The organism is Sphingobacterium allocomposti (genome assembly GCF_008124885.1).
GTDB lineage: Bacteria > Bacteroidota > Bacteroidia > Sphingobacteriales > Sphingobacteriaceae > Sphingobacterium > Sphingobacterium allocomposti.
Genome location: NZ_VNHX01000016.1, coordinates 57672 through 110296, shown reverse-complemented (window position 1 = coordinate 110296; position 52625 = coordinate 57672). Strand labels below are relative to the sequence as shown.

The window sequence follows — 52625 nt, the reverse complement described above, 5'->3', positions numbered from 1 at the left end:
TTGCAAAAATATCTTCCGGAAAAAGACTCGGACTATTGGATGGTAATGCTTTGAATAGTATGTTTGCCATATTGTTTGGGTACACCTAAAAATAACCATTTTTTAGGACAAACAATAAAAATCCCCGACACTTTCACGTATCGGGGATTCCTTTTTAAAAAAAGGCTTTTTAGACAGCGCCTTCTTCTTTTTTCCGGGTTATCTTAGGGCCTCTTTTTTTTGGTCTTTTTTTTCCGAACGACCCCATTATAATTTTTCCCCGCTTCGTTTTTTTATCACCTTTACCCATAACTAAGTGTTTAAATTTATAATTTGTTGATCGATTGAAAACAAAATAACAATTAATCAGCTTAAATCCAAGACTTAATTACACTTAAGGAGTTTATCCCCTGCTATTATAATTCGGAGCTTCCTTCGTGATAGATATATTGTGCGGATGCGATTCCCGTAAACCAGCTCCTGTAATACGGACAAACTGTGCGTCTTTCAAACGCTCTATAGTAGCTGCCCCGCAATACCCCATTGAGGCGCGTAGCCCGCCGATATACTGGTAAACAACTTCGGCCAACGTGCCTTTGTACGGAACCCGCCCCACAATACCTTCGGGTACAAGCTTCTTTATATCATCTTCCACATCCTGAAAATAACGGTCTTTAGACCCTTTCTGCATCGCCTCCAACGATCCCATTCCGCGGTACGATTTAAACTTCCGTCCTTCGTATATTATCGTCTCTCCGGGTGCTTCTTCGACACCGGCAAACAACGATCCCGCCATAATGGTATCCGCTCCGGCCGCGATAGCCTTCGCTATATCACCGGTCTGTTTAATTCCCCCATCGGCAATAACCGGTACACCGGATCCTTTTAATGCTTTAGCGACCTCATAGACCGCATACAGCTGTGGCACACCAACTCCGGCGATAATACGCGTCGTACAAATAGACCCAGGGCCAATCCCTACCTTCACCGCGTCTGCCCCCGCTTCCGCTAATGCTAGTGCCGCTGCCGCTGTTGCGATGTTGCCGACAATAACCTGCAACTCCGGAAATGCAGCTTTTACCTCTTTCAGCTTTTCGATAACGCCTTTCGAATGCCCATGCGCCGTGTCGATCGTCACCACGTCTACGCCGGCTTTAACCAATGCAGAAACACGCTCGATGGTGTCACCCGTCACGCCGACGGCGGCACCCACCAACAGTCGTCCGTGACCGTCCTTCGCCGCATTAGGATAGTGTTTATATTTCTGAATATCTTTAAACGTGATAAGCCCCTTTAAGTTGCCTTCTGTATCAACAACGGGAAGCTTTTCAATTTTATGGTTCTGTAAAATCTCTTCCGCCTTAATCAGATCTGTTCCTTCCGGTGCAACAACCAAGTTGACCTTAGTCATCAACTCGTTTATGGGTTTTGCCATATCCTTTTGAAAGCGTAGATCTCTGTTCGTTACAATCCCCACCAGTTTGCCTGTTGTGCTGACGATAGGAATGCCGCCGATTTTATGGTCCTTCATGATCTTAAACGCATCTCCAACCGTGGCCCCCTCGAGCAACGTCACCGGGTCCTGAATCATTCCGCTTTCCGAGCGCTTTACCTTTCTTACCTCAGCAGCCTGCTCCTCAATCGTCATATTCTTATGTAGCATTCCTATACCACCCGCCTGAGCTATCGCAATGGCTAGATCAGCACCTGTGACCGTGTCCATAGCAGCCGAAACCAACGGAATATTTAACCTGATCTTCTTTGTCAGATACGTACTCGTATCAACGTCGCGCGGCAGAATTTCTGAATAAGCTGGAATTAATAAAACGTCGTCGTATGTGAGACCTTCAGCTACGAATTTTTGTGGATCTAATTGCATATGGCAAATATCTTTGGAGTTTCTATTTGCCAGGCAAATTTACGATTTTTCCGAAATTAATCAAAATATAAATCTTTTTTGTAAAAGGATGACATTAAGATTAAAAAGCCCCGCCTGAATATTTTACAGCCCCGCTCTGGCGTTTTGGCAAACTATTTGCATACAGTTGAAAAAAACCTTATCGAAAATCGATGGGTTATGAAATTATATAAGTAAAATATCATGAAAAAAGTATTTTTAACTTTATTAGCTGCTTCTTTTATAACAGTTGGTTTTCAAAAAGCTAACGCCCAGACACCTTATAATACGGCGCTGGGATTGGGCATAGATCTTGGCGATGGGCAGACGCTTGTCGGACCACAGATAAAACATTCTTTCGGTGGCGCCAACGCCGGTAATGCACAGGTGCTTTTCGGCGATAACCACGTGTTAATCGGCGCCGATTACTCGTACAATCGCCAATTTCCCGGAACAAACGGGTTGGGCTGGTATGTAGGTGTGGGGCCTCAGTTGAGCTTCGTCGACCGTGGAAACGATGACGACACCTACTTCGCTATTCGCCCCGCCGCGGGCTTGGAATACAAGATTCCAGCAGCGCCATTGGCCTTCCACTTCGACTGGAAACCTTGGTGGAACTTATCAAACAATACCAACTTTGAAGCCGCGCGTTTCTCGTTGGGCTTTAAGTTTACGTTAAACTAATCTGACCTTAGCGGCTGACGCTGCAAAAGGTAACGCGGAAACGCGTCATTGCGAACGAAAGAAGACGGCACAATGTACTACGGGTATCAAACCTCCGTGTGTCACCCGCCCGCAATGACGCGTTTTTTTACATCTGTGTCTTCCTTAAACGCGTAAGTCACAGGCCCGAAACATGTTAGCCATAAGAAAAATACGCATCTCGCCCTAGCGGTGCACCGCCAACCATCAATGGCGGTCCGCGGATATTCCTGTCGGCCCTCCAGCTGATCCGAAGAGCCTCTCACCTCACAAAAGAGCAATCCTAACAACGGTCGTTCTACGTCGCAAATTTTGTTTGTATATATAGCGAATTGTGTTTTCTTTCTACAAAATTTTTATACCTTTGCGATTCTTGGCTAAGTAGTATTAAGCTAAATCGTTAAGTAAAAAATATATAAACTATATCAAACAAATACACGAATACAGACAATGCAGAGTAAAGGGCTGATTAAATTTTTGGTAGTAGTGGTATCAATAGCATGCCTCTATTCCCTATCATTCACATTTGTTACAAGAAAAGTAGAACGAGAGGCTGCTGAATACGCAAAAGGCGATATGGCCAAAGAAAAAGCGTATTTAGACTCCATGGCAGGCGAAGAGGTTTATAACCTGGGACTTGCTAAGTTCACCTACAGAGAAGCTAAAGCACATGAACTGGCTTTGGGTCTCGACCTTAAGGGGGGAATGAATGTAACCATGGAGATTTCTTTGGACGAACTGATCAAAAATCTGGCGGGCAACCCGAAAGATGATAAGTTCAATAATGCCCTAAATACGGCACTTCAAAGAAGCAAGTCAGAAAACAAAGGTGTTGTCGATCTTTTCGTCGACGAATACAAAGCCTCGGGTACATCCACACCACTGGCCAGTTTCTTCGCTTCTAAAGACAACTCGGCGTTAATAAAAGCAACCAGCTCTGATAACGACGTCCGTACTTTCCTGAACAGAGAAGCCGATAATGCCATTCAAAACTCGTATAAGGTATTGCGTACACGTATTGATAAGTTTGGCGTAGCTTCTCCGAATATCCAGATACAGCAAGGTACCAACCGGATCTTAATCGAGCTTCCGGGGGTAAACGACGAGGCTCGCGTTCGCAAACTCCTGCAGGGATCTGCTAAATTGGAGTTCTACGAAACACACGATAATTTCCAGGTATATCCACTGCTGGAAAGCATCAATCAGATACTCGCTTCTTCCATCAAGGCTTCCGACGCGGCGGCAAACACCATTGTAGCGAAAGACTCGACAGCACAGGACAGCACGACCAAGGACGACGACAACCTGTTGGCCAATCTGGGCGCAGCGAAGAACGACAAAGCCGATTCGACAACAGCGTCTTCTGAGCTTGCTGCCAGCAACCCTTTGTTCGCAATTTTAAACCCTGCGACCTTCATCGGCGAAAACGGACAGCCGAGCTTAATGCCTGGACCAATGGTAGGTATTGCGAACCTTAAAGATACAGCACGTGTCAATGAATACCTCAACCGTCCTGAAGTTAAAGCTACCATCCCCGGAAACCTAAAATTGCTATGGGCAGTTAAACCGGAACAAAAATCACCAAACTTTCTATCATTATATGCGATAAAAACATCCGGCACGGAAACTGGAGCAGTGATGACCGGCGACGTAATTACGGACGCCCGCGATAACTTCGACCAGCAAAACCGTCCCGTGGTCTCCATGGACATGAATACCGAAGGTGCGCGTCAATGGAGAAGGATCACGGCTCAGGCAGCTCAAAACAGAGAGGCTATCGCTATTGTCCTTGATGGCGTAGTATATTCAGCCCCTTCTGTAAACGAAGAGATTCCTAACGGTAGCTCGCAGATTTCGGGAAGCTTTACGATCGAAGATACAAAAGACCTTGCCAACGTCTTGAAGGCAGGCCGCCTGCCGACAACGGCGAAAATTGTTGAAGAAGCAATTGTCGGGCCTTCTTTGGGACAAGCGGCCATCGATGCCGGTATTAACTCTGCTGTTATCGGTATCGTCGTTGTAATGATATTCATGATCGCCTACTACAACCGCGCAGGTATCGCTGCTAATATTGCGGTATTGTTTAACGTATTCTTCTTGATGGGTATCTTAGCCTCCCTGAACGCTGTATTAACGCTGCCCGGTATCGCTGGTATCGTATTGACTATGGGTACTGCGGTGGATGCCAACGTACTTATCTATGAACGTATCCGCGAGGAACTCCGCCTAGGAAAGGGCATCCGTCAGGCTATTGCAGATGGCTACAAGCATGCGATGCCGTCGATACTTGACTCCCAGATTACGACGTTCTTGGTTGGACTCGTCCTATTTTTCTTTGGTAGCGGACCTATCCTTGGATTCGCAACTACGCTTATGGTGGGTATCGTTACATCATTATTTACATCGATCTTTATCTCCCGTCTGATATTCGAATATATGCTTAACAAGGATATGAAAGTATCCGTGGCATTCCCGTGGTCGGCAAACACATTACAGAACGCCAACTTCCAGTTTATTAAGAAGCGGAAATTGTTCTATATTATCTCAGCTGTTGCAATCGTTATCTCTTTAGCCTCTATATTTACAAAAGGCTTTACGCTGGGTGTCGACTTTAAAGGCGGACGTACGTATACCGTGCGGTACGACCAACCGGTAAACCTCGAGGACGTTCGTAAAAACCTGGATCAGACATTCAACTCGACTACCGAAGTGAAGACCTTCGGTAGCGAAAACCAGGTTCGTGTAACGACAACGTATCACATCGAGGAAACGAGCGATGAGGCAGACAGCGAAGTATTGACCAAGCTGAACGAAGGACTGTCTAAAATTACCGGAAACAAATACGAGATTTTATCTTCACAGAAAGTTGGTCCTAGTATTGCGACGGATATCAAAGATAGAGCAGTATGGTCTGCTATCTTCTCCATCCTGATTATCGCCGCATATATACTCGTTCGTTTCCGCAAATGGCAGTATTCAGCCGGAGCCGCAATCGCGACCATACACGATGGTATTATCTTATTGGGTCTGTTCTCTATCCTCGATGGTATCGTGCCATTCTCGCTGGATATTGACCAGCATTTCGTAGCCGCAATTCTGACCGTATTGGGGTATTCGGTGAACGACACGGTAGTTGTCTTCGACCGTATCCGCGAGGATCTCTCGAAGTCGGGCTCGCACAGTAAAAAATTCGGAGACATTATCAACCACGCCATTAATACGACATTAAGCCGTACCATTATCACGTCCTTAACCGTAATATTCGTTTTGGTCGTTTTATTTATCTTCGGAGGAGAAGTTATCCGTGGATTCTCTTTTGCAATCTTAACAGGTATCGTTGTTGCGACCTACTCTTCTATTTTCTTGGCTGCTCCGGCAGTACACGATCTAGGAAAGGGCAAACATATCTCCGAGGAGAAACCTGCGACGCCGAAAGTCGTCACGCCATAACGAAGAAATTTATTGTTTGGATTCCGATAAAAAGGCTTCTGCAAATAGGCAGAGGCCTTTTTTATATAGAAGATAATCTTCCTTGTATCCATACGGCCACAAAAGACGCTTTGCACCGCTTGGCATCTACCATATCCGGTATGGCCATACACGACAACCTGACGGCCTTATAATTCCCTCTTTAAATTTTTCAATGGCCGGGAGATCGATAAAAATGCTTTTATATGCAACGGATTTATAATTGTACAATACAGCATTTTTATCTAAGTTTGATACACAAAAATACATGAGCATGAAATATATATTTAGCGGACTTCTATTTACCGCATTGACGGGTATGACCGCCTGCCAGTCCAACAACGATGGCAAAGCAACACATCAAGAACCGGCACAGCAGGAAGCAAACACAGCCCACCCTCATCAGCAACAGGTGCAGACACCAGCGGCGGCTCCCGCGACATCCAAAGAGCCAGCGGCCACCATACCTGCATTCAATTTCTATAAAGTAAAATCAGGCATCAGCTTTACACACACAGACATTCCGGCTAACCGAAATACCGTCTTTATATTGTTTGATCCAAGCTGTGGACATTGCCAGCACGAAACGACCTCGCTGGCTAAAAATTACGGGCGGCTTAAAAACGTCAATATCTACTTCGTCTCCATGAACGACCCCGCATTGATGGCTTCTTTTTTGGAAACCTTCGGCAAAGAACTGGTGGACAAGCCTAACGTGGAAGTGTTGTACGACAGAAATCAGGAATTTATCCAAAAATTCCACGTACCGGCGCAATTCCCTGCAAACTACATCTACGGTCCCGACGGCAAACTAAAAAACAGCTGGGACGGCGAAAAGCAGATCGACTACGTTTTAGCTGAGTTTACCAAATAATGAAAGTTGCTATTAACGGTTTCGGCCGTATAGGCCGGAACACTTTACGGAATATTTATCGGAGAGAGCTTGAAAGTAGACTTGAGGTCGTGGCCATCAACGACCTGACCGACACAGCTACCCTAGCACATTTGCTGAAGTACGACTCGGTGCATGGTCCTTTTATGGAGGAGGTGACGCACGATGAAGAGCATATCATCGTAAACGGAAAGCCCATACAGGTGCTTCGTGAGCCCACCCCGCAGCGGCTTCCATGGAGAGCCCTCAACATAAATGCCGTTGTAGAATCTACAGGCTTTTTCACCAGCCGCGAAAAAGCAGCCTTACATCTAGGGGCTGGCGCAGAACAGGTCATCATCTCGGCTCCCTCGCCGGATAAGGATGTTCCGACGGTCGTACTTGGCGTTAACGACGACGACTTCGACTGGAACACCCCCCTCTTCTCCAACGCCTCGTGCACGACAAACAATGTCGCGCCCTTAGTAAAAATTTTAGACCAAAACTGGGGCATAAACGATGGGTATATTACGACTGTCCATTCAATGACCGGCGACCAAAACCTGCACGACGCCCCACACCGCGATCTACGGCGCGCGCGCGCAGCCTCCTCCTCCATCATACCCACAACTACCGGAGCCGCAAAGGCCATAACAAACGTGTTCCCTCACCTCGAAGGTAAACTCGGCGGTGCCGGAATACGCGTGCCCGTGCTAAACGGATCCTTAACCGACTTTACCTGTACACTGAAACAGAATACAACGGTCCGCGACATCAATGAGGCTTTCAAACACGCCTCAACACATTCCCTGAAGGGTATTTTGTACTATACAGAAGACCCGATAGTCTCTGTGGATATCATCAACAACCCTTACTCCTGTGTCTTCGATGCACAGCTGACATCCATAGTCGGTGGGCTGGTGAAGGTGGTCGGGTGGTACGACAATGAGTTTGGTTATTCCAACCGGATGGTAGACCTGCTTGAGCGGCTGTCGCAGAAATAAAGGCGCCGGCCCGCTAAAGCTCTCCCTCCACGCCGAGGCCAAACAAGGCAAAATCGTATTTTACCGGATCATCGGCGTCAAGCCGCCTCAGGTTTTCGGTCAGCTCGACAGCCGTCTTCCAGTTGACCTTCTCTGAAAGGATCAACCCCAGACGCCGTGCTACACGCTCGACATGCACGTCGCACGGACAGACCAGGTCCCTGGGGCTTATCCTGTGCCATATTCCAAAATCAACGCCCGCCCCATCCTTGCGTACCATCCACCTCAGAAACATGTTTAGGCGCTTGCAGGCCGAATTCTGCAGCGGCGAACTGATGTGTTTCCGTGTGCGGATAGGAAAATCCGTTAGGGAAAAGAAATACGATTTAAAAGCGTTTAGACTGTCCTCCATCATAAATCCGGCACCTGCAGACTCCGACAGCAGAAACGCATCCTCAAGCGAGTTAAAGTGGGTATAATGGTGCCGTAGGAACGCTACAAAGTAGAGCAGGTCGGTGTCGTTAAACGTCCGGTGTTTGAACCCCAGCAATTGCTTCAAGTCTGTTTCCCGGTGCGCTGAAATAAAGTCCCACGGCCGCCCGTCAAAGCGCTGGATCAGCTCATTGCATTTACTAATAATCGTTTTACGTTGTCCCCATGCCAGTACAGCCGCAAAAAAGCCCATAATCTCGATATCCTGCTTTGTCTGAAATTGGTGCGGAATCGATATGGGGTCGTTAGCAATGAAATCAGGCCGGTTAAATAGTTCAACCTTCTTGTCAAGAAATTCTTTAATATCAACGTCTGTCATATCGTTCGTTATGTCCTTAGGCGTAGGCCGCACCGCGCCGACACGCAACGGAAGTTTGCTGCAAACCTGCCGGCTTCCATAGCGTGCGCCGGGTTTGAAGCTTATTGCCCGCCGTGCTGGGCGCTAAATATACCTATTTCTTAAAAACGCAGCAATTTTTATGGTACCTTTGCAGGAAAGTATATATGATGCCCGACAATTCCATACCCCGAAAAACGCTACATCCACGGAATATTCATCTCGCCGGATACGATTTCAAAAAACTCACAAAAGTAAATCCCGCACTCCGCGACTATATGATCACCACACCGGACGGAAGGGAGTCTGTCGACTTTTCTCATCCTTCGGCCGTGCTCCAGCTGAACAAAAGCCTGCTCTCTGCTTACTACAACGTCGCAAACTGGTCTGTTATGAAAAATGGACTGTGTCCGCCGATTCCGGGCAGAGCCGATTACATACACTACCTATCAGACCTTCTGACCACGGCGCCTACGGCAAATCGACGCGGGGCAGACGGCACACGTGTCCTCGATATCGGAACAGGTTCATCCTGCATCTATCCGATTCTTGGACAGCGCATTTACCAATGGAAATTTGTCGGAACGGACATCGATCAGGCCGCATTAAACCATGCGCAGGCCACTTTAAAGGCAAACAGCGGATTGAAAAGGGATATCGAGCTCCGCCTTCAGCCTCATCCTTCACATATTTTTGACGGCGTCATCCAGCCGGAAGAATACTTTGACGCAGTGATGTGTAATCCGCCTTTCTTCCGGTCCAGAGAACATAATTGGCAGAAAACCACGAAAAAATTCAACAACCTGAATCGCGATCAGGATAAGCTGCCGGTACAGAATTTCGGAGGACATCCCAACGAGCTTTGGTGTGAAGGCGGAGAAAGGCAATTTGTACGCACGATGATCTATGAAAGCATGGATTACAGTGAGCAGCTAGGCTGGATCACCTCCCTTATAGCTGATAAAGACAATGTAAAGCCGTTGGTGGCTATACTGGAATACCATCAGGCGCCGGACATAAAGGTGATTCCGATGGCACATGGCAACAAAGCTATCCGTATCCTGGCCTGGCGCTGGCACCGGTAAAAGCAAAAAGAAAGCCAGCCAAAGACGCCTTGAATATCCGCGGTTGGTAAGCACTGCTGGCCAGCCCGCCGCGACAGGGCCGTGGGCGAACCGCCATCCCCAAAAACGCGCGTCGGCGCGAGTAGCGTAGCAACGATAAACCACATGGGATCTGCACACCGGCGTGCACCGATGCATATCCCACGCTACCTATACATTTCGCAGAAGCTCGGCCCTTCGGCTCCCGTGTCAGACAGGAGGAGCCGAAGGAACGATAGCTAATGTTTGATGATATCTTCTATCTCGTGTACAATCTGCTGTGCAATAGTGTCGGCCCTCTCCTGCGTCGGTGCCTCGGAATAGATGCGGATAATAGGTTCAGTGTTCGACTTCCGCAGATGTACCCATTCTTCAGCAAAATCGATCTTCAACCCGTCAATCGTCGTGCACCGTTCATGCGCATACTTCTCACCCATCTTTTGCAAAAGCGCATCGATGTCCAACGAAGGTGTCAGCGTAATCTTGTTCTTCGACATGTAATACGCCGGCAGTTCGGCCCGATAGGCGGACACGGGTTTGCCAAGTTTTGCTAAATGACTTAAGAATATGGCTACACCGACCAATGCATCGCGTCCATAGTGGGAATCCGGATAAATCACTCCACCGTTTCCTTCTCCGCCGATGACCGCGTTAACCTCTTTCATCTTAGCGACCACATTCACTTCTCCTACCGCTGCGGCAAAGTATTCTCCCCCGTGTTTTTCCGTAACATCCCTAAGTGCCCGTGTCGACGACAGGTTAGAGACGGTGTTCCCTTTCGTGCGGGCCAAAATGTAGTCGGCCACGGCAACTAAGGTATACTCCTCTCCAAACAGTTCGCCGTCCTCCATCATGAATACCAGACGGTCTACATCGGGGTCTACAGCTATGCCAAGATCAGCCCCGTTGTCGACCACCGCTCTGGACAAGTCGGTCAGATGTTCTTTCAGGGGCTCGGGGTTATGCGGGAAGTGTCCGTCAGGCTCACAATTGATCTTATAGATCGTTTTAACACCAAGAGCCTCGAGAAGGGCCGGTATAAAAATGCCGCCTGTGCTATTAACAGCATCTACGGCAATTTTAAAGTTCGCACCGCGAATAGCGTCCACATCGACCAGCGGCAGGTCCAGGACAGCCTCTATATGCTTTTGCAGGTAGCTATCGTCCAGACGCTCCCCGCCGAGTTCCTGTACCTCGGCAAAGTCAAAACCCAGGCTCTCGCCCAGCGCTAACACCTGTTTTCCTTCTTCATCACTGATGAACTCGCCCTGGCTATTCAAAAGCTTTAACGCATTCCATTGCCCCGGATTATGGGATGCAGTCAGTATAATACCTCCCGCAGCTTTCTCCATCGGCACAGCCAGCTCTACCGTAGGCGTCGTGGATAAACCAAGATTAACGACGTCCGCTCCGATGCTTTGCAGCGTGCCTATTACTAAATTACTTACCATTCCGCCCGACAAACGGGCATCTCTGCCGACCACGATTTTATTATTGCCCGTTTTCTGCAAAAGAATTTTTCCGAATGCGGCCGTAAATTTCACGATGTCCACGGGCGTAAGTGCCTCGCCTGGTTTACCACCAATTGTACCCCTGATACCTGATATCGATTTAATAAGTGTCATATTCAACAGTTTGATGCGTAAAAATAGACTTATCTTCTAAATTATCATACAAAACTTTCACTTTTACGGTTCTATGCCGTACATTTGCCGCAACATTGTGTCGTCTAATTCACACGTATAAATGTTGCTAATTATTCTTTACTTTTGAGAGTAATAGATCAGATAATTTATGTTAAATCAACTCATTCATTTTGACCAGGAAATATTCCTGCTCATTAACCAAGGATTAAGTAATCCTTTTTTTGATTGGTTGCTCCCTATACTGCGCAATCCATATACATGGGCGCCTTTGTACCTGTTCTTGATCATCTTTTTCATCAAGCATTACGGTAAAATGGGGATATTAATCGTTGCCTTTACGCTGGCTAACTTCGGTATCTCCGACGCCCTGTCGTCGCACCTCATCAAAAAAAATGTAAAACGTGTGCGCCCATGTAACGACTTGGTTTTTAAAAATGAAGTGAATATCCGTGTAAGGTGCGGATCAGGATTTAGCTTCACCTCATCTCATGCTACAAACCATTTCGCTATGGCGTTTTTCTGGATTGCCCTTTTTAGACGCCGTTGGAAACATACACTTTGGCTGTGCATTACGTGGGCCTCGCTCATTAGCTTTTCACAGATCTATGTTGGCGTGCATTATCCCGTCGATATTATCTGCGGCGCCCTTCTCGGCATATTGATCGGTACCGGTGTAGGCTACCTATTCAAACGTTTCTTTCCCGACTTTTTTACCCCTAACCCTACTTCAGCAGCACAAACAGCATGAGTTCCATCTTAATCGTCAGCATATTATTCATATCAGCATTCGTGAGTGGGCTTGCTGTCTTCTTCGTCAAACGGGACAATACAAGTTTACTGAAACTTATACTTTCCTTTAGTGGCGCTTACCTCTTTGGTATCACGGTCTTACACCTCATCCCTCACGTTTATCTGACCGCGACAACCAGTCCGGAAATCATCGGCCTGTATGTGCTGGGAGGCTTCCTGTTTCAACTGATCCTGGAGCAGTTCTCGCAGGGTATAGAACACGGACACATTCACCGGCACGATCATGGTGTTTTCCCGCTTGGGATCATGGTCAGCCTATGCCTGCACGCCTTCTTGGAGGGGATGCCGCTTGCCGCCGGCCACCAGTCCGAGCTCGTATTCGGTATTGCCATCCATCACATCCCCGCAGCTTTTGCGTTGGGTAGCCTCCTTCTGAATACCCATTTGTCAAAAACAAAAATATCCACGTTCATCCTCCTATTCGCGGCCATGACGCCACTGGGCTTCCTGACAAGCAAGGGCATTTCCGAAGGAGAGATGGGCAACATAGCTCAATATTTTGATAAGATAATGGCTATCGTCATTGGTATCTTCCTGCACATCTCCACGACAATACTATTTGAGTCGGGTTCCGCAGACCACCACAAGTTCAATAAGAAAAAAATGATAGCCGTGCTTTTAGGTATTTTGGTTTCGCTGGCTAACTTTTTGTTTGACGGGCATGGACATCACCATGGGGAGCATGGGCCCCACGAACACCACCACCACGACCATACGCACGATCATGGCGACGATCATGGGCATTGACATCTTAATAGGTCTGTTTCTCGACGAGCTCCTCGCCACGCAGCTTGTCCAGGAGCTCGCTTAACAGCGCAGCTTCTTTAGCCGATATATGTTTAGGTAATAGGTCAGCTAGCATCATATCATCTTCGATAGACTGTAAAAGGTCGAGGCCCTTTTGCGTAATAAAAAGGTCTACCGCCCGTTTGTCATCTTTGTTTTTCGTCCGCGACACTAACCCTTTCGTAACAATCCGGTCGATAAGCCGCGAAATATCCGGCGTATTGCCGATCATCCGCGAGCGTACGAGGTTGTTTGTAGACGGCCGCGGCAATTGCCCCCTTAAAATGCGGAGCACGTTAAACTGCTGTAACGTTATTCCCTTTTTTGACGCCCGCTTCTCCAATATCAGTCCCAGCCAGCTCGCCGTAAAGAGAATATTCACCGTAGCACGCTGCCAATCGCTCGAAAATTTTCTAACTTGTAATTCCTCCTCTATCTTCATTCGTGTTTTTAATTTTAAAACAAAAGTGTGACAACTTTAAACCGTAGAATCAATCTAAATTGGTTATCTTTGGCTGCACAGCGCGTATTATTCGATACGAATATATATTTATATACTATTTTTAACATATAAAATGCAAAAAAGTTTCTGTCTTCATGTATTGAAAATTGGTGAAAAAGCCACCATATCCGAGCTTAATGCACGGGAACTTCCATCTAAATTTTTTGAAATGGGGTTGTTGCCCGGAACAGTCGTGGAGGTAAAACACAAGGCCCCGTTTAACGGCCCGATAGGGCTGCACATACATAACTCAAATGTATTAATCGCTATCCGCAGATCCGAAGCCACACACATTTTAGTAGAAAGATAACATGAGAGACCCTATTATAGCCCTGTTGGGAAACCCCAACGTGGGTAAGACATCCTTATTTAATCGAATTACCAAACTACACCAACACGTAGGAAACTATCCCGGCATCACTGTAGAAAAAAGAGAAGGCAGTGTGAAGGCCAATGGGAGAAACTACAGAATAATCGACCTTCCGGGTACTTACACCTTATATCCGACCTCCCTCGATGAAGAAATCGTTTACAATGCACTCGCCGATAAACATAATCCGGTGCATCCCGATCTCGTCATCGTGGTCTCTGAACCTAACAACATAAAACGTTCCGTTGTCCTCTACCAGCAGGCACGCGAACTTGGAGTTCCTGCCCTATTCGTCATTAACATGATAGATGAGGTCAATGAAAAAGGGCTGGAAATCGATTACGCCAAGCTGGAAGGCTACCTGCAGACCAGGGTGCTTACGACAGACGCCCGCAACGGCAGGGGTATCCAGAAAGTGATAGAAGCATTTGACGAACGTCCCGGACACTTTTTAGGTAAATTTAAAGTGGACGAAAAGTACACCGAGGCGCTCGAAGAGGCAAAAAGAGCTTTCCCGCTTAACACCGAATACCAGACATGGCAGTTCCTGGCGCAGAACCATGTTTCATTTTTGCGCGATGAAGATCGCCAGAAAATAAGAGCCATACGCGAAAAGTATAGCCTCCGCCCTAACGAACTTCAACAGGCTGAAGCTATCGAAAGAAATACAAACATCGAAAAAGACATTAAAGAGATTGTCTTCCTTGCCGAAAATAGGCATCTTACAAAAACCAACCGGATCGACAGGCTGCTGCTACATCCCTTCTGGGGCTATGCGATTTTCTTCGCCATATTGTTCGTGACATTTCAGTTGGTATTCACGCTTTCCGCTCCGATAATGGACTGGATCGATGAACATTTTTCAGCCCTTATCGATTATACAGCATCCATACTTCCAGAAGGGCCTATATCCAATCTGATCACCCAGGGAATAATGGCCGGCATCGGAGGGATCATCATCTTCGTCCCGCAAATCGCCATCTTGTTCCTGCTCATATCGCTAATGGAAGAAACAGGTTACATGAGCAGGGTCGTGTTCCTGATGGACCGATGGTTGCGTCCTTATGGACTGAATGGAAAGTCTGTTATTCCACTTATGTCTGGCGTAGGCTGTGCCGTCCCCGCGATTATGGCTGCCCGTAACATAGAAAACACGAAGGAGCGGCTGGTTACGATGCTGGTCACACCTTTTATGACCTGCGCCGCACGGCTTCCTATATACATTGTCCTGATTGCCCTCGTAATACCGGACGACACCTTTTTAGGATTTGGCTTACAAGGGATCGTACTGAACGTACTCTATATACTCGGGGTGTTGGCAGCACTGCTTTCAGCGTGGGTTTTGAGCAAAATAGTGAAAAGCCAGCACAAATCTTTCCTGATTTTCGAGCTGCCTTCCTACAAGACACCGGACTGGCGGAACGTGGGGACAAACGTGTGGGACAAAACTTCGGGCTTCCTCTTCGGCGCAGGAAAAATTATCCTCGCTATGGCTGTGATATTATGGGTGCTCGGAAGCTTTGGGCCAAACGATAAGTTCAGTAACGCAGATCAATACGTTATGGAAGCGAATCCGGGTCTGTCCGAAGAAGAACTGGAGGAGGAAGTGGCTTCCTTCCAGCTCGAACACTCCTTCCTCGGCTACATCGGAATGGGGATCGAACCACTCGTGAAACCGCTCGGATACGACTGGAAAATGGGGATCGGACTGGTCTCTTCGTTTGCGGCGCGGGAAGTGTTTGTCGCCACAATGGCGACCGTCTACAGCCTCGGAGAAGATGTAGATATCGAGGATGAAGACCAGAAGACGACACTCCTCGGCAAGATGAAGTCCGAAATCAATAGAAATACCGGACAGCCCGCTTATAATCTGGCGTCAGGCATCTCGCTATTACTGTTTTACGCCTTCGCCATGCAGTGCATGAGTACCATTGCCATCATGAAAAGAGAAACAGGATCCTGGAAATGGACGCTAATCCAGACCGGTATGATGACCGGTATGGCCTACGTAGTGGCGTTCATAGCGTATCAACTTATTAAATAAGACAACGATGGAGGTAACAATTCAATATATTATCATTGCCGCTATTTTTATCGCAGCTCTATATTATTTGGCAAAACTTCTCCTGCCTGGTAAAAGTAAGGCAGGAGGATGTTCAAAAGGATGTAGCTGCGGCACACCTTCCGCCCTGCAGGATAGCGTTAAACATTAAATAAGATTGCCGGGAAGTGGGAAGTGAGAAATATCACCCGTTTAACTACGCGGTATTCTTCACAGCTTTACCTCTTCACGACCTTACGAATCAACAACTTTACGCCTTTAGCCAGCAGCTATCTGCCATTAGGCCATGAGATTGCTTCGTCGTACGAGGACTTCGACAGAGCCTGTACTGAGCCTGCCGAAGTGCTCAGCCTGACATTGTCATCCAGCCTGTCGAAGGATAGACAATGGAAGGAGGAGCTAGTACGGAGAAGTGAGAAGAGTTAGATGAAGTCAGAAGGTTAGATTGCTTCATCGTCGTCCCTCCTCCTCGCAATAACGCTTTTTACGCTTTTATTCGACCCTGTCGGGGTCGTGCAATTGATGCACGGTTTTGTATCGGGATATGCCCCCTGTGGGGTCAATCGTTGCTTATGAGTATACGACTTCACGACTTTACAAATCAAAACTTTACGGCTTATAGCCATCAGCGATCTGCCATTAGCCGTTCCCTTCCAGCTTCGCTTCACTAGGGATGAAGTAGTTTTCGGTTCATCCTAGGAGCTCGGGCCTTTACATCTTTACGAATCAACAACTTTACGGCTTATAGCCACTTGCCATCTGCCATCTGCTATCAGCCTCTCACTTTACGACTTCACCGCTACCCTATGTCAAGGCAGCCCTGTGCGGGGGAAAAGACAGGCATCGGTTCGACTGCGTCAGCGGGCCGCCATAATAGCCATGAAGAACCGCTCGTTGTCTGAACGAAGTGAGTTTGGAACGGTTTAGGCTATGATAAGGCACGGTAGCATCAAGAACCGCGGCCGGAGGACCTTGTTTACTTGGGTCCTTCCAAGTAAAATCCCCGCCTTGGGTTAAGGGGCTATAAAGATGTGAGAACTCAAATATTAGTAGTTAGATTTGAGTAGTGAGAAGTGAGAAAGTTAGATGGAGTTAGAGGGCTAAGGATGATCACCATAGGAGTTCGGGCTTTACATCTTTACGAATCAACAACTTTACGGCTTATAGCCATTAGCCATCTGCTATCTGCTATCAGCCATCTGCCAATTTACAAACTCAAACAACGACACTCCACACTCTTTTTTGTACAAAACCACGGATAATACATCGGTTTTATTATTTTTACTGCATGAACACGTACAGACCGACCACGCTTTTCTTTTTCTTTCCATGCGACAGAGAATAGGTAACCATCAAAAGCTGGCGGTGGACGCCCAAACTTCAGCTCCTTGGCTTCTGTCGCGAATGGTGCACACAACTGCCCAACCGATGGGAGTTTGTCGTGTAAAATGACAGAATATCGAGGCTGTAAAATAACAAACTAATCATACACAACGTCTTGGAAACAAATTCTACAGAAAACAAAAAGCTAAAACGAGGACTGAGCAACAGACATATACAGCTTATCGCACTGGGTGGCGCCATCGGTACCGGACTATTTCTAGGTATCGGACAGGCCGCCGTCCTCGCCGGCCCCTCTGTCATCCTGGGGTATGCCATCGCCGGAATCATCGCCTTCTTCATCATGCGGCAGCTCGGCGAGATGGTTGTACACGAACCTGTATCCGGAAGCTTCAGCTACTTTGCCAACCGCTATTGGGGCACGTTCGCCGGATATGCCTCAGGCTGGAACTACTGGGTTTTATACCTTTTGGTCAGCATGGCCGAGCTGACGGCAATCGGTCATTACGTACAGTTCTGGTGGCCTGAAATCCCGTTGTGGGTGTCCAGTCTGTTTTTCTTCGTCATGATTAACGTCCTAAATCTCGCCTCGGTCAAGGTTTACGGAGAAACGGAATTTTGGTTTTCCATCATCAAGGTTGTTGCCATTATCGCCATGATATTGTTTGGCACCTACCTTCTACTTAGCGGCAACGCCGGCGAGCAGGCATCAATAAACAATTTGACGAACGACGGCGGCTTCTTCTCCAAAGGATGGCTTACCATGGAAAACGGCGCGTACCAAGGGCTCCTTGCGGCACTGGTTATGATTATGTTTTCTTTCGGCGGCCTGGAGCTGGTCGGTATTACTGCCGCTGAAGCGGAAAACCCAGAGAGAAACATCCCCAAGGCTACAAATCAAGTTCTTTGGCGCATTCTGATCTTTTATATCGGTTCGTTAATCATCTTATTTTCGCTCATGCCCTGGCGGCAGATTACCCCGGAAACAAGCCCGTTTGTAGAAGTGTTTGCAAGCCTAAAGGGTATGCAGTTCCAACTTTTCGGCACGACCTACTACTTCACCAATATAATAGCAAATGCACTCAATCTGATTGTACTGACGGCAGCACTATCGGTCTATAACAGCTGTGTATACAGCAACTCCCGCATGCTCTACGGATTGGCAGAACAGGGTAACGCCCCGCGCTTTCTTACGAAATTAAACAAGAACCACTCACCGATCAATGCCATTCTCGTATCGGCTGGACTAGTCGCACTATGTATTGTGATCAACAAGATCATTCCAGATAAGGCGCTTGAAGTCTTAATGAGCCTCGTCGTTTCCTCACTGGTGATCAATTGGATTATGATAAGCCTCACACACATGTTCTTCAAAAAGAAGATTAATGGGCAAGGTGCCGTATCAAAATTTCCGACGCTGTTATTTCCGTTCAGCAATTACATATGCCTGATTTTCCTTCTGGGGGTATTAATCATGATGTGGTTTACCGGCTTGAAAATTTCGGTCGAACTCATCCCAATCTGGCTTATACTTTTATACATCAGCTATTTAGTTGTACAGCGTCAGAAAGCGAAGTAACAAAAAACGGATAGGCACTTTCTTAAAAAATGCCTATCCGTTTGTATCTCCGCTTGCATAGTATTTCCCCCTGATACACTCTACTCCTCGTCGTAGTTCCAAGACTGCAACTTGTCCTGCAGAATGCGGGAGATTTTATTGAAGTATCGCTTCTGCTTGAAGCCCATAACCCATTGGACGCCATGTACCGCATTCGTACAGAATATCTCGTCCGCCTGCTTCATAATCTCCGGACTGATCTGCGCCTCTACAACAGGTATACCTTCATGGGCGGCCATATCCATAACCACCCTGCGCATGACTCCCTGTACGCACCCCTCTGTCAGGGCCGGCGTGTAGAGCGTCTTGTCGTAATAGACGAAAATGTTCGATGTTAACGCTTCACAGAGATGGCCTTCCTGATTCAGCAGGAAAACCTCATCATAAGCAAACTTCTTCTTATAAAGGCCCGCCATAACATAAATTAGGGCATTGTTAGACTTCAGGTGGGACAGCCCGCTGTATGGCTTTTTAAGATCCGTATACAGATCAACAATAAGTCCCAGCTTCTTGTCCCGCAGTGATGCAGGAAGCCGGGAAACCTGGAGGCAGTAAACCGGTCTATTCGTATCAGGAGCATATAGCCCGCCTCCCGCCCGGTAGACAATAAGCCGCACACGGACAACCTGTCCGATCATGTTGTTTTTCCGGATCAGTTCTTCCGTCTTCGAACGGATAAAAAACGTGTCAAACTTGGTGTATTCATCAAACTGGAGCAGTTGCATTCCCCCTTGCAGCCGTTCAACGTGGAAGTCGAGAAAACGTATATCGCCATCCTTCCACAACATCGTTTCAAAGAGCCCATCTCCATAGCGTAGCGCCCTGTTGTCTATCGTAGCAATATGCTGGTCTTCGGCAATAATCTGCCCATCAAAATTTATAAATTGTAATGACATAAAGTTCTAATTAAGACTGCTGGTTTACGGTTGCCGAATACGACCTCCACTTTTCCAGCGCCAGTTGAAAGTCCTGCGGCAAAGGCACCTCGAAATACATCTGTTGCTTTGTCCGCGGATGAATGAAGCCCAGGGACTTCGCATGAAGCGCCTGTCGCGGCAATAGCTCAAAACAGTTTTGTACGAACTGCTTATACTTGTTGAAGACGGTCCCTTTCAGGATTTTATTCCCCCCGTAGGACTCGTCTGAAAAAAGGGGGTGCCCGATCGACTTCATGTGTGCACGGATCTGGTGCGTACGCCCCGTCTCCAATTCACATTCTATAAGTGTAACATACCCTAACCGTTCCAACACACGATAATGCGTCACCGACCATTTCCCTTTTTCCGGATCGTCGTACATCTCCATAATACGACGGTCTTTGGCATTTCTTCCAATGTATCCCGAAACTGTTCCGTTTTCAGATAAATCTCCCCACACTAACGCCACATATTTCCTATTTATTGTATGGTCGAAAAACTGCTTCGCCAACGACGTCATTGTCCGTTCGTTTTTCGCAATGACCAATAATCCCGAAGTGTCTTTATCGATACGGTGCACCAGTCCCGGCCGCCCCGTATTTCCAGGCATTGTCGGCAGCTGATGAAGATGATAGGTAAGTGCATTTACAAGCGTCCCTGTATAATTGTTGTAGCCGGGATGCACCACCATACCGGCTTCCTTATTTACCAGAAGTAGATCGTCATCTTCATAGACGATCGATAAAGGAATATCTTCCGGATAAACTTCTGTGTCCCGGGGCGGATCGGGTAAGACCATCGTGACAACGTCAAACGGCTTTATCTTATAACTGGCCTTCACGACTTTTCCGTTGACCAGTACCGTCTCCGCGTCGATTGCATTCTGAATCCGGTTTCTGGACGTATTTTCCACCCTGTTCATCAAGAACTTATCTATCCGCAATAAAGCCTGTCCTTTAGGCGCTTCTATCCTAAAGTGCTCAAAAAGCTCCCGTTCCTCCTGCTCTTGAAAATCTAAGTCGTCTACCATCTCGCAAAAGTATCGAAATCCTGCAAAATCTGCTAACTTTGAAACAAGTAATATGCTGAATTTTGATTTTTATAGTCCTGAGGAAGAAATCAGGCTTCCCCTGTACGAAAAGTACAACGTCCGTGTCTTTTTAAAGCGCGATGACCTCATACATCCCTATATTTCAGGCAACAAATGGCGGAAACTGAAATATACCCTTGAAGAAGCTTCCAGCCTAAAAAAAGAGGTGTTAGTGACATATGGAGGCCCGTGGTCCAATCATCTCCTTGCCACAGCATGCGCCGGTGCGAGATTTGGCTTTCGTACCCACGCCTTTGTTCGCGGCGAGCCTGTCGCAAATCCGGTATTGTCCATGTGTAAACTCTTCGGCATGACTGTAACATTCGTCGATCGGAAATCCTACGTCGACAAGAGAGGGTTATATGATCACCACTTCGGACAGGACGATACAGCGTACCTCGTCCAGGAAGGCGGATATGGAACGGCGGGAGCGAAAGGGTGCGCGGAAATCGTCCACGAGCTGGTCAACGTTTACGACCACTGCTTTTGTGCTGCCGGAACGGGGACAACGTTGGCCGGCCTATGTATGGGCATGAATCAACTCGGTATTCCAACTTCGCTACACGGCGTCCCCGTTCTCAAAGGCGGGCAGTTTATCCTCGAAGAGGTAGCTTCCCTAGGCGTAGACACTGCCCGTATAAAGCTTCATCTCGATTATCATTTTGGTGGTTACGCGAAGACGAAGCCCGAACTGCTCGCGTTCGTCCGCAGCTATGTACAACAAACGGGCGTCATGATAGAACCTACCTATACCGGCAAGCTGTTTTATGCGATCCACGACCTAATGGAAAAAGGACAGTTGGCACCAGGGGCGAAAGTGCTTATCATACATACGGGCGGGCTCACGGGATTGCTCGGTATGTTAGACAGGTTTTGACGATAATCCCGCTTACCCCTCACGCAAAGATCAGTTCACCAAAAAAAGCCGGCAGGTGGAAGTTCGGCGTCGGAAAATCAACCCTACTCCAGGACAGAAAGTGCGGCCCGGGCAGCTTGTCGCCGCATTTGTAAAAGTTTCCATGAGCTTTCCGGCCCGAGAACGTGTCGATGCCGCTTTCGACAAACACGTCCACAGGCACGCACCATACCGTCGCCCAGCACTTTTCCTTGCCGCTGTTAATCACCGATGTCACGGTCTGCACCGACTCTATCTGCTCCGCACTTAAGCGTGCACGTTCGGACTTTGCTTCCGGCCCGTAACCGATTAAACCGGTTCCCAGCACGTTAAACTCCAGGTTGTAATACGTACTCCGACCGTCAAAAGAAAGAAACAGTTCCACACAGCTGTCCTCCCATACCGCTTCGTTTGGACGAACATATGTAGCCTTTATAAAATCCTCGCGCACCACGTAGTGGACAAACAGAACGTCGCCAGCGTGCGCTAGCTGAAAACGGACATCCGGCTTATATGGAAATTGTTCCGACCAATTCGCGTGGGACAGCTGCTGCCAAGGCAATTCCTCCATCTGCTTCTGAAGAGCTGCGTAGCCAAAGACGGTTAAATCCATATCAATCCGCGGTACAAAAAGTTTGTCCATTTCCATTTGTTATCAGTTATTTATGCGCAAATACTCTCTTTCAAAATCGACGTTAAGTGTTGGCGATGAAGCTCCATTTCCCTGACCAGTTTTAGCTGGGCATGTGTTCTCACCAGGTTGTGCGTCGGATAGTTTGTTTTATAATATTTGTCTCCGTTAATGTAGTCTGTTAAGAACCTTACCCCTTGCATAAAAGGCAGTAAATATACACCATGGATAAGCGAATCAATCTCGCTGTCCGTAAGAAAATCTTTCGCCGCGCTGATGTAACCCTCCGTGTAAGCGCGGAAAAGCGGGATGTTCAGGCCAATCTTCGACAGGTCGGCCTCGTCTTCGGCTGCAGAATTGATTATCGTTCGGATAGCATCCCCGAAGTCATAAGCGACATACCCCGGCATGACAGTGTCCAGGTCAATGACGCACTGTACCCGGTCATCCTGATCCAACAGTACATTGTTGAATTTGGTGTCGTTGTGTGTAATACGTAGCGGTAGCTCACCACGGGAGCCCATGACCAGAACCGTACGCATATCTTCCTCGCGCTCGAAAATATAACCAAGCACGTCCTCAACCTCCTTAACACGGCCGCAGCCGTCCGCGTCGATAGCCTCACGCAGATTCCTCATTCTAAAGTCCAGATCGTGAAAGTGCGGCAAAATTTCGACTAGCCGCGAAGCGTCGAGGTCAGCCAGCAATTTCTGAAAATTGCCGAACGCCTGCCCTCCCGAATAAGCCTGAGCCGGCGTCTCTACAATATCATAGCTCCGCGTTCCTTCCAATAGAATGAACATCCGCCAGTACCCCTCCTCCGTGTTTCCATAATAAAGCTCCCCCCTATGTGTCGGCACCAACGTTAGTGTCTTTCTCTCGATGTCTGCTTCCCCCAAATCGGCTAACCGTTGCTTAAGATGGGTCAATACAATCTCTGTATTGGCCATCAGCCCCTCCACATCGGTGAAAATATGGTTGTTGATACGTTGCAATAAATAGCTTTTACCCCCTACCTTGTCCGTCCTTACGCAAAATGTATCATTAATATGTCCCGATCCGAAACGTTCCACACTCAGGATGTTCCCTTCGATGTTAAAACGTCCGGCAAATCTCTCAATACTACTATTTTTAAAGTCAAACATTATAAAATTTCAAGTGTCACATAATTATGCAATTCGTTTTGCAATATCACCAAATATTTTAAAAAACGAAAACACCGACCGCAAACAAACGTTTGCATGTTTTGTGAAGTTGTTTTTTCAGCGCCCCCCCCGTAAAGTACCTTCGAAAGACGATATAGTACGCTTTTTTCGAAGACCGTATCGCCGCTAACGATTTAATTTGTATTTTAGGGTTTTAAACGCATTATATGCTCACGGAGATTTTAATCATCCTTACCTTAATTATACTAAATGGAGTGCTTTCGGCTTCTGAAATCGCTATTGTTTCCAGCAGGAAGGCCCGTCTACAAGCTGCAGCAGAAAAAAATAACAAATCGGCTAAAATTGCACTGTCGTTGAAAGAAAATCCGAACCGGTTCTTGTCTACCGTCCAGATCGGTATTACACTGATCGGTATTCTTACCGGTTTCTTCAGTGGAGGCAGTATCTCATCCTACCTTGCCGAAAGCTTCGGCAGCATCCCCTTTTTAGCACCCTACAGCCAACAGCTTTCCATCATCCTGGTAGTGTTGGTCATTACATACCTCTCTCTGGTGGTAGGCGAGCTGGTACCAAAACGTATCGGTATGGCCATCCCTGAGCGCTACGCTTCATTGATTGCAGCGCCGATGCAGCTGTTAAGCCGTATTGTGAGGCCGTTCGTCTGGTTGCTGAGCGTCTCCACCGACCTCCTCGTCCGGCTGCTGAACATAAAGGTATCCAAGAATACGGTGACCGAAGAAGAAATAAAAGCGCTGGTGGATGAAGGTGTGGATAGCGGCGTCATCGAAAATTTCGAGCACGATTTCGTCGACCGTCTCCTGGTGCTGGGCGATAAACGTGCGATTAACCTCATGGTACACCGATCCAACATCGACTGCCTGGATCTTCAGAACAGCTTCGAGGACAACAAGGTCATTATCCGTCGGTCAGAACACACCGAACTGCCTGTTATCGATGGCAGCTTTGATCGCGTACGAGGTGTTATACATGTCAAAACCTTCTTAAAAAAATACATTGACGACCAGCCCATACAACTCGAGGAACTAATCGAGCCGATGCCGTTTGTCAACGAAAATACGTATGCCTACAGCGTCTTAAAGGTATTCAAAAACGCAAAGGCACAGCTGGCGGTCGTCATCGACGAATACGGTATCCCCCAGGGCATCGTGTCGATAAAAGACATTGTGAAAACGCTGTTCGGCGATATTGAAAACGGGGAAGACCAGTCGGAGCCCCAAATCCGCAAACGGGAAGATGGTTCACATATCATTGACGGCCGTACACAGCTCAGCGACTTTCTCGAATATTTTCAGATTTACCTGAATGAAGACGAAGAAGAAGACCTGGGCAATGTCACGACCCTTGGGGGACTTGTCTTCCTGACCTTAGATCACGTTCCCGAAGAAGGCGAAGCCATCAACTTTAAAAACTATAGATTGGAGGTCATCGACATGGACGGCCATCGTATCGACAAGGTGCTGCTAACGAAACTACCGGCTCCCACGAACGGTGCCGGCGAAAATGAAGATTGACAAACAGCCTCCCCTCAGACATAAGCGTCGACGACCTCGGTTAACTGTTGCAGCGGCAATACTCCGCTCTGCCTCCAGACCTGCTCACCATTTCGGTACAGAATCATAGTGGGCACGCCCTGCACGCGATAGCGGGCTGCCAGGTCGTTGTTTTTGTCCACATCAATTTTGACAATCGATATGGCGTCGCCATAATGGTCTTTCAGGTCTTTCAATATTGGCCCCAACATCTGACAAGGGCCACACCATGTGGCGGAAAAGTCCACAAGCACCAACGGGTGCTGATTGATAATATCGTTAAAAGTTGCCATACGGTAAAGATAACACTATTTAGGGAGAATAGTTTGGGGATGCATCATAAGGAACTGCTAGCCCCTCGAGCTCCTCAATACTTCCTTTGAACATATTCACATCTACGTTTCCCTCTATACCGCGGACATAGCCGTGTTCTGTAAATTGCCAGAAATCCCAGTGTTTCTTCGGCTTGTCTACCCAGAAATTGTAGTTGGCGATCCATAAAACGTAATCGGAGAACTCCTTTTCCAGAAAATCGGTAAAGTAGCTATCTCCCGAATACAGAATCGGCCGGATTCCGTAGTGGTTCTCTACAGCCTCCAACCACCGCCGCAGGCCCACCTTGAGCGAATCCATAGGTTGCTTCTTCGGCCGCTCCTCGATATCTAAGACAGGTGGCAGATCTCCGGGCTTCAGCCGCACGGTCCGGATAAAATTCGCAGCTTGTCGTATGGAGTTTTCGTTCGGACGGAAATAATGGTATGCGCCGCGGAGCTTCGCGCGGCTAGCGGCCGCTTCCCAGTTTTCGGCATAACGTTTGTCCTTCGCCCTCTCGCCCATTGTTGCGCGGATAAAGACGAAATCTACGGCAACCTGATCGTGGATGGTATTAACCTCAATCCACCGTATCCGCCCTTGATATTGCGAGATGTCTATACCATAAACGTACTCATCAAACTTTCCCATCAGTTCCAGATTCCGTCGGTCATGCTCATTCGCACTATACTGCTCGACAGGCTGTTCACCATATATCCATCGCTTAACCGCGTAAGGAAGATCTGTCCTCGTGACGACAAGACCGATCAACAACACCAACAGCACCGGAATTAAAATGCTCAACGCCAAAAGACGCCTCCGCTCTATGTCTCCCTTTTGCGTCTTTCTCTTGACGGCCCGCTTGTTTTTTGCCATATTGCGGTGAAAATAGCAGAAATATTATTCATAGACAATATTAAATAAAAACCTAGCAATGCTCGTATACAATTCAAAGGAGTGGTTTACTTCCACCATGTTTTTTCACCGTACAGATACCTTCCGTAGGCTCCTACCCTTTATTCTGATTATGGCCCTATATTCGTGGGCTATTGCCTACTGGGAGCTGGAATATTTAAAGCTCTCGGAGAAAAGCTGGATAAAGAATATCACGATTGTGCACAGCCTGCTGGGGTTCGTCCTTTCCCTTTTGCTGGTCTTTCGCACAAATACCGCCTACGACCGTTGGTGGGAAGCGCGGAAGCAATGGGGAACACTCACGAATATATCGCGGACCTTGGCCTACAAACTGAATAGCTTCCTGGACGCCGATGACAAAGTATCGCGAAATTTTTATAGGAAGGCCCTGCCTTTATATGCAGATACTCTTTTTAATTTTCTACGTTCCGACTATACAAAATTCATGTTAGACGAAAAAGAACATCCCGAACTGGCAGATCTTGACGAGAAGAAGCACGGTCCGAACCAGATAGCGTCGCTTATTTTTAAGAAAACCAACAATCTTTATAAGAACGGACAACTTTCCGGCGAACAGTTCATCATTATCAACGACGAATTGCAGAACCTAACCAATGTATGTGGTGCGTGCGAACGGATAAAAAACACCCCTATACCGTTGAGTTATAGCTCATTTATAAAGAAGTTCATCATCATCTATTCAGTTACTTTGCCGGTAGGCTATGTCTTTTCCATGGGATATTTTGTTATCGCCGCCGTGCCATTTATCTTTTACGTGCTGGCCTCCCTGGAGCTCATCGGCGAGTCTATCGAAGAACCGTTCGGCACGGATACGGACGACCTTCCGATAGATAAGATCTCTTCTAATATCAAAAAGCATGTAAAAGAGTTGATTTTACCATAATGCAGGCACAAAAGAAAACGAAAATAATTTCTCTCATTTTCAAGGACTAAAAGGGCAAAGCAAAAATAAGTTTTGCAGAAAAGGTCAGAATTTCTACTTTTGTCGCGGAGAGTTGGCAGAGTGGTCGAATGCGGCGGTCTTGAAAACCGTTAACTGTCACAGGTTCGGGGGTTCGAATCCCTCACTCTCCGCAGAAAAATCCCTTATCGAAAGATGAGGGATTTTTTGGTTTACAGCGGTCAGGATTCGAACCGAAGGGCCCGGCGGGGTTCGATCCGAAGGAGGTTCAGGGACAAGCCGGGGGAACAGGCGGCTGAACCAATCCCTCACTCTCCGCAGAAAAATCCCTTATCGAAAGATGAGGGATTTTTTGGTTTACAGCGGTCAAGATTCGAACCGAAGGGCCCGGCAGGGTTCGATCCGAAGGAGGTTCAGGGACAAGCCGGGGAACAGGCGGCTGAACCAATATGCCACTTTAATCTGAAGTTATTACCTTTGAGGAAAAGGAGCTACTTTAGGCTACGTAATTTAAAGCGTCCAAGCCGAGCTGCTAAACAAATACGTATACCAATGCAGGACAACAAATTGATTACGAACATCATAGAACAGTTCCTTGACCTACAACAAGGCGAGCGCTGGCTAGATGAAAACTTTAGGAAGAAAACCGCCGATCTAGACGAGAATCAAGTCTTTGAAAGACCCTTGCCCGAGTTACATAGCGTCGCCGAACTGATCTCCCACATCTTAGTTTGGCGACTTGAAAGCATCCGTAAAATACAGAATTCAGCGGGCGATTTATCCGCTGACAGCTCGGAAAGCTGGAAAACGAACGAACAATTAAGAGAAATTGGCTGGCGACGCCTAAGATCCGAATTCTATAAGAGCACAGATATGCTAGTCAATATATTGAAGGAACAGGAGGATACGTTCCTAGAAAGAATATCCAATGACGGCTATAGCTTTAAACAATTGGTGGAAGGACTGATCCATCACGATCTCTATCATCTAGGCCAGATTGGCATAACGATTAAGTTCTTAAATAGAAAGAAATAGTCTGAACTAATGCCGTGCCATGAATTCACACTAAAATTCCATCCACATCCATACAACAAAAAAGCGTTCAGGTATACCGAACGCTTTCATAGGTAGAGGTAGATAAAGTCTATTTAATAAGTCCGTTCTTGACGGCCAGCTTAATTAACGCAGCAGAATTCTTTACCCCCGTTTTATCAATCAGATTCTGGCGGTGCCCTTCCACGGTGCGTTTACTTAGAAAGAGCTTGTCTGCTATTTCCACATTGGTATACCCTTCACTAATCAACTGCAGTACTTCAAGTTCCCGGTCCGAAATATCCAGATCGGCCATCAGCTGTTCGACATTGGTACTAGAAGAAGGGACATCATGGAGCTTATCCAGCAGCATCATGGCAATCTCTTCACATAGATAGCGCCCACCCTTCTCAACATGCTCAATGGCAAACAACAGCTCATCGTAACCTACATTCTTAACCAGGTAGCCCTTCGCTCCCTTTTCGAATGCCTGAAAGACGTGCTGGCTGCTGTTAAGCATCGAGAGCATGATAACCTTAATCCCGGGATACAACTGCTGTAGCCGCTCCACCAGCTGAATGCCATCCATGCCGGCCATACTGATGTCGGTCAGCACGATATCTGCCTCGGTACCCTTTTCCAACAACTCCATAACCTCGATACCATTGTTCGCCTCACCGACGACCGTCAAGTTGTCCTGTGAGTCAATCAGCAATTTTATTCCGTTACGAACGACAAGATGATCTTCAGCTAGAATAATCTTTATCATATATATCCTAATTAGTGTATAGTTTAATTTGTATTCTACTTCCTTTTGGTGAACTCGAAAGATCCATAGTGCCGGCATACAGCGCTATCCTATTTCTGATATTCCGAAGGCCCGTCCCGAGCCGCAAAGAATCTTCCATATCTCTGCCAAAACCCTGACCGTCGTCTTCCACGATAATGGTCAGTTCCTTTCCCGTTATACGCAGACGTAAAGAGATCTCCTTAGCTCTTGCATGCTTCAGACAGTTGTTGAAAAGTTCCTGTATCACCCGGTAGCTACAAAACTGCAGCTCCCTGCAAACCTCTGTAATACGCCTATCAATACTTGTCTTAAAACTTATCCCCGCCCTTCTGAGCCTAAAAATCATATCATCCATAGCCTGGAAAAAGCCCATGTCGCGCAATACCGTAGGCACCAGATCATTTGATATGTTACGCACATTGTATATGGTGTCGTTCAGCATCTTCTTGATCGGCATAATCTCCTCCTCATGACCGTGCTCCAGCAGAAACCGCTGTAAACTGATCCGAATGGCGTACAGCTCCTGGGCAATACTTTCATGCAATGTCACGCCAATGAACTCTCTCTCCGCCTCCTGCGTTTCTATAATCGTTTTATAATAAACCTCGTTTTCCTCTTTTGAAGCGCTGGTCGGATTGAAATCGTTTTTCAAAAACAATAAGACATAGACGTTTTCCTGACGCTCCGCATGGAAAATGCGTTTGAGATAAATAGTAACTAAACGGAAGATCTGCTTTTTACATTTTACTTTAACCAGTCGAAGAGGTTCACCGAAGGTCTCCTTTCCGCTGTCCAAAAACTCTTTGACGCGGTCTCTCTCCTCTTCTAACAAAAAGTCGAAAATTACACGGCCGTTTAGCGGAGCATCCTCCACGCACAACAGCTCGCGTACTTTATCATTATGTTGAAATGTTCTGGCCTCTTCATCCATAAACAGATAACCAAAAGGTCCGTCGTGGAAAGCCTCGTAGAAGAAACGCAGACCATTTCCATGGTTACCTGCGGATTCATCCGGAAGTAAAGGCGATAAGGACATAAGCATTGGGTTCTTATTTTCTGTGTTCATTACTTACTCTCTACGTTAGACAGCTACTGATTTATAACTCGTTTCAGATGGTCGCGGTAATAACGCTATCCTCAAATATCAAAAATCAAACCCAGAACTCGGTAAAAAATACGTAAATCAAGTATTCGACACCCGTATAAATACTAGTTTATTGTCACGTATAAATGTTAGCGGAAAAAGGGCGCTGCAACGCATCGTATTATCCGCCCGACAGCACGCTGTTCCACCGCTGCCATCCTGCTATTGCGGCAAACGCGGGATTTTTAAGGCGAAATACGTGGAAGAAACAGACAGCCACGTTGTTTCCTTATTACCGGCGTTCGACACAAAATACACATAAAAATCTGATTATAAACATAATAAAGACACGAAGTATTTTTCCTACCGCAAAACGTATTTTTCGGGTGCATTCCTCACGCCTCCTCTCGACTTCCGGCGGCCACCGGTTTTTGCATCACTTTTGTAGCCGTATTTCCGCATTAACAAACCGACGATAAACATGAATACTAAACAATTGAACTTAACCATCGAACAAAACCAGTCATTACTTAAACGCGTAGCAACCAAGTTTACCAAAAACCCTTACGAGATTGAAGAGCTGGTACAGGAAACCTTCATACGCTCGCTATCGTCCCTGGAACGGTTCATTCACCATCCGAAACTCGTGGCGTGGCTATTTGTCATCATGCGCAACGTGTACATCAACAAATACCGAAAGATCGGCAAATACCGGACCATGGAGGCGGAACTGATGTCGGGCAACCATTTCGAACAGCTCACTTATAACCGCGGCGAATCAAAATTTGTACTTCATGATATTCAATCCGCCATACGCGAGCTCCCGGAAGATAACTACAGAGCACTCACCATGTTCCTCGACGGTTTCAAATACCACGAAATTGCCGAACAGCTGCAGATTCCGGAAGGAACGGTGAAGACGAGGATACACGTCGCCCGACGAATACTCAAAAAAAAGCTCGGCGCTTATCGCAAAAAAAATTAAAAAAAGTAAACCATTCCGCTGTTGCCTTGTTCAGATAGTAGAAAAGGTTGAAAGGCCGCAAAAGGCCACAGAAGATACCGATACTTTTGATCGTCGAAAGATGAAAGGCATCTTTCGTTTAAAGAAACACAAAAGAGGCAACGATTGGATACAAAAAAGATCAAAAGTAATCGCAAGAGGGCTTGAAACATTCAAGCCCTCTTCCTTTATAGGACCATGGCAGATGGCACGATTATACGTCGTCCGCACATCGTGTTGCCCCGTAAACATCCGCGATTATGGACATGCTCCTACCCTCCACACGTTAATCTTTTACAAAGAAATCACAACGATTTCGGATTTCGGCAGTTCTTTTATAAAGCTTAAGATCATGGAAGATTACAAAGAATTATTGCAGGACCTGATCGAAATAAACAACGATCGGATAGCCGGGTACACGAAAGCGATTGAACTCTTAAGTGAGTATGGCGACGATGATCTGCGACAGGTATTCGTTCAGTACCGGTCGCAGACGCAGACCTTCGTAAGCCAGCTTACACCATTTCTGACAGAGGAAGGGGAAACGCCCACAACCTCCACCCGGACAACAGGAAAATTGTTCCGCCTCTGGATGGACATCAAAGGATCCATCAGCGGCCATGACCGCCGTAGCATATTGGAAAGCTGTGAACGTGGCGAGGATGCATTTAAAAGGACTTACGAAGAAGCCATCAGAGAGCTCGATGAGGTCCCAACATCGCTGGCTAACATCATCAGGCAGCAGGCAGAGCAGCAGTACATGGCACACAACCACATCAAGACGCTGCGGGATGCCTCTTGACAGCCGACCGTTTTATAGCATAAGCTATCCGTGCCTCCCCCACAACGGCCGTGATGTCCAGCACAAGGTACGTCGCCGTTACGGGGAGGCATCACCCTTCTGTCCTTCTCTAATACACATCAACGACCTCCATCAAGCACTGATGCACCAACACGGTGCATCAGAAAAGTATAGGCGCTCTATTTCTATTCTATGTTAGCTCGCTTAAATGGTTGCCCTTCCTCCCGTCGCTGGAATCGTAGCACCAGACACGTAAGAGGCCTCGTCAGAAGCTAAAAAAACATAAACGGGCGCCATCTCTACAGGCTGCCCTGGGCGTCCCATAGGCGTATTTTCGCCAAATCGTTCGTGCTCCGGAATAGTCGACGGAATCAGCGGCGTCCATACCGGGCCGGGCGCAACAGCATTAACTCGTATGCCGGAACCATCTTCCAGAAACGATTGTGCTAAACTGGCGGTAAAGTTCTGTATAGCGCCCTTCGTCGCCGCATAGGGCAAAAGCGACGGATTAGGGTTATAGGCATTGACCGAAGTGGTATTGATGATAGACGACCCCGGAGGCATATGAGGCTTGGCATGCTTTACAAAATAAAACATAGCACTCATATTCGTCTCAAACGTCTTGTTCCATTCCTCCGCGGTAATCTCCGTTATATCCTCATATGTCATCTGATAGGCGGCATTGTTCACCAGAATATCAATTTTTCCGAACCGTTCCACCGTTTCCTCCACTATTCTCCGGCACAGCTGCTCATCCCGTATATCGCCCCGTATCAACAACGCCTGCCGACCGGCCTCCTCAATCCACTTTTTTGTATCTTCAGCGTCTTCATCTTCGACAGCGTCCTTATAGGAAATAACGATATCGGACCCTTCGCGGGCCATCGCTATAGCTGTAGCCTTTCCGATACCTGAATCACCTCCCGTTATGATAGCGACCTTTCCCTGCAGACGGCTATTACCCCGGTACGTTTTCTCGCCATGGTCCGGCACCGGATCCATTTTCGAACTCACACCCGGCGGTTGCTGATCCTGTTTTGGAAAAGGAGGCACGGGATACATCTCTTTTGGATTTCCTTGTTTTTCGATTGTCATAATTCTCCTTATTTTTATGTATCAATAATTATTCACGTTGTATATTCCGCTCACATGCAGTCACACATCTCTACGGATGTGCCCCCAAAGGCGGAGGCTTCAGCAATCTATTCCCTCCCCGGATCCGCCTCTAATGCCCCTATAAGCGTGCACGCCACACGGGCAACTGCTGTCTCTAACTCACTCAGCCAACCATTGAACAGCGACACCGCCGATTTAGTTGCCTTTTTTTCTGACAAATTCCTTACGTGGTTATCCAAAAAGCCTAACGTTACCGTTATTGCAAGGTTCAGTAACGAAGTTGACCCCGAAGGCTATCACAAAACAGGCCGATTAACAGTGTCCATGGAGGTTGTTCATCCGTAGCCATCTTTCAAGGCATTCAGAAGCCCGCTGCATTCAATTGCCAGTTGCCTTGCTCCTCGCCGTGATGCACTTCCGGGATTTTGCTGTCGTTCCGACAGTTTTTGCACCCCATCCGCATTCCACCGACGAACCTTTCCGCCGGTTCTGCATTCTATTACTAAACAAAAAAACAACACTATGGAAAAAAATTATATACCGCCACAGGTCCAAGGTAAACAACTGGACATCTTTGAGGATAAACGCTTTCCCAGCGCCGCAGAGGCCTTTACCGCCTTCTCGCGGACCAGGGAGCGCTTGCTGGATATCAATCGGTGGCACGAATATGCCGGAGCTCCGTCAGCACAGTTTCAGCTCGTCGACCATAAGGGCGCACCCGTCGAAGGGAAGCCACAAATCGGTCATTATATACAGATCGATATTCCGGGTCCGGGCAGCCCCAGAGGACATGGATACGACTGGGTGGCCATTACACATATGACTGATCAGCCAACCGAAGGGTTTGTCCAGTTTACAGTGAGTCCATCTCCCCCACCACAGGACGACACCAACGAAGTTGCACACTTCTTCCACCAGTACGCCAGTTCGACCTTCCAGGCGGAAGTCAAAGGCGACGTACTCGCCGTGAGCTATTTCGGAAGAAACGAGCAAATCAATCTCCAGAATGAAAATATATCCGACACCATACGGAATGCCATCATCGGGCTGAGTGCCAAATTGGGTTTCTCGTATCCGCAATGGAAAAAACTTGTACAGGGCTTAATTGAAAACGACAACAACTAAAATAGGCGGTGGCAAGCGCCACCACCTATTTATTTGTAGAGAGAGAATAAAAGTTTCGTACAGTAATTAATTCATTGGCGGTGTAGGGGTAGGCTGTCCAAGTGTATCTGTACTGTCGCGACGGATAGTATCCATAGGAGCAGCTCCAGTCTCACCATCCATATAATCGTTGATTGTATCGGGTGTCTCGCCCATCGAGTCCGAATTGCTATCGCGGTTGCCTCCGCAGGCTGTCAAGGCGCCTGCCAAACCTAACATTACTGCAAAAAAGCTGATCTTTTTCATATTGATTTATTTAAGTTTTCCATTCTATCGAATTCTAAAGAATATCGAAATGACAATTCAGTAACTGAACGATACCCGACAGCTTTTGTTCACCAGGGGCGCCTTTTCACGTATTTACCGAAACCATTGTCGTATTAACAACCTGCAAAACAACAAAAAGACAGTTCCGGCCCCGCGTATAATTCAAAATATTTCAGCACATTTCTCCACAACGGAAAGTGGCCTCTTTTGTTCTTGCTGTATACATATGATACAATGAAAAGAAAACACAAAGACAAACTCCATAAGCGAAAGACATCGCAACACAGCCTGAAGCGTCAACAAAAGAAGTTCGACCGAAAAGTAAGAAAGCTCTTCTGCGTGGGCATGCGTGGGTATACCTTAAGTACGGCAACGTGACGCCCGCCACTGCGCATCGCGCCGATACCTAATTACAACCTGGGCGCGCTGACGCGTGTACGCCAATTCCCGTATTTACCCTAATACCGCCGGTCAAATACCTCTTTTCGAAACCTTCCCCACTCCCAGATGTTCTCAATAAAACAGATTGTAGATTTTAATAAGAACGTCTTATGAAAACACTTGATGCAACACTATTGAACAGCCTGGTATCACAGGACCCTTCTCCTTCCCTAAGCATCTATCTACCGGTACACAAAAATCTTTCCGAGAGTCCGCTCGACATTCTCTCTCTGAAAAACCTAATAAAGGATATCCGGACCCAAGTTGATCCATCAGAAATCCCTGCAGTGGAGACGTTGCTCGAACCCGTGGAACGGCTCCTGAACGACAAAAACTTCGCCAGAGGAAAAGCGGGAACACTCGCCATATTTTCATCGCCCGGCCTATTTGAGACCGTATTGCTGCCTGACCAATATCCCGCAGCATTTTATCTGGACGACTGCTTCTATATTGTTCCCCTGTTGGCATTCGCCGGCAGCAATACCGATTTTCATGTGTTAGCGTTAGGAAAAAACCGCGTAAGGCTCTTCGAAGGCAACCTCTGCCACTTTGAGGAAATTCCGTTGGAAGACCGCATCCCAACCACGATGGAACAGGCCTTGGGAAGCCATCTTACCGAAAACCATATACACGGGGCCACGGGCGGAGCGACAGCCATACACGGATATATGGAAATCACCGATGAAAAAGAAACAGATAACACACGCTTTTTCCGAATCATCGATCGCGAAATAGACAGTCAATTTAGCCGCGGACGCAAAATACCGCTAATACTTGCGGCACTGCCTGAAAACATCAGTCTATTCCACTCGCTCAGCAAAAACGAATGCCTCGTGCGCGAAGGCATAGCATTAAATGCTGACGGCATCGACACAACAGAGCTCCATCAACGCGCCCTGGATATTATGGAAAACATGCGGCAGGTCGTGATTGAGCGGCATCTCAATCGTTACAACATAGGCAAAAGCGAGCAGCTTGCCTCCGACGTCCTCGCGGACATTGCCGTCCACGCGATGGACGGTCGTATTGAACGCCTCTTCGTCGCTAAAGGGAAGCGTCTGCCGGGAACAGTGTCGATCGAAGACCGGACGCTGACGCCTGACCCGAACGGCCACGGCGACATCATCAACAAAATTGCGTGGCTAACATACAAGAACGGCGGCACCATACACGCCCTCGATAACGCAGAGGGCGCTTTCCCCGAGGGTATCGGCGCGTTAAACCGTTTTTAGGCCCTCGCCCAAACATCGCCAATTGAACAAAATCCAAACTTTTGTTCAATTGGCTTGTTCTGTTAATACCTATTAACGAAAGCAGCGCCGCCTAAACCGCTGCTTATGGTTGTATTTTTCAAAACGTATGCGTAATAACAGAACTATAATTATTTCCAATCGATTACCTGTCCGAATCGAACGCCGCGACCACGAGTTGCACTTTATTCCCAGCGAAGGAGGACTAGCTACTGGCCTTGGCTCCATCTATCAGCAAGAAGGCAATATATGGGTAGGATGGCCCGGTTTTGTTCCCGAAAACGAAGAAGAAGAGACGCTCGTACGCGAAAAGCTCGCCGATCTTAACCTCATTCCTGTGTTTCTCACCGAAGAAGAATTACAGGGATACTACGAGGGTTTCTCTAATGAGGTGCTTTGGCCGATATTCCACTACCGCCTCTCCTATGCCGTTTACAATACAGAAAACTGGCTGACGTATAAATCCGTAAACCAGAAGTTTGCCTCGGTCGTCCAGCAACAGCACATCGACGAAAAAGACGAAGTGTGGATTCACGACTACCAACTGATGCTGCTTCCTGAACTCATCCGGCAGTCGAACGACACCATCGCCATCGGGTATTTCCAGCACATCCCATTTCCACCCGACGAGGTCTTTAGGAGCATCCCTTGGCGCGATGAGCTCATCAAGGGGCTGTTAGGGGCCGACCTCATCGCCTTTCATACCTACAACGACACCCAGCACTTCTTAAATGCCTGCACCCATATTCTGGGTTTACCTATCCATAACAATTGCCTGCATGTGGGCGGGCGCAGCGTATTTGCCGAGGTCTACCCCATGGGTATCGATTTCGAAAAATTCAGCGGGCTGGCGCGTAGCACCGCAATACGCGAACGGGCAACCCAAATACGCGATTTCTATAAAAACCGCAAATTTATTTTATGTATCGACCGCCTGGACTACAGCAAAGGGATTATAGAGCGGCTGGAGGCCTACGAAAGTTTGCTGAAAGAATACCCCGAGCTTCGTGAACAGGTCATCCTCTACATGCTTGTCGTCCCTTCGCGCGATACGGTGCCCCAATATAAGGCGCTACGCGACGAGATAGACCGACAAGTAGGACATATCAACGCGGTCTATGGGATCAACGAATGGATTCCCATCGCCTATTTTTACAACTCGTACCCCGTAGAGGAATTATCTGCCTTGTATGTTGCGGCAGATGTCTGTTTGGTCACATCCATCCGCGACGGCATGAACCTCGTCTGCAAAGAATATGTGGCAAGTAAAGAGGAAAGCGACGGTGTGCTTGTGCTGAGCGAGCTTGCAGGAGCTTCCAAAGAACTCCTTGAAGCAATACAGGTAAACCCCAATTCCGTCGACCAGATCCGCGAAGCATTAAAACAGGCAATTGAAATGCCGGCAGAAGAGCAACAACGGCGGATGCGCGACAGTATCGACATTGTCCGCAAGTTTAACGTGCGGCACTGGGTAAAAATATTCTTTAACCGCCTCCGCGAAATAAAACTGCTGCAACGGCAGGAGATGGCACGGCGCGTGCGGTCGGAGGTGAAGAACGCTATCCTCGAACGGTACCGTGCAGCAAAAAAGAGGATATTCTTCCTCGACTACGACGGCACCCTTATCGGCTTCCATAAAGATGCCGATTCCGCATCCCCCACCGACTCGTTATATCGTACGCTGGAAATGCTGCAGGCCGACCCTGCAAACCAGATCGTCATCATCAGCGGACGTCCGCACGAAACGCTCGACCGTTGGTTCGGACGAAAGGACTACTTCCTCGTGGCCGAACATGGCGCCTGGAGCAACTATCCAGACTTTACATGGAGAAGTAAGAACCACCTTTCGACCCGATGGAAAATACCGGTCAAACACATCATGAACAAGTTCGCCAACCGGACTGCCGGCGCAATCGTCGAGGAAAAAACGTACTCCCTGGCGTGGCATTACCGTAAAGCACAGACCGGACTCGGCCAGCTGCGCTCGCAGGAGCTGGTCGACAGCCTTCGGTATCTTATTCCACACCACGGCCTGCAGCTGCTGATGGGCGACAAGGTAATCGAAGTGAAAAATAGCGAACTGAACAAAGGAAAAGCCTCCTTAGAGATCGTCAAAAGCTATCAGCCGGATTTTATTTTCGCGATCGGCGACGACGCGACCGATGAAGACATGTTTCTTGAACTGCCGGCCGAAGCAATAACGGTAAAGGTCGGCAACAAAAAGTCGGCCGCCCAGTACTACGTCGAAGATCAGGCAGAAGCGGTAAATCTTATCGAATATTTTGCCGTCAAAACCAGTTCCGTGCCGGTAAGTGGTTCTGGCATCGTACACTCTTAAATGAAACAGAAACCCATGCAGACTACAAATAAGCACACATACAACAGTGGAATAATCGGAAACTGCGCCTACATAGCGCACGTCGAAAAAAACACAAATATCAGCTGGCTTTGCTGGCCCTCATTTCAGGACTCATTCGTATTCGGCGGACTGCTCGACAAAGGGCTCGGCGGAGAGTTTTCCATCCTCCCCAGTACGCCCATAAAAGAAAGCAATCAGTATTATCTGGAAAATACCAATATCCTTTGTACCGTCATCGACTCCGAAGAAGGCAGCTATCGGGTGACCGATTTCGCACCCCGGTTTGAGCAGTACGAACGCTACTTCAAACCACTGATGCTAATCCGGAAGATTGAACCCGTACGGGGAAACCCTAAAATACGGGTTACCTGTGAGCCTGTGTTAGATTACGGGCAGCGGACACTCGAAAAATTCCGAGGTAGCAACCATATACAGTTCGAGCGGTCCGACGTTAAAATGCGCCTGGCGACCAACATGCCTATCAGCCACTTTTTCGACGACCTCCCCTATGTGCTTAGCCACCCGGTGTACCTGGTGCTAACATACGGAAGCCCGTTCGAAGCACCTTTGCAGCGTACCGCAGAGGACTTCCTCTCGCGTACCAAAAGCTATTGGCAAAAGTGGGTAAAAAATGCATCTATCCCCCCTTTTTACCAACGTGAGGTTATACGCTCCGCCTTGGCTTTGAAGCTGCACCAGTACGAAGATACAGGCGCAATCATTGCCGCAAGCACGACGAGCCTGCCCGAGTTTCCCGGATCCGGAAGAAATTGGGACTACCGGTATTGCTGGTTACGCGATAGCTACTACGTATTGACCGCCCTAAGTCATATCGGCCATTTCGAAGAAATGGAAAAATATGCGGCGTACATTGCCAATATTACCCAGACAGACAGCGGTCGCCTTCAACCGCTATATGGAATCCTTGGCCAGCACAAGCTCGAAGAGCAGACCCTCGACTACCTTGAGGGCTATCTGGGAAATAAGCCGATACGGATCGGTAATCAAGCTTATGAACATATTCAAAACGACGTCTACGGTCAGGCGCTGATTGCCCTGCTCCCCCTCTTTACAGACCACCGGTTCAGACATCAGAACCTTGCGCTGACAAAGGATTGGACAACCTTTATTCTGGATAAAATCGAAGCAACCATCGACGAACCCGATGCGGGCATCTGGGAGTTCAGGAACTTCGAGAACCGCCATTGCTATTCCAACCTATTTCAGTGGGCGGGAGCCACCGCAGCACTTAAGATAGCCAAGCAGTACGGCCTGAGCGATATCGCCGATCGGGCTTTGCGCCTCCGTACCAAGGCAGCTGAACATATCGAAAGCTGCTACGACCAGGACAGAGGGGTATTCACCAATGCCACCGGAAGCGACAACCTGGATGCCTCCACACTACAGCTGATCATGATGAACTATCTTGATCCGTCCAGCCAGAGAGCAAGAAAACACCTGGAAGAGCTGGAGAAGGACCTAAAAGGCGAACACGGTTTATTTTACCGCTACCTGCACCGCGATGACTTTGGTAAGCCCAAAGCGACATTTCTAGTATGTGCGTTCTGGTATGTGGAAGCGCTGGCCTGCGTCGGAAGGCTCGACGAGGCTCAGGAAGTATTTAAGCAGCTTCTGTCCTTCGGCAACCATCTGATGCTTTTCAGCGAGGACGTGAATGACCAGGATGGCAGTCAATGGGGAAACTTCCCCCAGGCTTACAGCCATGTCGGCCTCGTTAATGCCGCATACCGCATAGCCATCAAACTGGATAGCCCTGCCTTCTTTGAAAGCCTGTACGAACAATAAAACCGAGGCGTCTGACGTACGTACAAACAATACTATCTTACAATGTCCGTAGAGTTCAACAGATACCCTACGGACTTTTTTTATCCCCGATAGCTACTCTTTCTTATCCGGTAAAAACGGGGCGGGGCTCCATGCTATGCATAGAACCCCGAGTACCTGCTTATCGACGCCGTGCCCTGACACACCCACGCCGGTCCGAATGAATCTGTATGTCCTAGAAAAAATAGATAAAATAAATAATCACCAAAATAGTCACGGCAACCAAGATGGTCCAGTGTATCGTTAGACCTGCCGGCTTGTCGTTGACTTCCTCCTTCGCAGGTTTCGGAACCTCCGTACGGGGTGTATCGTCTCGCTGTCCTTCTTCCGGATCGTAGATGTCTTTTGAATTTTCCATATCTCTTTATTTAATTAGTACTTCCGTTTTATCCCAACGCTCCACTGGCGGGGTATTTACTATAAAACGCCAATCATGGCGTACATGTTCGGCCCCATGCGAACAACAGGTATAAATAGCGTGCGGATAATGTTTTATACCTACTATTGAACACACCTGCGCACGGAAAAAGGACGAAAACGCGTGTTTCACTTAAAACGAATTTCCAGGCTACACGTTCTTTAGGTGAAGATACCAGATAATCCGATGTGCTACTGGTGCATTGTTTCACTTAAAATCATATGGTTATGGCTAAAAATCATGGCAAACAGATCAAGGATGATGCTAAATACGAGGCACTCCGCGAAAAAGGTATGAGCAAAGAAAAAGCGGCACGTATCTCGAACACTCCGGCTGCGGGCCGCAAGGGCGGGAAAGCGAGCGACCTCGACTACCTATCTAAAGATCAGCTTTTAGAAGAAGCAAAAAAAATCGGCATCAAAGGCCGTCATAAAATGAAGAAGTCCGAACTTATAGATGCCATCCGAAACCATTAACCACACATGGACGCCGAAGAGGTAGAATTAACCGCCATACAGGAAGCCGGCCTTCGCTATGTGAGCTGCGCCGGAAATGGATACCGCCGTTTAAACGACGGACAGGATGTCTATTATGCAGACCAGAATGGCACCCGCATCACCAACGAGCAGACGCTAAAACGGATCCGTTCACTCGTCATTCCCCCCGCCTGGCAAAACGTGTGGATATGTCCGTCGCCAAATGGCCACCTACAAGCTACCGGAATCGATGCCAAAGGTCGTAAACAGTATCGATACCATCCCAAATGGGCCCTGCTGCGGAGCGAGAAAAAGTTCACACAGCTGGTCGACTTCGGCAAACGTCTTCCATTGTTAAAAAATCGTATAAAAAAGGATCTCCGCAAGCGCACTTTCGACCGTGATAAAGTATGTGCCCTTGCCGTCGCGATCATGGGCGAAACCTCCTTCCGTGCGGGCAATCGTGCGTATGAAAAAGCCAATGGCTCGTATGGCCTCACTACTTTGCGGAATAAACATGCCAAGCAGGTCGACACCAACCGGATCTTCTTCAAGTTTATCGGCAAGAAAGGAGTACTGCAACAGACCTACCTAAAGGAAAAATCCCTGGTTAAATTGCTGATGCAGGTGAAGGAAATTCCCGGTCAGCGTCTGTTCCAGTACTACGACGCCGACGGCACGGTCAAACAGCTCGAATCAGGCGACATCAACAACTACTTAAAAGAAGCAATGTCGCTCGATGTTACCTGCAAAAATTTCCGGACATGGAACGGTTGCCTCCTCGCCCTGACGGGCATGGTCGAGATGCCGCTTCCTGCCACCCTGACGGAGCGGAAGAAAAATATGCTGCATGTCATCGACAAAGTTGCCCAAACATTGGGGAACACCAGGGCCGTAACCAAGAGCCACTACATCCACCCCTGCATCCTTAGCGAATATGAGCAACAGAATCTCGACAGCTGGATACGCTACCATCAAAAAAGAGGAACAGCGCCGAGCGCTACGCAGCTTACCAACCGGCTATTCCGAATTTTATGTAAAAAGGACTAAAAGAAAATGCCAACACAAAATTGGTTGGCATTCTCCGAACTGAATTATCGGACCATGTCGATCCACTCGCATCATTCTAAATTGTTCAGCCAGCTTTCGACTTCGTCTCGTGTCTTTCCGGTCTTCTTCTGCAATCTGCCAAGCAATTCATCTTCCTTCCCTTCAGCATATAGCAGATCATCATCTGTAAGATCGGCATATTCTTGTTTTACTTTTCCTTTTAGCTCGTTCCAACGGCCTTTCCAAGTTAATTCACTCATATTTCCTCCTTATTGTGTTCTATGCTAAGAACGATGTTAAACAATTATTTCATATGTACATATTGGCAGCGTCCTCTACTATTCCTTTCCGGTTTTTCCACTCGATTCACCTTCCCACTTAACTTCCTCCTTAGGACGGTCTGTCGGATCGTTGGGCATATCGTTCAGCTGCTCACCCTGTGGATCCACGCCAGCCTCAGCGTCAGCCGCTTTCGTCCGCTCCGTTTTCTCCACGACGCTTCCCAGTTCCTGATATGTATCGCCCTTTTTCTTCTTCTCTTTTTCGCCTAATCCGTTTACCTCGTTTTCTACTTTCGTTCCCATAATGTCTACTTTAAAGTTTTAACGGAGTCTACACGGGGCGACGTGGTCGGCCTGTCCGCAGTTCCGCCGGACACCGGCAGTGCTTTAGCCTGCTCCAAATGATTCTTTAGCGAAGGGATTTTCCCCGCCGCCCAGCTTCTAAGCTCCGGATCGTTCGACCCACGTGCCGCCTGCTCAAATAAAGCAATCGCGTCCTCGTGCGACTTAATCATCACCTCTTTGAAGGCTTTATTGAAATCGTTTCCAGATAATTCGCCCATTGACTTAAGAATGGCAGCATGACTCTCGTTCATGGCATCTGGTATAACAAGCTTCTTCGCTACCGCCGCCTTCTCCAATTCGTCGAGCACCTTTGCGTGATCGGTTACAAGCATCTGTCCAAACTGCTTAACGGCAGCGTCATCCGAGCGTTCCAGCGCCTGGCTGCCCGCGGCTACTTCAAATCTGTTCGAACTTACCGCCATGTCGACAAAACGCTGGTCCGTACTATCCGGTAACGTTTCCGTCTGTGCCTGCACTCCCAGCCGGCATGCAATTGCACATAGTACAATGATACTTCGCTTAATATATCTCCTCATCTTTCCTCCTTATTTTGATGTTAGCCAAAAGCGGAGACAGCCCCGACGGAACAGCCTCGCACTCTTCTGACAATGAATTAGTCGTGTCCCTGGGTTTTCACGATCTTATTATAAATTCCGAACAACAAGAACGGAGCTACCCATTGGCCTATGAACAATGCAGTATGCTTATGCCCCATACATTTCAATGTCGCTGACGCGGCCATAGCTGCAATTGCAGTACATAGATATACCTTAGAAGGCACCTGCGCTGTCTTGCTTTCGATTTCCTTGGTCATTTCGCCTTCCTTTGCATTGACGTTCTTTTCTAAATTTTCCATACGATGTCTGTTTTGATTAAACCATTTATTAACTATTACTACTGTTCCATTTTTTTTTTTCCAGGGACGCCTTCGTCGACGTCAGCCTAGGCTGCCACAACATTTGTCAGCCAACCGTATAGGTCGTCCAGGACGGCGTTACAGGTTGCAATAAAGATACCGCCGGCGTCGCCTGAAAACGCTTTTCGATAAATCACTTTTTCCTGATGGTATTGAAAAGCATAATATACTGTCCCTACCGGTCTGCGCTGTTTTTCGTTTGTGCTTTTAAATGCAAGCCCCGTAATGCTAACCAACACATCGGCCTCCGGGATGCGCTGCCGCAGCCCGTCCAGCATCCGCAGGGTAACGACAGCCGACTCGGCGCAATATTTTTTTATCTTAGACGGAGGGACAGACAAGAGGTAGTTCTTCGCTACGTCATCGTACGTCACCATCGATCCCAAAAAATAATCACCACTATGAACCTCCATCGCCCACAGGCTTCCGAGAAATCCCGCGGTCATGCTCTCGGCACACAGCAGTTTCAGACCGTGTTCTTTGAGAAATTCGCCACAGCGGTCCAACATTTCCGTATTAATATGTGCAGTTTGCAGCGGAGCCGTCATTGTTTGCATAATTCTTTTGATGTTTCCCAAATAGAAGAGCGTTTCGGCCAGGATCGTTGTACAAAATTTAAATACAGGTATTTAACCAGTTGCAAACCCGTATCTATTCTTAGGCTTTCACCCCCCCGTCCGTAGTTTTTCTGCGCAATATCGCCCTTATCTGGCTGTGCCAGGTCATGAGGTTGCCAATAATGAACGCCTCCTTCATATTGCTCTTGAAACGCGTCTTCATAATACGTTTCACCAGCATATGTCCAACCTCGCCGTTTTCCTTTATCCGGCCCAGCAGACGCAACGAGAAAAAGGCTAGAACAGCAGCAATGAGGAAAAGAAAGTTCCACTCATGAAGGTAAATCAGCTTCACTGCCTCCCGGATACCGGGGCTGATCCACTCGATGGTAATCCGCAGCTCGCGCACCGCAAAGAAGTCGGCGAGCCACCCCCCGACAATCGGCCCCATTGAAGAGAAAAAGGCCGTTACAATATTCTTGATCGATATATACACAACAGCATCGGTCTTCGGAGCAAGCTTCAGCCCAATATTCGTCAGGGCCAGGTTAATTCCCGCGGTCGACACGCCGGTAAACATATATAGCAGAAATAACAGCATAATGTTCAACGCGGTTCTGGAATAGATGCCCACAAAAATCCAACATAGAATACATAAAATATAAATAGGAGCCGCCAGGCTTATGATGCTTTTGTTACTATATTTGTCCGATAATTTGCCCCACAGCTGTATCGTCAGGACGCTAAATACCTGTCCGACCACGGTCAGCAGAATGACCGCAGTCATCGACAACCCTAAGCTTTTAAGCAGGAACACCGAGAAAAACGGAATAGCAAGATTAATGGCGAACACCCATGCTCCATTAAACCAAAGTAGCCGGCGGAAGTTGTCATCGCGCAAGGGAAGCTCCAGAAGTTTTAGCAGATTACCCGCAGTGAAGAACGACTGTGGCTCGGGTGCCTTTGAAAGAAAATAGGCCCCCAGCAAGCCGGTGATGCCCGCAACCAGAAAATAAATGCCATATAGATACGGAAGACGCTCCGGATTACCGCTGCCGACGGCGTCGACAATCCAGGCAACCGCCAGGCTCAACACGATATTGGTCGTCTGCATATACCGGCTTCGCTTTGAAAAATATCGTCCCAGCCGCTCTTCAGGAACCAGATCTTTTACCCACGAATTCCACCCCGCGCCGGCCAGCGAGCTAAACAGGTAATGAACGAACATCAACAACAGCAACATATGCACGCCGATGCCATCTCCTATATATAGCAGCAGCCCGACGAAGCACAGGGGTAGCCTCGCCAACATCAGCGAAAAAACAGTGATCACCCGCCTGTTGGGATATGCCCTGATAAGCATGACAGAGAAGACCTGCGTCAGATTCGTAAGCGTAGGAAAAGCCGCCAACAGACCGATCTGAAAGTTAGAGGCGCCCAACATAATGGCGAGCCCCACCAAGAAGGCGCCGCTCGTAAGACACACCACAACCTCCGAGCCCAGCCCATCCACGATGATCATCCGGAGCCCCCGCTCCACCTCTTCGCGCTGTAAGTGTAGTTTAGGTTTTAACATCTTTCATCTATCAACTTTCTCTGTTGAACGCCGCACAGAAAAAGTTGATTGCCAGCCGACAACAATCAAGTATTTCTACCGGTGCCCCAAAGTAGGACTCACGCCCGTGTTTATAGGACACCTTGAAAAAATACGGACAACATAAACACACAAACAGCTATCAAACAACGGATTACAGCATAAAATCGTATTAAAACTTGTTTTTAGGTATTTACCTATGGAACTATCCCCTTGGTGAGACCGTTCTTTTGGCACATAAATAAAGAACTATGAAAATAACAAACAACACAGCGAATGACAGACGAGGTCCGATCATCGCATTTGCCTTGATAGAACCCTTCCCAGACATGCCGGGTCATTACAACAATACGAATGATTCCGTTGGCGAAGGACAGCCCGAAGAAGAGCCGCTTCCCGACGCCGGTGAACGTGTAGAAAACCTGCCACCGGACAGACCCGAGGTCGACCCGATCGAAAGAGAAACCCCGGACATCGACGAAATCGAAGAGAATGAGCCTATAGAACAGCCCGAAACTGACCCCTTGGAAGCGCCCACGCCCGATATCGACGAGATAGACCCCGACAGCGACATCGACATCAACAGATCCACAACACAGGAAACGAAAATAGACCGCGATCCGGTCGTGCAGCCGGGAACAGATCCGATGAAAACCGACAACTCTCAAATTATCTAGCTAAGGAGCAACAATGCAAGGACAACAAAGACTACGGATTTTCACTTGGCACATACATGGTGCCTACCTCTATTACCTTTCATTAGGCAATTACGACATATACATCCCCTACGACGAAAAGAAGAGCGACCGATATGTGGGCAGGGGCAATACGTATCCGTTCGGGCCAAATGTCATCGAGGTACCTGTTCAGGAAGTGCGAAATATGTCTTTCGACTTGATTCTCTACCAGTGCGACGAAAACTATTTAGAAGACCAGCAGCACATCCTGTCCGCAGAACAAAGGACGCTACCGCGTATCTACATAGAACATGATCCTCCACGGGGGCACCCTACCAATGAGGTGCACCCTGTTCAGGATCCCGCCGTAACCGTCGTCCATGTCACCCATTTCAACAAGCTGATGTGGGACACGGCTGTTCCCGACGTGCGCGTCATTAGTCATGGCGTCGCCACCGGTACGGAACGGTATAAAGGCACCATAAAAAAAGGAATCGTTGTCATCAACAACATAAAAAGACGTGGACGCCTTCTTGGCCACGACATCTTCGAGCGCGTGCGCGAAGCCGTCCCACTCGATATCGTCGGCATGGGGGCAGAAGAATACGGGATCGGTGAAGTGCTGCATCCCGATCTGCCAGCCTTTATCAGCCAGTACCGCTTTTTCTTTCACCCAATCCGCTACACGAGCTTAGGCCTTTCCGTGTGCGAAGCGATGATGATCGGCATGCCCGTCGTCGGGCTGGCGACCACCGAACTGACTACGGTGATCAAAAACGGCGAATCCGGATATATCCATACGGATATTGACTACCTGATAGATAAAATGCAGCTCCTGCTGCAGGTGCCCACCGTTGCGTACGACATCAGCAACGCGGCATACGAACGCGCGAAGGAGCTATTCGATATCCGCCGGTTTACGGCCGACTGGGAAAGACTATTTATAGAAAAAGTTAACACAAAATAAAGATATACTATGGAAAAGAGAATCGCTTTCATCAGTGACCATGCTTCCCCTCTAGCCACGATCGGTGGTGTGGACAGCGGGGGCCAAAACGTTTATGTAGCAGAGGTCGCCCGAAGCTTGGCGAATCAAGGCTTTCTGGTAGACATCTATACAAGACGCGAGAGCGGCGAGGTGGAAGAAACCGTAATCTTCGACGAGGGCGTGCGTGTCATCCACATTTCGGCAGGTCCTGAAACCGCTATCCCGAAAGAATTACTCTTTGACTACATGGACGAGTTTACGGCCAACATGCTGGACTATATCCACCGGTTCCAACTTGCCTACGACCTGGTACATGCCCATTTCTGGCTGTCGGGCATGGTAGCCATACGGCTAAAAAAACAGCTCGATGTCCCCTTTGTTATCACCTTTCACGCCCTCGGCGCCGTCCGCCAGATCCACCAAGGCAACGCAGACAAGTTTCCGGCGCAGCGCGTCGAAATTGAACGCGAAATCATGTGGCATGCAGAAAAAATTATCGCCGAATGTCCCAACGATATGAAAGACATGATCGAGCTGTACCGCGCTCCGCAAGATAAGATCGAGATCATCCCCTGCGGATACAATCCACAGGATTTCTATCCTATCGACAAACAAGAGGCTAAACGGGCACTGAGTCTCGACAGTTCCTATCGGTACATCTTGCAGCTGGGCCGTATTGTCCCCCGCAAAGGGATCGACAACGTCCTGGAAGCATTTGCCCGCATGCACCGGGAGATCCCCGATTTACGGCTCCTCATTGTTGGCGGCGACACCGCAGACATGGAGGTGGGACAGGAATTCCGACGTCTCAATTCCATATGCGCGAAGCACGATATCAGCAACAAAGTCATCTTCACCGGGCAGCAGCCGAGAGAGCAGCTCAAATATTACTATAGTGCCGCCGAGCTGTTTATAACAACACCATGGTATGAGCCTTTCGGCATTACGCCTTTAGAAGCGATGGCCTGTGGAACGCCGGTGATAGGATCAGACGTGGGCGGAATAGCCTATACGGTACGAAAGAACGAGACAGGCGATCTCGTATCACCGCGGCAACCGCAGCAACTGGCATCCAAGATGCTGTCGTTGCTACAGGACAGCCAACGTCTCGACGTCATGCGAAAAAAAGCGGTGCAACATGTGGAAGACCATTTTACATGGAAAATCGTCGGCGAGCAGATTGCCGACCTTTACGAACAGCTGATTCCCAAACGTATCGAGCAACGGGAACTACAACATCTCAAGTCGTACTTCCAACAGGCCTCGCAGGCATTTCTCCAGGCGGCAGAATCTCTTCCCGCACATATAGTGAAGGTATCAAATGAGATATGCCGCGTACTGACTGCGGGCGGGAAGATCCTCGTGTGCGGCAATGGCGGAAGCGCGGCTGAAAGCCAGCACTTTGTAGCCGAGCTGGTGGGCCGCTTCGAGATCCCTGAACGCCCCGCCTATCCGGTGTTATCGCTAAATACCGACACGTCGGTGCTGACGGCCTGGGCAAACGACTTCGGCTATGATACCGTCTTCCAGCGGCAGGTTCAGGCACTCGGGCAGCCGGGAGATATGCTTATCTGTCTCAGCACAAGCGGCAATTCGGCCAACATCGTGCAAGCGCTCAAGCAAGCTAATGACCAAGGTATGGTGACCGTCAACCTGCTGGGAAAAAACGGCGGACAAGCGGCTCAATTTGCCGACTACAATATCATTGTACCGTCAGCCCACACCGCCCGCATACAGGAGATTCACCTTCACCTTATCCATCAGCTGTGCTGGCTCGTGGAAAATAAAATGGAACAATCCAGAACCCAACAGGATGTTAAAAAGCTTATCGCATGAATACCCGTGGAAAATGCGTTTTCTTAGATAAAGACGGCACACTGATACACGACGTGCCGTACAACGTAGATATCGGCAAGATACGCTGTTACGACGATGTATACGGCCCCCTGCAGCGGCTTAGCGCTGCAGGCTACCAGCTTATCATTGTCAGCAACCAGGCCGGACTGGCGAAGCGCTATTTTACAGAGGCCGAACTTCATCGGGCGTTCGAACACCTGATAACCGTGCTGGGCAACGAGGGAATCGCCATATCAGGTTATTATTATTGTCCACACGCCGCGCCGGATGCGCCAGAAAAGGCGGCTTGTTTATGCCGGAAGCCGCAGCCCGGCTTGTTACTGCAGGCTGCGGAAGACCACCATATCGATCTGAGCCGGTCGTGGATGATCGGCGACATACTCGCCGACACCGGCGCCGGCCGCGCAGCGGGCTGCCGCACCATACTCCTGGATAGAAGCGGGCACGAACGAACGCTCCCCGCCTACCTTGATCCTGCCTTACGCCCTGACTACCTAGTAGACGACTTCCGGTCAGTGGACACCATCATTCAAAACACTAAACTAAACGACTATGAATGCACGTATAGACAACATTATTCAGCAGTTTAAAAGCAAGAAAGTCCTTGTACTCGGCGACTTTATGCTGGATGTTTACATCGATGGACAGTGCAGCCGGTTAGCGCCCGAGGCTAGCGTGCCTATTCTGGACGTCCAGAAACAGACGGCCTGCCTCGGAGGTGCCGGCAATGTCGTGTTTAATCTCCGTAAGCTGGGCGCCCGCGTCAACTACGTCACCATCCTTGGACAGGACGATTCGGCAAAGACCGCCATAGGTCTCCTACAGGATCAATGTCTGGACGGGCTGTTCATCCATTTTACGTCGCTCAGCCCGACACTGACAAAGACCCGCCTTCGCATGGATGGCCAATATATTTACCGGTTTGACCACGGCAAGAAAATCGTGGCAGACCCGCAGATCACGAAAGCCTACCTGGCCGACGTCCGCCGCGCCTACCAGGAGTCGGACGCTGTACTCATTGCCGACTACAACAAGGGAAGCATCAGCCCCGCCGTCCTCAAGCTCCTGATACAGCTGAAAAGCGAGGACAACAAAGTTTTCGCCGTAGATTGCAAAGACTACGAACGGTATAAAGCCTTGGAGCCGACCATGATCAAGCCCAACTATCAAGAAGCGCGAAACATCGTCCGTGAGGACGCAGAAGACGATCGCGTGCAGCAGGCGTCCCGCTGGAGCAGACAAATCTGGAAACGTTCAAATGCACAGCTTGTCGCGCTAAGCTTAGATAAAGATGGTGTCCTCCTGAGTCAGGAAGGGGCGCTCCTCTTCCATTATCCCGTCGAACAGATTGCCACAAAAAACGTCGCCGGCGCCGGCGATACGCTGCTCGCCGCCCTTCTCTTGTCGCACCTGAGCGGAGCTTCACCCTACGAAGCCGTGAGCATAGCCTGCACGGCAGCCAGCATCGGCATTCGCAAAACCGAGACTGCACATTGCACATTCCCCGAGCTTCAGTTCGGCATGCTCGAAACCAATGACAAAGTCTTAACGGATCTGGAAGACGTGTCGTGCGTGTCCGGAACGCTCCGCGCCCAGAAAAGAATAGTATTCACTAACGGCTGTTTCGACATATTCCACTCCGGACACGCCCACTATCTACGCCAGGCGAGGGAGCTCGGAGACGTGCTCATTGTGGGCATAAACACCGACGAAAGTGTGCGGCGCATCAAAGGAGCAAACCGGCCCGTCAACACGCTCGCAGACCGCATCGAAGTGCTGAAGCAGATGCAGTGTGTCGACTTCATAGTGCCATTTGGGAGTCAGGAGGACGACACACCCGTGCCTCTGATCGAAGCCGTACGCCCCCACATCTTTGTGAAAGGCGAGGACTATAAAGACCACAAACTGCCCGAGAGCGAACTGCTGGACAAACTCGGCACGGAAGTCCGCTTCATGCCGTACGTGCCCCACCAGTCCACCACCAAAATTATCGAACGGGTACAACAGAAAGATATGGTTCTATTAAAACGGATAAGCTAGATGAAAACATGGGAAGCATGCAAAAACCTGCTGGCCATACGACTGGATAACATGGGCGACGTCATCATGAGCAACGCTGCATTCCGTGAAATGAAGTTACATTACCCCGGAGCGAAGCTTACACTGCTGACATCCAGCGCAGCAGCGCCCATCGTCCCCTATCTCGAAACCGTCGACGACTGCGTGATCTTTGATGTACCGTGGGTTAAACTGGACGAAAGCGATCAGCCCGCAAGCGTTTTAAACCTCGTTGAAACGCTCAAAGGTAAACAGTTCGACGGTTGCATCATTTTTACTGTATACAGCCAGAGCAGTCTGCCGACGGCGTTGCTCGCTTACCTCGCCGGTATCCCGCTCCGTGCGGCCTATGCGCGCGAAAATCCCTATCACCTGCTTACCCATTGGATGCCTGATCCAGAACCCCTGTCGGAAATAAACCACCAAATTTATCGGGATCTCGCCTTACTGGAAAAAATCGGAATCACGCCCGACTTCGGACGTCTTCCGCACCTGGCACCCCTTGCTGCCCCCGAAACAGCACTGCCCGCGCACCTTGAAACGGCATCAAACGAACCTTACGTACTTGTCAATATGGATGTCTCCGAGGAAAAGCGCCGCTTTGATCCGCTGGCGATCAATACCGCCATCCGGGGGCTACTCAGCCGCGGCCAGCGTGTCCTGTTTACCGGACAGACGCCCAACAGCTACCTCGCTTCGTGTATCAACGATATCGACCACCCCCGTCTGATCAACGCCGTGGGACAAACCTCATTGCCCCAGCTATTGTATTTGGTTAACCATGCACAAGGCGTAATCACCGTAAACACGGGCGTGGCGCATATCGCCTGCGCCTACGACCGGCCGGTACTCGTGCTGTACGCAAAGACCAATCCGCAACACATCCCCTG

Annotated in this window: 53 protein-coding genes and 1 tRNA gene (1 of these 54 only partly in view); 32 read left to right on the top strand and 22 right to left on the bottom strand. The window is 48.4% G+C overall.

Going from position 1 to position 52625, the window contains the following annotated elements:
• Window positions 1-169: 169 nt before the first annotated feature.
• Both BC792_RS12390 and guaB read right to left on the bottom strand, forming a co-directional pair.
• Window positions 170-289 (bottom strand): 30S ribosomal protein THX, encoded by a 120-nt coding sequence (locus BC792_RS12390; protein WP_148909329.1) that lies wholly within the window; start codon window positions 287-289, stop codon window positions 170-172.
• A 93-nt stretch (window positions 290-382) separates the two neighbouring features.
• Window positions 383-1858, bottom strand: a complete 1476-nt coding sequence (guaB, locus tag BC792_RS12385; protein ID WP_148909328.1) for an IMP dehydrogenase — start codon at window positions 1856-1858, stop codon at window positions 383-385.
• 222 nt (window positions 1859-2080) lie between these two features.
• Here guaB and BC792_RS12380 point away from each other — a divergent pair, with 222 nt between their 5' ends.
• From BC792_RS12380 to gap, 4 genes are all read left to right on the top strand, one after another.
• Window positions 2081-2560, top strand: coding sequence for a hypothetical protein (locus BC792_RS12380; protein WP_148909327.1), 480 nt, complete (start codon window positions 2081-2083; stop codon window positions 2558-2560).
• 468 nt (window positions 2561-3028) lie between these two features.
• The gene (gene secDF, locus BC792_RS12375; protein WP_148909326.1) at window positions 3029-6028 is read left to right on the top strand and encodes a protein translocase subunit SecDF; all 3000 of its coding nucleotides are present in this window, start codon (window positions 3029-3031) and stop codon (window positions 6026-6028) included.
• 292 nt (window positions 6029-6320) lie between these two features.
• The gene (locus BC792_RS12370; RefSeq protein ID WP_246155032.1) at window positions 6321-6920 is read left to right on the top strand and encodes a TlpA family protein disulfide reductase; all 600 of its coding nucleotides are present in this window, start codon (window positions 6321-6323) and stop codon (window positions 6918-6920) included.
• A complete protein-coding gene (gene gap / locus BC792_RS12365) occupies window positions 6920-7921 on the top strand; it encodes a type I glyceraldehyde-3-phosphate dehydrogenase (RefSeq protein ID WP_211357534.1) in 1002 nt (333 codons plus the stop codon). Before BC792_RS12370 ends, gap begins: the two co-directional genes overlap by 1 nt.
• A gap of 13 nt (window positions 7922-7934) precedes the next feature.
• Here gap and BC792_RS12360 read toward each other — a convergent pair whose 3' ends face one another.
• Window positions 7935-8711: a TIGR02757 family protein gene (locus tag BC792_RS12360; protein WP_148909323.1), complete on the bottom strand. Its 777-nt coding sequence runs from the start codon at window positions 8709-8711 to the stop codon at window positions 7935-7937.
• Window positions 8712-8896: 185 nt separating this feature from the next.
• Between BC792_RS12360 and rlmF the strand changes: the two genes are divergently transcribed.
• The gene (gene rlmF / locus BC792_RS12355; protein WP_148909322.1) at window positions 8897-9814 is read left to right on the top strand and encodes a 23S rRNA (adenine(1618)-N(6))-methyltransferase RlmF; all 918 of its coding nucleotides are present in this window, start codon (window positions 8897-8899) and stop codon (window positions 9812-9814) included.
• 257 nt (window positions 9815-10071) lie between these two features.
• On the opposite strand, the gene glmM is transcribed toward rlmF, so the two are convergent.
• Window positions 10072-11457 (bottom strand): phosphoglucosamine mutase, encoded by a 1386-nt coding sequence (glmM, locus tag BC792_RS12350; protein ID WP_148909321.1) that lies wholly within the window; start codon window positions 11455-11457, stop codon window positions 10072-10074.
• Window positions 11458-11626: 169 nt separating this feature from the next.
• On the opposite strand from glmM, the gene BC792_RS12345 reads away from it, so the two are divergent.
• Both BC792_RS12345 and BC792_RS12340 read left to right on the top strand, forming a co-directional pair.
• Window positions 11627-12226, top strand: a complete 600-nt coding sequence (locus tag BC792_RS12345; RefSeq protein WP_148909320.1) for a phosphatase PAP2 family protein — start codon at window positions 11627-11629, stop codon at window positions 12224-12226.
• A complete protein-coding gene (locus tag BC792_RS12340; protein ID WP_148909319.1) occupies window positions 12223-13035 on the top strand; it encodes a ZIP family metal transporter in 813 nt (270 codons plus the stop codon). Before BC792_RS12345 ends, BC792_RS12340 begins: the two co-directional genes overlap by 4 nt.
• A gap of 4 nt (window positions 13036-13039) precedes the next feature.
• Here BC792_RS12340 and BC792_RS12335 read toward each other — a convergent pair whose 3' ends face one another.
• Entirely contained in the window at window positions 13040-13516 is a 477-nt protein-coding gene (locus BC792_RS12335; protein ID WP_148909318.1) for a MarR family winged helix-turn-helix transcriptional regulator, read from the bottom strand.
• 133 nt (window positions 13517-13649) lie between these two features.
• Between BC792_RS12335 and BC792_RS12330 the strand changes: the two genes are divergently transcribed.
• The 4 genes from BC792_RS12330 to BC792_RS12315 all read left to right on the top strand — a co-directional run bounded on the left by BC792_RS12330 (window position 13650) and on the right by BC792_RS12315 (window position 18928).
• Window positions 13650-13886, top strand: coding sequence for a FeoA family protein (locus tag BC792_RS12330; RefSeq protein WP_148909317.1), 237 nt, complete (start codon window positions 13650-13652; stop codon window positions 13884-13886).
• A gap of 1 nt (window position 13887) precedes the next feature.
• On the top strand, window positions 13888-15990 hold the full coding sequence (gene feoB, locus BC792_RS12325) for a ferrous iron transport protein B (protein ID WP_148909316.1): 2103 nt from the start codon (window positions 13888-13890) through the stop codon (window positions 15988-15990).
• Between the two features lie 192 nt (window positions 15991-16182).
• On the top strand, window positions 16183-16434 hold the full coding sequence (locus BC792_RS12320) for a hypothetical protein (protein ID WP_148909315.1): 252 nt from the start codon (window positions 16183-16185) through the stop codon (window positions 16432-16434).
• Window positions 16435-17506: 1072 nt separating this feature from the next.
• Window positions 17507-18928 carry an amino acid permease gene (locus BC792_RS12315; RefSeq protein ID WP_148909314.1) on the top strand — a complete coding sequence of 474 codons (1422 nt, stop codon included), beginning with the start codon at window positions 17507-17509 and terminating at the stop codon, window positions 18926-18928.
• 80 nt (window positions 18929-19008) lie between these two features.
• On the opposite strand, the gene BC792_RS12310 is transcribed toward BC792_RS12315, so the two are convergent.
• Complete coding sequence (locus tag BC792_RS12310; protein ID WP_148909313.1) at window positions 19009-19863, bottom strand: aminotransferase class IV; 855 nt, start codon at window positions 19861-19863, stop codon at window positions 19009-19011.
• A gap of 10 nt (window positions 19864-19873) precedes the next feature.
• Window positions 19874-20914 (bottom strand): RluA family pseudouridine synthase, encoded by a 1041-nt coding sequence (locus tag BC792_RS12305; protein ID WP_148909312.1) that lies wholly within the window; start codon window positions 20912-20914, stop codon window positions 19874-19876.
• A 52-nt stretch (window positions 20915-20966) separates the two neighbouring features.
• On the opposite strand from BC792_RS12305, the gene BC792_RS12300 reads away from it, so the two are divergent.
• On the top strand, window positions 20967-21851 hold the full coding sequence (locus BC792_RS12300) for a 1-aminocyclopropane-1-carboxylate deaminase/D-cysteine desulfhydrase (protein WP_148909311.1): 885 nt from the start codon (window positions 20967-20969) through the stop codon (window positions 21849-21851).
• A gap of 19 nt (window positions 21852-21870) precedes the next feature.
• Here BC792_RS12300 and BC792_RS12295 read toward each other — a convergent pair whose 3' ends face one another.
• Window positions 21871-22512: a carbohydrate-binding family 9-like protein gene (locus tag BC792_RS12295; RefSeq protein ID WP_170250024.1), complete on the bottom strand. Its 642-nt coding sequence runs from the start codon at window positions 22510-22512 to the stop codon at window positions 21871-21873.
• A gap of 20 nt (window positions 22513-22532) precedes the next feature.
• Window positions 22533-23645, bottom strand: coding sequence for a phosphotransferase enzyme family protein (locus tag BC792_RS12290; RefSeq protein WP_148909309.1), 1113 nt, complete (start codon window positions 23643-23645; stop codon window positions 22533-22535).
• Window positions 23646-23872: 227 nt separating this feature from the next.
• On the opposite strand from BC792_RS12290, the gene BC792_RS12285 reads away from it, so the two are divergent.
• A complete protein-coding gene (locus BC792_RS12285; RefSeq protein ID WP_148909308.1) occupies window positions 23873-25198 on the top strand; it encodes a hemolysin family protein in 1326 nt (441 codons plus the stop codon).
• A gap of 14 nt (window positions 25199-25212) precedes the next feature.
• Here BC792_RS12285 and trxA read toward each other — a convergent pair whose 3' ends face one another.
• Together trxA and BC792_RS12275 are read right to left on the bottom strand one after the other, a co-directional pair.
• Window positions 25213-25509 (bottom strand): thioredoxin, encoded by a 297-nt coding sequence (gene trxA, locus BC792_RS12280; protein ID WP_148909307.1) that lies wholly within the window; start codon window positions 25507-25509, stop codon window positions 25213-25215.
• Window positions 25510-25528: 19 nt separating this feature from the next.
• Window positions 25529-26404 (bottom strand): glycoside hydrolase family 25 protein, encoded by an 876-nt coding sequence (locus BC792_RS12275; RefSeq protein WP_148909306.1) that lies wholly within the window; start codon window positions 26402-26404, stop codon window positions 25529-25531.
• A gap of 58 nt (window positions 26405-26462) precedes the next feature.
• Between BC792_RS12275 and BC792_RS12270 the strand changes: the two genes are divergently transcribed.
• The 3 genes from BC792_RS12270 (at window position 26463) to BC792_RS18525 (ending at window position 28400) form a co-directional block, all read left to right on the top strand.
• Window positions 26463-27347 (top strand): bestrophin family protein, encoded by an 885-nt coding sequence (locus BC792_RS12270; RefSeq protein WP_148909305.1) that lies wholly within the window; start codon window positions 26463-26465, stop codon window positions 27345-27347.
• A gap of 106 nt (window positions 27348-27453) precedes the next feature.
• Window positions 27454-27538, top strand: a tRNA-Ser gene (locus tag BC792_RS12265).
• A 22-nt stretch (window positions 27539-27560) separates the two neighbouring features.
• A complete protein-coding gene (locus tag BC792_RS18525) occupies window positions 27561-28400 on the top strand; it encodes a DinB family protein (RefSeq protein WP_211357533.1) in 840 nt (279 codons plus the stop codon).
• Window positions 28401-28509: 109 nt separating this feature from the next.
• Here the strand turns inward: BC792_RS18525 and BC792_RS12255 are convergent, their stop codons facing one another.
• Both BC792_RS12255 and BC792_RS12250 read right to left on the bottom strand, forming a co-directional pair.
• Window positions 28510-29166 (bottom strand): response regulator, encoded by a 657-nt coding sequence (locus BC792_RS12255; protein WP_246155028.1) that lies wholly within the window; start codon window positions 29164-29166, stop codon window positions 28510-28512.
• 7 nt (window positions 29167-29173) lie between these two features.
• Window positions 29174-30253: a sensor histidine kinase gene (locus BC792_RS12250; protein WP_148909304.1), complete on the bottom strand. Its 1080-nt coding sequence runs from the start codon at window positions 30251-30253 to the stop codon at window positions 29174-29176.
• A gap of 499 nt (window positions 30254-30752) precedes the next feature.
• Between BC792_RS12250 and BC792_RS12245 the strand changes: the two genes are divergently transcribed.
• Both BC792_RS12245 and BC792_RS12240 read left to right on the top strand, forming a co-directional pair.
• A complete protein-coding gene (locus BC792_RS12245; RefSeq protein WP_148909303.1) occupies window positions 30753-31256 on the top strand; it encodes an RNA polymerase sigma factor in 504 nt (167 codons plus the stop codon).
• 223 nt (window positions 31257-31479) lie between these two features.
• On the top strand, window positions 31480-32076 hold the full coding sequence (locus BC792_RS12240; RefSeq protein WP_246155027.1) for a ferritin-like domain-containing protein: 597 nt from the start codon (window positions 31480-31482) through the stop codon (window positions 32074-32076).
• 204 nt (window positions 32077-32280) lie between these two features.
• On the opposite strand, the gene BC792_RS12235 is transcribed toward BC792_RS12240, so the two are convergent.
• Window positions 32281-33171 carry an SDR family oxidoreductase gene (locus tag BC792_RS12235; protein ID WP_246155025.1) on the bottom strand — a complete coding sequence of 297 codons (891 nt, stop codon included), beginning with the start codon at window positions 33169-33171 and terminating at the stop codon, window positions 32281-32283.
• A 54-nt stretch (window positions 33172-33225) separates the two neighbouring features.
• On the opposite strand from BC792_RS12235, the gene BC792_RS12230 reads away from it, so the two are divergent.
• Both BC792_RS12230 and BC792_RS12225 read left to right on the top strand, forming a co-directional pair.
• Window positions 33226-33537, top strand: coding sequence for a hypothetical protein (locus BC792_RS12230; RefSeq protein WP_148909302.1), 312 nt, complete (start codon window positions 33226-33228; stop codon window positions 33535-33537).
• Window positions 33538-33714: 177 nt separating this feature from the next.
• Window positions 33715-34317 (top strand): hypothetical protein, encoded by a 603-nt coding sequence (locus tag BC792_RS12225; RefSeq protein ID WP_148909301.1) that lies wholly within the window; start codon window positions 33715-33717, stop codon window positions 34315-34317.
• Window positions 34318-34383: 66 nt separating this feature from the next.
• Here BC792_RS12225 and BC792_RS12220 read toward each other — a convergent pair whose 3' ends face one another.
• Window positions 34384-34602, bottom strand: a complete 219-nt coding sequence (locus tag BC792_RS12220) for a hypothetical protein (RefSeq protein WP_148909300.1) — start codon at window positions 34600-34602, stop codon at window positions 34384-34386.
• 255 nt (window positions 34603-34857) lie between these two features.
• Here BC792_RS12220 and BC792_RS18365 point away from each other — a divergent pair, with 255 nt between their 5' ends.
• From BC792_RS18365 to BC792_RS12205, 4 genes are all read left to right on the top strand, one after another.
• On the top strand, window positions 34858-35001 hold the full coding sequence (locus BC792_RS18365; RefSeq protein WP_170250023.1) for a hypothetical protein: 144 nt from the start codon (window positions 34858-34860) through the stop codon (window positions 34999-35001).
• Window positions 35002-35174: 173 nt separating this feature from the next.
• The gene (locus tag BC792_RS12215) at window positions 35175-36296 is read left to right on the top strand and encodes a baeRF3 domain-containing protein (protein WP_148909299.1); all 1122 of its coding nucleotides are present in this window, start codon (window positions 35175-35177) and stop codon (window positions 36294-36296) included.
• 127 nt (window positions 36297-36423) lie between these two features.
• Window positions 36424-38652: a bifunctional alpha,alpha-trehalose-phosphate synthase (UDP-forming)/trehalose-phosphatase gene (locus tag BC792_RS12210; protein WP_148909298.1), complete on the top strand. Its 2229-nt coding sequence runs from the start codon at window positions 36424-36426 to the stop codon at window positions 38650-38652.
• A gap of 15 nt (window positions 38653-38667) precedes the next feature.
• Window positions 38668-40479, top strand: coding sequence for a glycoside hydrolase family 15 protein (locus BC792_RS12205; protein WP_148909297.1), 1812 nt, complete (start codon window positions 38668-38670; stop codon window positions 40477-40479).
• Between the two features lie 214 nt (window positions 40480-40693).
• On the opposite strand, the gene BC792_RS12200 is transcribed toward BC792_RS12205, so the two are convergent.
• A complete protein-coding gene (locus BC792_RS12200; protein WP_148909296.1) occupies window positions 40694-40876 on the bottom strand; it encodes a hypothetical protein in 183 nt (60 codons plus the stop codon).
• A gap of 287 nt (window positions 40877-41163) precedes the next feature.
• Between BC792_RS12200 and BC792_RS12195 the strand changes: the two genes are divergently transcribed.
• Both BC792_RS12195 and BC792_RS12190 read left to right on the top strand, forming a co-directional pair.
• On the top strand, window positions 41164-41412 hold the full coding sequence (locus BC792_RS12195) for a DUF7218 family protein (protein ID WP_148909295.1): 249 nt from the start codon (window positions 41164-41166) through the stop codon (window positions 41410-41412).
• Window positions 41413-41418: 6 nt separating this feature from the next.
• Window positions 41419-42462, top strand: a complete 1044-nt coding sequence (locus BC792_RS12190; protein ID WP_148909294.1) for a DNA topoisomerase IB — start codon at window positions 41419-41421, stop codon at window positions 42460-42462.
• Window positions 42463-42533: 71 nt separating this feature from the next.
• On the opposite strand, the gene BC792_RS12185 is transcribed toward BC792_RS12190, so the two are convergent.
• From BC792_RS12185 to BC792_RS12160, 6 genes are all read right to left on the bottom strand, one after another.
• Window positions 42534-42722: a CsbD family protein gene (locus tag BC792_RS12185; RefSeq protein WP_148909293.1), complete on the bottom strand. Its 189-nt coding sequence runs from the start codon at window positions 42720-42722 to the stop codon at window positions 42534-42536.
• 78 nt (window positions 42723-42800) lie between these two features.
• Entirely contained in the window at window positions 42801-43046 is a 246-nt protein-coding gene (locus tag BC792_RS12180) for a hypothetical protein (protein WP_148909292.1), read from the bottom strand.
• Window positions 43047-43051: 5 nt separating this feature from the next.
• On the bottom strand, window positions 43052-43624 hold the full coding sequence (locus BC792_RS12175; protein WP_148909291.1) for a DUF4142 domain-containing protein: 573 nt from the start codon (window positions 43622-43624) through the stop codon (window positions 43052-43054).
• A 77-nt stretch (window positions 43625-43701) separates the two neighbouring features.
• Window positions 43702-43944 (bottom strand): hypothetical protein, encoded by a 243-nt coding sequence (locus tag BC792_RS12170; RefSeq protein WP_148909290.1) that lies wholly within the window; start codon window positions 43942-43944, stop codon window positions 43702-43704.
• Window positions 43945-44030: 86 nt separating this feature from the next.
• Window positions 44031-44561 (bottom strand): CinA family protein, encoded by a 531-nt coding sequence (locus BC792_RS12165; protein WP_148909289.1) that lies wholly within the window; start codon window positions 44559-44561, stop codon window positions 44031-44033.
• Window positions 44562-44661: 100 nt separating this feature from the next.
• The gene (locus BC792_RS12160; protein WP_148909288.1) at window positions 44662-46137 is read right to left on the bottom strand and encodes an MFS transporter; all 1476 of its coding nucleotides are present in this window, start codon (window positions 46135-46137) and stop codon (window positions 44662-44664) included.
• Window positions 46138-46406: 269 nt separating this feature from the next.
• Here BC792_RS12160 and BC792_RS12155 point away from each other — a divergent pair, with 269 nt between their 5' ends.
• The 6 genes in view from BC792_RS12155 to BC792_RS12130 are tightly spaced (at most 13 nt apart) and all read left to right on the top strand, a layout consistent with a single transcriptional unit that may run on beyond the window.
• Window positions 46407-46832 carry a hypothetical protein gene (locus BC792_RS12155; RefSeq protein WP_148909287.1) on the top strand — a complete coding sequence of 142 codons (426 nt, stop codon included), beginning with the start codon at window positions 46407-46409 and terminating at the stop codon, window positions 46830-46832.
• Between the two features lie 13 nt (window positions 46833-46845).
• The gene (locus BC792_RS12150; RefSeq protein WP_148909286.1) at window positions 46846-47799 is read left to right on the top strand and encodes a glycosyltransferase; all 954 of its coding nucleotides are present in this window, start codon (window positions 46846-46848) and stop codon (window positions 47797-47799) included.
• 9 nt (window positions 47800-47808) lie between these two features.
• Complete coding sequence (locus BC792_RS12145) at window positions 47809-49656, top strand: glycosyltransferase (RefSeq protein WP_148909285.1); 1848 nt, start codon at window positions 47809-47811, stop codon at window positions 49654-49656.
• Window positions 49653-50267, top strand: a complete 615-nt coding sequence (locus tag BC792_RS12140) for a D-glycero-alpha-D-manno-heptose-1,7-bisphosphate 7-phosphatase (protein ID WP_148909284.1) — start codon at window positions 49653-49655, stop codon at window positions 50265-50267. The genes BC792_RS12145 and BC792_RS12140 overlap by 4 nt, the downstream gene beginning before the upstream one ends.
• Window positions 50230-51717, top strand: coding sequence for a PfkB family carbohydrate kinase (locus BC792_RS12135; RefSeq protein ID WP_148909283.1), 1488 nt, complete (start codon window positions 50230-50232; stop codon window positions 51715-51717). The genes BC792_RS12140 and BC792_RS12135 overlap by 38 nt, the downstream gene beginning before the upstream one ends.
• Window positions 51718-52625, top strand: the 5' portion of a protein-coding gene (locus BC792_RS12130; RefSeq protein ID WP_148909282.1) for a glycosyltransferase family 9 protein. 178 nt of this gene lie beyond the right edge of the window; the window shows 908 of its 1086 coding nt (coding positions 1-908); the start codon lies at window positions 51718-51720; its stop codon lies off the right edge, out of view. It begins immediately after the preceding gene.

Bases quoted from the DNA above. Each gene is read 5' to 3' on its own strand.
- BC792_RS12245 (WP_148909303.1), top strand. From the start codon at position 30,753: ATGAATACTAAACAATTGAACTTAACCATCGAACAAAACCAGTCATTA.
- BC792_RS12305 (WP_148909312.1), bottom strand. From the start codon at position 20,914: ATGGTAGACGACTTAGATTTTCAAGAGCAGGAGGAACGGGAGCTTTTT.
- BC792_RS12270 (WP_148909305.1), top strand. From the start codon at position 26,463: ATGCTCGTATACAATTCAAAGGAGTGGTTTACTTCCACCATGTTTTTT.
- BC792_RS12235 (WP_246155025.1), bottom strand. From the start codon at position 33,171: ATGACAATCGAAAAACAAGGAAATCCAAAAGAGATGTATCCCGTGCCT.
- BC792_RS12340 (WP_148909319.1), top strand. From the start codon at position 12,223: ATGAGTTCCATCTTAATCGTCAGCATATTATTCATATCAGCATTCGTG.
- BC792_RS12145 (WP_148909285.1), top strand. From the start codon at position 47,809: ATGGAAAAGAGAATCGCTTTCATCAGTGACCATGCTTCCCCTCTAGCC.
- secDF (WP_148909326.1), top strand. From the start codon at position 3,029: ATGCAGAGTAAAGGGCTGATTAAATTTTTGGTAGTAGTGGTATCAATA.
- BC792_RS12175 (WP_148909291.1), bottom strand. From the start codon at position 43,624: ATGAGGAGATATATTAAGCGAAGTATCATTGTACTATGTGCAATTGCA.
- BC792_RS12310 (WP_148909313.1), bottom strand. From the start codon at position 19,863: ATGTCATTACAATTTATAAATTTTGATGGGCAGATTATTGCCGAAGAC.
- BC792_RS12195 (WP_148909295.1), top strand. From the start codon at position 41,164: ATGGCTAAAAATCATGGCAAACAGATCAAGGATGATGCTAAATACGAG.
- guaB (WP_148909328.1), bottom strand. From the start codon at position 1,858: ATGCAATTAGATCCACAAAAATTCGTAGCTGAAGGTCTCACATACGAC.
- BC792_RS12300 (WP_148909311.1), top strand. From the start codon at position 20,967: ATGCTGAATTTTGATTTTTATAGTCCTGAGGAAGAAATCAGGCTTCCC.
- BC792_RS12345 (WP_148909320.1), top strand. From the start codon at position 11,627: ATGTTAAATCAACTCATTCATTTTGACCAGGAAATATTCCTGCTCATT.
- BC792_RS12210 (WP_148909298.1), top strand. From the start codon at position 36,424: ATGCGTAATAACAGAACTATAATTATTTCCAATCGATTACCTGTCCGA.
- BC792_RS12360 (WP_148909323.1), bottom strand. From the start codon at position 8,711: ATGACAGACGTTGATATTAAAGAATTTCTTGACAAGAAGGTTGAACTA.
- BC792_RS12285 (WP_148909308.1), top strand. From the start codon at position 23,873: ATGCTCACGGAGATTTTAATCATCCTTACCTTAATTATACTAAATGGA.
- glmM (WP_148909321.1), bottom strand. From the start codon at position 11,457: ATGACACTTATTAAATCGATATCAGGTATCAGGGGTACAATTGGTGGT.
- BC792_RS12140 (WP_148909284.1), top strand. From the start codon at position 49,653: ATGAATACCCGTGGAAAATGCGTTTTCTTAGATAAAGACGGCACACTG.
- BC792_RS12275 (WP_148909306.1), bottom strand. From the start codon at position 26,404: ATGGCAAAAAACAAGCGGGCCGTCAAGAGAAAGACGCAAAAGGGAGAC.
- BC792_RS12180 (WP_148909292.1), bottom strand. From the start codon at position 43,046: ATGGGAACGAAAGTAGAAAACGAGGTAAACGGATTAGGCGAAAAAGAG.
- BC792_RS12160 (WP_148909288.1), bottom strand. From the start codon at position 46,137: ATGTTAAAACCTAAACTACACTTACAGCGCGAAGAGGTGGAGCGGGGG.
- feoB (WP_148909316.1), top strand. From the start codon at position 13,888: ATGAGAGACCCTATTATAGCCCTGTTGGGAAACCCCAACGTGGGTAAG.
- BC792_RS12330 (WP_148909317.1), top strand. From the start codon at position 13,650: ATGCAAAAAAGTTTCTGTCTTCATGTATTGAAAATTGGTGAAAAAGCC.
- rlmF (WP_148909322.1), top strand. From the start codon at position 8,897: ATGATGCCCGACAATTCCATACCCCGAAAAACGCTACATCCACGGAAT.
- BC792_RS12135 (WP_148909283.1), top strand. From the start codon at position 50,230: ATGAATGCACGTATAGACAACATTATTCAGCAGTTTAAAAGCAAGAAA.
- BC792_RS18525 (WP_211357533.1), top strand. From the start codon at position 27,561: ATGAGGGATTTTTTGGTTTACAGCGGTCAGGATTCGAACCGAAGGGCC.
- BC792_RS12190 (WP_148909294.1), top strand. From the start codon at position 41,419: ATGGACGCCGAAGAGGTAGAATTAACCGCCATACAGGAAGCCGGCCTT.
- BC792_RS12185 (WP_148909293.1), bottom strand. From the start codon at position 42,722: ATGAGTGAATTAACTTGGAAAGGCCGTTGGAACGAGCTAAAAGGAAAA.
- BC792_RS12220 (WP_148909300.1), bottom strand. From the start codon at position 34,602: ATGAAAAAGATCAGCTTTTTTGCAGTAATGTTAGGTTTGGCAGGCGCC.
- trxA (WP_148909307.1), bottom strand. From the start codon at position 25,509: ATGGCAACTTTTAACGATATTATCAATCAGCACCCGTTGGTGCTTGTG.
- BC792_RS12370 (WP_246155032.1), top strand. From the start codon at position 6,321: ATGAAATATATATTTAGCGGACTTCTATTTACCGCATTGACGGGTATG.
- BC792_RS12290 (WP_148909309.1), bottom strand. From the start codon at position 23,645: ATGTTTGACTTTAAAAATAGTAGTATTGAGAGATTTGCCGGACGTTTT.
- BC792_RS12150 (WP_148909286.1), top strand. From the start codon at position 46,846: ATGCAAGGACAACAAAGACTACGGATTTTCACTTGGCACATACATGGT.
- BC792_RS12380 (WP_148909327.1), top strand. From the start codon at position 2,081: ATGAAAAAAGTATTTTTAACTTTATTAGCTGCTTCTTTTATAACAGTT.
- BC792_RS12155 (WP_148909287.1), top strand. From the start codon at position 46,407: ATGAAAATAACAAACAACACAGCGAATGACAGACGAGGTCCGATCATC.
- BC792_RS12200 (WP_148909296.1), bottom strand. From the start codon at position 40,876: ATGGAAAATTCAAAAGACATCTACGATCCGGAAGAAGGACAGCGAGAC.
- BC792_RS12170 (WP_148909290.1), bottom strand. From the start codon at position 43,944: ATGGAAAATTTAGAAAAGAACGTCAATGCAAAGGAAGGCGAAATGACC.
- BC792_RS12250 (WP_148909304.1), bottom strand. From the start codon at position 30,253: ATGAACACAGAAAATAAGAACCCAATGCTTATGTCCTTATCGCCTTTA.
- BC792_RS12240 (WP_246155027.1), top strand. From the start codon at position 31,480: ATGGCACGATTATACGTCGTCCGCACATCGTGTTGCCCCGTAAACATC.
- BC792_RS12215 (WP_148909299.1), top strand. From the start codon at position 35,175: ATGAAAACACTTGATGCAACACTATTGAACAGCCTGGTATCACAGGAC.
- BC792_RS12230 (WP_148909302.1), top strand. From the start codon at position 33,226: ATGCAGTCACACATCTCTACGGATGTGCCCCCAAAGGCGGAGGCTTCA.
- BC792_RS12390 (WP_148909329.1), bottom strand. From the start codon at position 289: ATGGGTAAAGGTGATAAAAAAACGAAGCGGGGAAAAATTATAATGGGG.
- BC792_RS12165 (WP_148909289.1), bottom strand. From the start codon at position 44,561: ATGCAAACAATGACGGCTCCGCTGCAAACTGCACATATTAATACGGAA.
- BC792_RS18365 (WP_170250023.1), top strand. From the start codon at position 34,858: ATGAAAAGAAAACACAAAGACAAACTCCATAAGCGAAAGACATCGCAA.
- BC792_RS12335 (WP_148909318.1), bottom strand. From the start codon at position 13,516: ATGAAGATAGAGGAGGAATTACAAGTTAGAAAATTTTCGAGCGATTGG.
- BC792_RS12225 (WP_148909301.1), top strand. From the start codon at position 33,715: ATGGAAAAAAATTATATACCGCCACAGGTCCAAGGTAAACAACTGGAC.
- gap (WP_211357534.1), top strand. From the start codon at position 6,920: ATGAAAGTTGCTATTAACGGTTTCGGCCGTATAGGCCGGAACACTTTA.
- BC792_RS12255 (WP_246155028.1), bottom strand. From the start codon at position 29,166: ATGATAAAGATTATTCTAGCTGAAGATCATCTTGTCGTTCGTAACGGA.
- BC792_RS12205 (WP_148909297.1), top strand. From the start codon at position 38,668: ATGCAGACTACAAATAAGCACACATACAACAGTGGAATAATCGGAAAC.
- BC792_RS12295 (WP_170250024.1), bottom strand. From the start codon at position 22,512: ATGGACAAACTTTTTGTACCGCGGATTGATATGGATTTAACCGTCTTT.